The following is a 57,671-nucleotide window of genomic DNA, read 5'->3' as shown; positions in this document are numbered from 1 at the left end:
GGTCCGCGCGCCCTCGGCGGTGGTGGTCAGCGTCTCGGTCAGCTCGGCCGCCGCCGCGCCCTCGGTGAGGTACGCGGAGCTGGCCCGGCGCAGGTACCAGCGGGTCACCCCCACTATCGACGGGAGCCCGGCCAGCGCGGCCAACCCGAGCAGCGGGTGCAGCAGGAAGATGGCCCCGAACAGCAACGTCAACTGCACCGTGGCGATGACGATGGTGGGCACCACGTCCCGGACCGTGGTGCCGACCGTCGACACGTCGACCGAGCTGCGGGTGGCCAGGTCCCCGGAGCCGGCGCGCTCGACGACCGAGACGGGCAGCCCGAGAGTCCGGGAGACGAACTCCTCGCGCAGCTCGGCGACGGCCCGTTCGCCGAAGCGGTGGCCGGCGTACTGGGCGTACCGGGAGAGCAGAGCGCTGACCAGGACGCAGCTGGCGATGGCCAGTGCCAGTCGGTCCACGGTGGCCACGTCCGCGCCCGCGGCGACCCGGTCGACGATGGTGCCCAGCAGCCACGGCGGGGCGAGCCCGGCGACCGCGGCGGCGCTGTGCAGCGCCAGCACGACCCAGACGGCGCGCCGGTGCCGGCTGATCATGTCCCGCAGGGCCCGGCGTACGGTGCCGCGGTCGGCGACCGGCAGCCGGCTCACCGGTACGCCTGCTGGCTGCCGCGGGCCACCAGGTGCCGGTAGGCCGGGTCGTCGTCGAGCAGGTCGGCGTGGCTGCCGGTGGCGGTGATCCGGCCGGCGCTCAGCAGCGCGACCAGGTCGGCCCGGCCGAGCAGCAGCGGCGACGTGGCGATCACCACTGTGGTCTGCCCAGCCCGGGCGGCCTGCAGCCGCTCGGCGATCCGCGCCTCGGTGTGCGCGTCCACCGCCGACGTCGGGTCGACGAGGATCAGCACCTCCGGTTCGATGCTCAGCGCCCGGGCCAGGCGCACCCGTTGACGTTGACCGCCGGAGAGCGTCCGGGCCCGGGCGTCGATCGGAGTGTCCAGCCCGGCGGGCAGGGCGTCGACGACGTCCTGCGCCGACGCGGCCCGCACCGCAGCGCCGATCCGTTCGTCGTCGCCGTCGGCCCCGGCGCACAGGATGTCGCGCAGCGTGCCGGCGAAGAGGTAGGAGTCGTGGTCGGCGACGAGGATCCGCGCGCGGACCTCGTCCAGGGCGACCTCGCGCAGCGGCACGGCTCCCCAGGTGACGTCACTGGCGACGTACCGGCCGAGCCGGTCGGCCAGTGCCACGGCCGCCGCCGGATCATCTGCCGCCACCCCGGTCAGTTGGCCGGCGCGCACCGTCAGACCGGTGACCGGGTCGTGCAGGTCGGCCGGGCGGTCCGGCCCGGCCCGGTCGTCCGGCCGGCGTGTCTCGGGCACGGCGCCCGGCCACCGGCGGCCCGGACCACCGACGTCGTCCGGCGTCACGTTGAGCAGGTCGGCGATCCGTCGGGCGGCGACCCGACCGCGGATGAGCTGGTAACTGCCCTCCAGCAGAAACCAGACCGGCACGATCAGGGTCGCCACGTAGCCGTAGACGGCGACCAACTCGCCGATCGTGACGTCACCGGTCACCGCCATCCGGGCCGTCAGCCACACCACCGCCGCCAGGAACAACCCGGGGATGGCGACAGTCGCCGCGTCGATCCAGCTGTTGACAGCGCCGACCCGGTAGCCCTCGGCACGTAGCTCCTGGGACCGGGCCGCGTACCGTCGGGCGAACAGGTCCCGGCCGCCCACCCCGGCGAGCACCCGCAGCCCGGCCACGATGTCACCGGATCGGGCGGTGAGCGCGCCCTGTTGCCGGCGGTAGACCGACTCGACCTGCTCCAGGCGGCGCAGCAGCGGCCCCACGATCAGACCGACGACCGGCACCCCCACCAGCACGCAGAGCGCGAGCATCGGGGAGATCGACCAGAGCACCACCGCGATCACCCCGTACGCGACGACAGCGCCGACGCCCGGCCCGGTCAGGGTCAGCACCTGCGCCGTCCAGTCGATGTCGGAGCCGCCGATGGTGGACACCTCACCCGCCCCGACCCGGCGGGGCAGCACCGCGCCGATGCGGGACAGGTGGCGCAGCAGGACCTCCGCCGAGCGGGCCTTGGCGTCCTCCCGGATGAAGGTCATCGTGCGGTGCCGCATGATGCCCAGGTACGACAGGGCCACGCCCGCGACGACGATCGCCGTGACCCAGAGCGCCAGGGCCCCGGTGTCGCGTTCGCGCAACCCGTCGTCGACGGCGCGGGCGATCAGGTAGGGCCGGGCCGAGAGCCCGATCATCCAGGCCGTGCCGATCAGGCTGCCGCGCAGCACCCGCCAGGGTTGGCAGCGGACGAGCCACCACAGGTAGCGCATCGGACCGCGGGTGTCGGGGGTGCCAGGATCGGGATGAGGGATCTGCGGAGGCACCCGATCACGCTACCGACCGGCAGTGACACCCCACCGACCCGATCTTGGTGAGGTGCGCCTCCGTTCCTGTCGGACGGGGGAGGCAGAATCACGTTCGTGCTGGTGGCGGTGGTGTCCGACGAGCGGGGTGGGGGAGTGCTGTGCCCGCTGGACGCCACCGGCCGGCCGACTGGCCCGCCCGAGGTGGTCACCGATCTCGTCGCCGCGGTCGCCGCCCGCGAGGCCGCCGAGCACCCGCGCTGGGTCTGGGCGACCGCCACGGCGCTCTACCCGACCCTGCTGCGCGCCGGCGTCCGGGTCGATCGGTGTCACGACGTGGAGTTGACCGAGGCGTTGCTGCTCGGGCACGTGGGCCGCTGGGGTGAGCCCCGCTCGCTGGCCGCCGCCTGGGCCCGGCTGACCGGCGCGGCGGTGCCGCCCGACCCGCCGGCGCGCGCCGCCGCACCACCCGGGCACGGGCAGGGCGCGCTCTTCGACACAGTGCCCGGTCCGCCGGGCCCGGGCATCGAGGCACTGACCCAGGTGTACGCCGACCAGCTCACCCGCGTCGCCGCGACCGAGCACCCCGGCCGGTTCCGGTTGCTGGTGGCCGCGGAGTCGGCCGGCGCGCTGATCGCGGCGGAGATGGGCGTCGCCGGGTTGCCCTGGCGTGCCGACGTGCACAACGAGATCCTGCACGAGCTGCTCGGCGAGGCGTCCCCGGTCGGTGGTCCGCCACGCCGACTCGCCGAGTTGGCCGCCCGGATCGCCGACGCGCTCGGCGTACGCGGCCTGCACACCGACTCCCCGGCGGAGCTGCTGAAGGCGTTCGCCCGGGTCGGGGTGGAGCTGCCGAACACCCGCGCGTGGGTGCTGCGCGGGGTGGACCATCCGGCGGTGCCGCTGGTGCTGGAGTACAAGGAGCTCTACCGGATCTGGACGGCGCACGGCTGGTCCTGGCTCGATCAGTGGGCGCGGGGCGGCCGGTTCCAGCCGGAGTACGTGCCGGCTGGTGTGGTCTCGGGCCGGTGGGCCACCCGGGGTGGTGGCGCGTTGCAGATCCCCAAGGTGATCCGGCGGGCGGTGGTGGCCGATCCGGGCTGGCGGTTCGTGGTCGCCGACGCCGGGCAGTTGGAGCCACGGGTGCTGGCCGCGGTCTCCGGCGATGCGCGGTTGGCGGCGGCGGGCGGTGCCGGCGACCTCTACGCGGCCCTGGCCCGGGACTCGTTCGGCGGTGACCGGGCCAAGGCGAAGGTGGCCCTGCTCGGCGCGATGTACGGGCAGACCGGCGGGGCCGCGGTGCCGGCGTTGGCGGTGCTGAAGCGCAGCTACCCGACGGCGTTCGGTTACGTCGAGGCGGCGGCGCGTACCGGTGAGACGGGTGGGTTGGTGCGGTCGTGGCTGGGGCGGACGTGTCCGCCCGGCTCGGCCGGGTTCGCTGATCTCGACGACGAGCCCGCCGATCCGGAGGGGGCGGGTGATCCGCACAGTCCGCGGGCTCGGGCCGCCCGGTCCCGGGGGCGCTTCACCCGTAACTTCGTCATCCAGGCCACGGCGGCGGAGTGGGCCTCCACGTTGCTGGCCACGTTGCGGACGGAGTTGTCCGGCACCGACGCCGAGCTGGTCTTCTTCCAGCACGACGAGGTGGTCGTGCACGCGCCGGCCGATCAGGCCGACGCGGTCGCCGAGGCTGTCAACCGTTGCGGCGAGCGCGCGTCCGCGCTGCTCTTCGGTGCGACGCCGGTCCGGTTCCCACTGGACCTGTCCATCGTCGACTGTTACGCCGACGCGGCCTGACCGGCGGAGTGTCCGTGTCGACGGATGCCGGTCGTGTAACGGTTGTGCTATTTCTCCTTTTCGCCCCGCCACCCCCGGCTGGCCGTCCTCGTTGCAGTGTCCGTAGGAGGGGACGATCGGTAACGGTCCGTCCCGTGCTGGAGGGGGCGCAGCTGAACCGGATCGCAGGAATGATCATCGCCGCAGGCGGGGGACGCCGGATCGGTGGTCCCGAGGCGCTGATTCACCAGGGCGACAAGCCCCTCGTGAATCAGATGATCGACACGATGACCGAGGCGGGCTGCGAGCAGATCGTGGTCGTCCTGGGTGCCGCCGCCGAGCAGGTCCAGGAGACCGCCGACCTGGGCAAGGCCACCGTTGTGATCAACAAGGCGTGGGGCACCGGAGTCGGCTCGTCCATCCGGGCCGGGCTGGCCGCCATGGACGACGAGGGGATCGAGGCGGTGGTGGTGGTGCCGGTCGACATGCCGGGCCTGACCGCCGAGGCGGTCAGTCGGGTGGCCGCGCTGCCGTACCCGGACGTGCTGGTCTGCGCCACCTACGACGGGTTGCGCGGCTACCCGATGCTGTTCGGCCGCCGGCACTGGCCCGGCATCGCCACCTTGGCCAGCGCCGACGTGGGGGCCCGGCCGTACCTGTTGGCGCACAAGGACCAGATCGTCGACATCGCCTGCGACTCGGTGGCCGACGGCAGCCGGGTCGACACGCCGGAGTTGATGGAGATGTACGGCCTCACCGTCCCGCCGCAACGAGTAGGCGTCTAGAGATGAACTGTTAGCAGGTGCGGGCGAGAGGTCGAGCGGGCCCGCGGTGACTATTGGCCCGCCAGCGGGAGCACCAACACCAGCCCAGCTCGACACCCCCCACCCCGCCCCACCCCACCCCACCCCGCCGCGATCTTGCGAATTCTGTCGCCGAAATGTGGATTAATGTCCTTTATATCGCGACAGCATGTGCAAGATCGCGGGGAGGGAGTGGCGGGGAGGTTTACTCCGAGATCCGGTCCAGCTCACCAGTGGCGGCGAGGCGCTGGTACCAGTGGGCGCTGTCCTTCCAGGTGCGTACCTGGGTGTCGTAGTCGACCCGGATGATGCCGAAGCGACGGTCGTAGCCGTAGCCCCACTCGAAGTTGTCCAGCAACGACCAGACGAAGTAGCCGCGCACATCAGCGCCCTGCGCGCGGGCGTCGGCCATCGCGCCGATGTGCCGACGCAGATAGTCGATCCGCCGGTCGTCGTGGATCCGGCCGTCGGCCGACACCACATCGTCGAACGCCGCGCCGTTCTCGGTGATCATCATGGGCTGGCTGGGGTACTCACGCTGGAGGCGCAGCAGCAGCTCGGTCAGCGCCGGCGGGTCGATGTTCCAACCCATCGCCGTGTACGGGCCGGGCTGCGGCAGGAAGTCGACGTTCTCCGCAGCCACCCACGGCGTCGAGGTCGACGCGCCGTGCCCGTCGGCGTCGGAGCGGGCCGACACCCCGTCCCACGCCCGGACCAGGGTGCTGGAGTAGTAGTTGACCCCGAGCACGTCCAGCGGCACCGCGATCACCTTCTCGTCACCCTCGCGGACGAACGACCAGTCGGTGACCGAGGCGGTGTCGGCCAGCAGGTCGACCGGGTACTTCCCGTCCAGCATCGGGCCGAGGAACGCCCGGTTCGCCAACGCGTCGATCCGCCGGACCGCGTCCTGGTCGGCGGCCGAGTCGGACGCGCCCCTGATGACGTGCAGGTTCAGCGTCACCGACAGCTCGGCGGACGGGGCCAGCTCCCGGACCACCCGACCGGCCAGGCCGTGCGCGAGGTTGAGGTGGTGCACCGCGGCCAGCGCCGCCGCCGGCTCGGTCCGACCCGGCGCGTGCACGCCGGAGGCGTAGCCCAGGTACGCGGAGCACCACGGCTCGTTGAGCGTCGTCCAGGTGTGCACCCGGTCGCCCAGCGCACCGACGATGCCCGCCGCGTACTCCTGGAAGCGCAACGCGGTCTCCCGCGACGCCCAACCACCGGCGTCCTCCAACTCCTGCGGCAGGTCCCAGTGGTACATGGTGGCCACCGGGCGGACACCCCGCTCCAGCAGCCCGTCCACCAGCCGCGAGTAGAAGTCGATGCCGGCCTGGTTGAACCGGCCGGAACCGCCGGGCTGCACCCGGGGCCAGGAGATGGAGAACCGGTACGCGCCGAGCCCCAGGTCGGCGATGTGCCCGAGGTCGTCGGCCCACCGGTGGTAGTGGTCGGCGGCCACGTCGCCGGTGTCACCGTTGAGGGTCCGACCCGGTGTGTGGCTGTAGGTGTCCCAGATGGACGGCCCGCGCCCGTCCTCGGTCACCGCGCCCTCGATCTGGTACGCGGCCGTCGCCGACCCCCAGACGAAGGTTTCCGGGAAGTGGTGGCGCGTCATCGTTCCGTCCCCTGGATCTCGCAGATGTAGCCCGTCGAGGTGCCGGCGACCAGTTCGGCGCTGGCTGTCCCACCCTCGTAGCGCACGTCGAACTCGGCGCCCGGCCCGTTGCCGGGTGACGGTACCCGTACCCGGGTCCGCTGCCCCTCGGTCGGTGCGTACACCCGCAGCCGCACATCGTCGGCCCACTCGTAGTCCGGTCGGTCGGTGCGCGAGCCGAACGGGATGACAGCGCCCGGCCGGGCCAGCACCGGCAGGCTGTCGAAGTCGTGCTTCTCGGTCAACCACGCCGGGCCGGTGACCTGCGCGCCGGTGACCAGGTGCGTCCAGGTGCCGGCGGGTACGTAGTACGTGACGTCGCCGTCGGCGCTGAGCACCGGGGCGACCAGCACGTCCGGACCGAGCATGTACTGCCGGTCCAGGTGGGCCGTCGCCGGGTCGTCAGGGAACTCCAGGAACATCGGCCGCATCACCGGCGTACCGTCGCGGTGTGCCTCCTGGGCGGCGGCGGCCAGGTACGGCATCAGGCCGAGCTTGAGGTGGGTGAAGTGCCGCAGCACGTCCACGGCCTCCTCGTCGTACGCCCACGGCACCCGGTACGAGCCGGACCCGTGCAGCCGGGAGTGCGAGGAGAGCAGCCCGAAGGCGACCCACCGCTTGAACACCGCCGGGTCGGGAGTGCCCTCGAAGCCGCCGATGTCGTGGCTCCAGTAGCCGAAGCCGGACGCGGCCAGGGACAACCCGCCGCGCAGCGACTCGGCCATCGCGACGAACGTCGACTCGCAGTCGCCGCCCCAGTGCACCGGGAACTGCTGCCCGCCGACGGTGGCCGAGCGGGCGAACAGCACCGCCTCGCCCTCGCCGCGCTCGGCCTCCAGCAGCTCGAAGACCGCCTTGTTGTAGAGGTACGAGTAGTAGTTGTGCATCCGCTGCGGGTCCGAGCCGTCGTGCCACACCACGTCGGTCGGGATGCGCTCGCCGAAGTCGGTCTTGAAGCAGTCGACGCCCATGTCCAGCAGGGCCTTGAGCTTGCCGGTGAACCAGCGGACCGCGTCCGGGTTGGTGAAGTCGACAAGCGCCATGCCGGCCTGCCACTTGTCCCACTGCCAGACCGAACCGTCCGGGTTGCGCACCAGGTAACCGGCCTCGCGGCCCTCCTCGAAGAGGTACGAGCGCTGCGCGATGTACGGGTTGATCCAGACGCACACCTTCAGGTCGCGCTCGTGCAGCCGGCGCAGCATCCCCTCCGGGTCGGGGAAGGTCGCCGGGTCCCAGACGAAGTCGACCCAGTGGAACTGACGCATCCAGAAGCAGTCGAAGTGGAACACCGACAGCGGCAGCCCGCGCTCGGCCATCCCGTCGACGAACTCGGTCACCGTCTTCTCGTCGTACGAGGTGGTGAACGAGGTGGACAGCCAGAGGCCGTACGACCAGGCGGGGATCCGGGCCGGACGACCGGTGAGGGCGGTGTACCGGCGCAGCACGTCCTTCGGGTGGGGCCCGTCGATCACGTAGTAGGTGAGCGACTGACCCTCGACGCTGAACTGGGTCTGGGTGACCACCTCGGAGCCCACCTCGAACGACACGTGCTCCGGGTGGTCCACGAAGACCCCGTAGCCGGCGCTGCTCAGGTAGAACGGCACGTTCTTGTACGCCTGCTCGCTGGCGGTGCCCCCGTCGGCGTTCCAGATGTCGACGGTCTGCCCGTTCTTGACGAACGGGCCGAAGCGCTCGCCCAACCCGTACACCGTCTCGCCGACACCGAGGGCGAGCCGTTCGTGCACGTGCCGGCGGCCCTCGGCGTCGGTGACGACGCCGATGCTGCGTGCGGTGGACGCGGTGACGAGCCGGTCGCCGTGCAGGAAGTCGACCCGCCACCCGTCGATGAGCGCGACCCGCGCGGTCAACTCGCCGGTGGTCAGCGTCGCGCTGAGCCCCGTGACGTCGACGGTGACCGGGTGCGTCTCGTCGGTGCTCAGCCCGAAGTGCGGCTCGCGGGGCAGCCCTCCGGTGTGGTGGGCGATTGTCACTCCGATGACGCCGGGGGCGGGGGAGAAGAACCGGACGGTGACCAGGGGGCGGTTGAGGGTGTCGCCGCGGCCGGTGATCTGACCGGTCGGCGCGAAGACGGTGAAGCCGCGTTCGTCCGGCTCGACCGACTCCACGACGCCGGGGCGCAGGACACTGACGCCGGGTCGCAGCTGCCAGTACCCGTCGGTGAACTTCACTTCTCGGCTCCTGCCGTGATGCCGCGCGCGAGAGTGCGCTGGAAGATGAGGAAGAAGAGGATGGCCGGCACCAGGCTGATCAGCGCGCCGGCGTTTGTGGTCGGAGCGTCCATCAGCCGGTCGCCCTGCAACGACGCGAGCGCGACCGGAATGGTCTGCGTCTGGTTGTCGATCAGCATGACCAGCGGGATGAGGAACTCGTTCCACGTCCAGATGAGGAAGAAGATGAGCAGCACCGCGAGGGTGGGCCGCAGGTTGGGGAAGACCACCCGCCACAGCACCGTCCACTTGCCGGCGCCGTCCAGCGCGGCGGCCTCCAGCAGCGAGCGCGGGAACGTGCCCATCACCGAGGCGAGCAGGTACGTGCCGAACGCGCTCTGGATCACGGTGAAGATGATGATCACCGAGAGCTGGGTGTTGTAGAGGCCGACCTGCTTCGCCACGTAGTACAGCGGGTAGATCAGCGCCTCCTGCGGCAGCATGTTGGCCAGCAGGAAGAGACCGACGATCCACAGCCGGCCTCGGACCCGGCCGATGCCCAGCGCGTACGCATTGAGCAGCGACACGGCGACGCCGAGCACTGCCACCGAGCCGGCGATGACTGCCGAGTTCCAGAACTTCAGTGGGAAGTTGACTTCGGTCCAGTACGTGCGCAGACCCTTGGTGTAGAACTCCGTCGGCCAGCTCAGCGGGCCGCCCGACGAGTAGTCGCCGGGCGACTTGAACGCGTTGAGCAGCATGAACGCGAACGGCACCAGCATGACGAGCGCGCCGAGGGTGACCAGGGCGAGCACCACCCAGCGGCTGACGCCACGGTGGTGTCGATCGCGTACGGGCCGGGCCGGCGTCACCGGCACCGTGCTCGGTGTGAGCGTGACGGCCATGTCAGAACCCCCGGTCCCGGCGCTCGCTGCGGGCCTGCATCCAGATGAAGACTCCGGCCACCACCACGATGATCAGTGTCAGCACCATGGAGATCGCGGAACCGTAGCCGACCTGCAGCTTCTTGAAGAACGTGTAGTAGGCGAAGTACGACGGCACGTTCGTGGCGTTGTCCGGGCCGCCGCGGGTCAGGGCGAAGATCGGCCCGAACACCTTCAGCGCGGCGATGGTGCAGGTCAGGGCCACCACGAAGGTCTCCGGGCGGATCTGCGGAAGGGTGATCGCCCGGAACCGGTGCAGCCAGTTCGCGCCGTCGACCTCGGCCGCCTCGTACAGCTCGGGGTCGACCCGTTGCAACGCCGCCATGAAGACGACCACCGGGTAGCCGATCTGCACCCAGATCATCACGGCCATCACGGCCGGCAGGGCGGTGCCGGGGTCGCCGAGCCAGTCGTGGCGTAACGCACCGAGACCGACGGCGTCGAGGAGGCTGTTGAACGCCCCGTCGGGGCGCAGGATCCAGCCCCAGACGATGCCGGCCACCACGACGGGCAGCACCTGCGGGAGGTAGAACGCGGCCCGCAGCGCGGCGGCGGTGCGGGGCTTGAACCGGCGGCCGATGACGTCGAAGAGCACCGCGGCGAGCAGCAGCCCGAGCACTGTGGGCACCACCACCATCGCGACGAGCATCCAGACGGTGTTGCGGAACGACGCCCAGAACACGTCGTCCTGCAGCAACGCCTGGTAGTTGTCCAGGCCGACCCACCGGGGGTCGCCGATGCCGGACCACTTGGTCAGTGACAGGTAGAGGGTGCCGACCAGCGGCGCGCCGATGACCAGGAGAAAGAGCACCGCTCCGGGGAGCAGGTAGAGCCAGTACGCCGCGTTGCGGCCGCGGCGTCTGCGGCTGGGCGCGGGCGGGGTGGGGGTCGCGGCCGGCGGTGTGGCGGCGACCGTCTCGGAGACTGCCATGGAAGATCCTTCCCGGCGGGGCGGGCGGGCGCGCCGGTGGTGCCGGTCGCGCCCGCCGCTCGCCGTGTCACTTGCCGGTGATCTCCTTGACGCCATCGGCGTACGGCTTGGCGATCGTGTCGAGAACCTGGTCGGGCGACTTCGAGCCGTTGATCAGGCCCTGGAAGCCGGAGACCAGCACGTCGTAGTAGCCGGGGACCGGCCAGTCCGGGTAGAAGGCGAGCCCGTCGGACTTGCTGACGGTGTTGAAGTCCTCGATCAGCTTGCGGTCCTTCGGGTCGCTGATCTTCGACGCGTCGGCGGCGACCGGAACACCACCGTTGTTGCCGATCAGGTCCTGGATCTCCGGACGCAGGGTGATGTCGATGAAGTCGTACGCCAGGCTCTTGGCCTTGCTGTTCTCCGGGACCACCCAGAGGTTGCCGGAGGAGCCGGCCTGCAGGGTGTTGCCGGGGAAGAGGAAGGTGTCCCAGTTGGCCTTCATCTCGGTCTTGAACCGGCCGTACCACCAGCTACCCGAGACGATCATCGGAACCTTGCCGCCGATGAAGGCGGTGCCCATGTCCTCGGCCTTGAGGCTGGCCGAGTTCTTCGCGACGTAGCCCTTCTGCACCCACTGGGCGAAGGTGTCCGCGCCGTACTTGAGCGGGTCGGCCTTGAAGTCGACAGGGTTCTTGTAGAGCTGGTAGTTGTCGACGAACTGCCTGTCGCCCTTGGAGAGGGCGAGCTGGTAGAAGAGTTGCCCGGCCGGGTACTCGGCGCCGGCCATGCCCAGCGGGGTGATGCCCTTGCCGACGAAGGTGTCCATCGCGGCGGTCATCTCGGCCATCGTGGTCGGGACCTTGACGCCGTTGCTCTGGAACAGGTCCTTGTTGTAGTAGACGGTGACGTACTCGCCGTAGTTCGGCACGCCGAACCACTTGCCGGAGCCCATCACGCCCTTGTCGCTGTAGCGGGCGGTGGTCTGCAGGCTGGGGCTGAGCTTGCCGGCCCAGCCGCGCTTGTCGGCCTCGCTGCTCAGGTCGGCCAGCAGGCCCTGGGAGGAGAGCAGCCCGGCGGTCGCGTTGCCCTTGTTGTACTCCATGATGTCCGGGCCCTCGGACGAGTTGATGATCATGCCCGCGTTCTGCTGGATCTGCTCGAACGCCTTGCGCTCGAAGCGCACCTCGACGCCCGGGTGCTCGGACTTGAAGATCTCGATCGCCCGGTTCCAGCCGACCCCCATGGCGCTGTTCTCGCTCTCGTAGTGCCAGAGCTTGAGGGTCTTGGCGTCGCTGTTGTCCCCGTTGTCACCACCGCCGCAGGCGGCCACTGTGGTTGTCGCGGTCGCTGCCAGGGCGATCGCGGCGACGAGCCGGCGGAATCGCTGCATTAGCATCCTCCTCGTTGAGTATCTAGCCGGTACTTCACGGGGCCCGTCGTCGCGTTGCAGCGCGGCGTCGGGCCATTTACTGATCGGCCCCTACCGGTTGGTGGCGTCGGGGCGCGGCGGTCGACCCCCGGATCTCCAACGTGCACGGCAGCAGTTGCTGGTGACGAAGGTCAGCGGGGCCATCAAGGTGGCGCGTCAGCGCCTCGATCGCGATCCGGCCGAGCGCCGAACCGGGTGACGTCATAGCGGTCAGCGCCGGGGTGGCCAGTTCGGCGACCTGCGGTGAGGTGACCATCGAGACGACGGAGACGTCGTCGGGCACTGACAACCCGCGGCCGGTCAGCTCGCCGAGGATGCCGAAGATCGCCGTCTCGTTCATGGCCAGCACCGCGGTCAGTTCCGGGGCCTGCGCGAACGCGGCGGCCAGGGCGGCCCGCCCGCCGGCGGCGCTGTCCTCGGCCGCGATCATCACCGGCTCCAGGCCGTGCCCGGTCATCGCCGCGGTGAAGGCGTCACGGGTACGCAGCGCGGGCCCGTAACCGCTGGCCAACGTGGCGGCCGAGTGGTTGACGTAGACGATGCGCCGATGCCCGAGGCTGACCAGGTGCGCGACGGCCTCCCGGACGGTCTGGTCGAAGTCGATGTCGACGTAGGAGAGCGTGCTGGTGTCGCCGGTGCGGCCGATCAGCACCAGCGGCACCCCCGCCTCCTGGAGCACTGTGACCCGCTCGTCGGCCAGTTGGACCTCCATCAGCACGACCCCGTCGAGCATCCGCTGACTGGCCAGCCGACGCAGGTCGTCGAGGTTGCCTCCGCCGACCGGCGAGAGCACCAGGTGGTAGCCGGCGACGCTGGCCGCGGCGGCGGCACCGGTGACGAAGGCGGTCTCGGTGGCGCCGAGGCCACGTTCGTCCATCGGCATCAGCAGGCCGAGGATCCGGCTACGGCGACTGGCCAGCCCGCGGGCCATCGCGTTGGGTTGGTAGTCGAGCTGCGCCATCGCGGCGAGCACCTTGTTGCGGGTGGCCTGCGAGATCGGGCGGGTGCCGGTGAGCACGTACGAGACTGTGCTGACCGAGACCTGCGCGAGGCGGGCGACGTCATGCATGGTGGCCACCGCGCACCTCCTCCGGCCTGGGGTGGGACCGCTCCCGAACTTCGTCGAAGCGTTTCGACGAAGCGGTTCGACAGGACGCTAGGCCACCTGTTACGGCGACGTCAATAGCCGATGTCGAAAAGAATTCAGCGGGGTGCGCGGCCCCGAGCACGTCCCACCCGACCGCCCTGTGCATGCGACCGGGAGGGGTGCTCCTCAAGATCCCGCTCGATCCTGGATCTAGTCCCCTCGATCCGTCGCGAGGCCACTACAACCAGGATCGAGCACGATCTTGGAGTGAGAGGGCAGCGTGGGTGCGCGGCGGTCGGCCGGAGGCCAGGGGGTGGGGGTCAGGGCAGGTCGAAGAGGGTGGCGGCGCTGTTCCAGCAGACCGCGCGTAGCCAGTCGTCGCCCAGGTCCAGTCGGGCCAGCCCGCTCACCTGGTCGGCGTACGGGTACGGGATGTTCGGAAAGTCGCTGCCCAGCAGCACCTTGCCGGCCAGCCCCAGGTCGCGCAACCGGGGCAGCTCCTCGGCGGGGAAGGGGACGAACTGGTCGAAGAAGGGCGTGAACGCCATCGTGGTGTCCAGTCGGACCCGCTCGTACGTCTCGGCGAGGTCCAGGAAGGCCAGGTAGTCCGGGGCGCCCATGTGCGCCACCACGGCGGTCAACCGAGGGTGGCGGGCGAGCAGGGCGGCGAACGGTTCCGGCCCGGTGTGGGAGGTCCCCACCGGTGCGTGCCCGGCGTGCACCACCACCGGCACACCCGCGTCGGACAGCATCCCCCACACCGGGTCCAGCGCCGGGTCGGTTGGCGCGAAGCCGCCGACCTGTAGATGCAGCTTGAACACCCGGGCGCCTTCGGCGAGGGCCGCCTCGACGTACCCGGGGGCCTCCGGCTCCGGATAGAACGTGGCCGAGGCCAGGCAACCGGGGGTGTCGCGGGCGAAGTCCAGCGTCCAGCGGTTGAGTTCCGCCGCCATGCCCGGTCGGTGCGCGTACGCCAGGGCGCTGAACGCCAGCACCCCGATCCGCCGCAGGTGCGCGACCCGATCGGCGTCGCTCCACCGGTAGCGGATCGGCCACTCGGTGCCGACCAGCGGCCCGGCGGCGTCGAAGTAGGCCCACACCCGACGCAGCAGGCGCGGCGGCAGGAAGTGCACGTGCACGTCGGCGAGGCCGGGCAACCCCAGGGCGTGGCAGAACTCCGGTACGCGTTCGTCCTCGGCCGGCGGGATCGCCGACGCCGGATCGGTCATATGTCGATGTCGAAACGGCTCAGCACCGAGGGCGCGATCAGGCCGACGGTGGCGAGCGCGGAGACGACGGTCAGCGCGATGCGCATCCCGACCACTTCGGCCTTGCTGCCGACGCGCAGGGCGATGCTGTTCGGCAGGCCGATCATCATCCACATGCGCCGCTTGATCGGGATCGGCCAGAGGATCGGCACACCCGCTCTGGTGATCATGTCGCCGAGGATGTGCACGAAGCAGCCCACGCCCAGCGCGGTCCCGATCAGTGGATAGCCGCGCCCGCCCGGCAGGTTGGCGAAGGTGAACCAGGCCGCGCCGGCCGACGCGAGGGTGATGATCACCCACCCGGCCCGCTCGGCCCACTCGTCGAACAGCCCACGCAACGCCAGGCCGAACATGAAGAACAGGATGGTGATGACCGCCCACTTGCCGTACGCGGCGCAGAGCGCTGTGGTGCCCCAGCCGACCAGCACGGTGAACGGCAGCGTGTGGGTCAGCGTCCGGTGCCCGTTGTTGCGGCGTGGGTCCTTGCTGAGCTTGGTGGCGTAGTAGACCCCGAGGGAGATTTTCTCCATCACCTCGGCGGCGAAGAGCGAGAAGACTCCGAAGGTACGGGCCACGGTGGCCCCACCCTGGTTCTTGGTCACCTTGCCCGACATGTCGAGGTCGGGAAAGAGCGCGCCACCGGCGCACACCGCGGTGCCCACCGCCAACGCGAGCGGCGACTGGTGGTAGTCGGCGAACTGCTCCAGTGCCCAGGAGCCAGCCAGCCACACCGCCGCGCCGGACAGCGCGTGTTGCGGTCCCATCATCTCGGCTCACCCTCCCCAGGGATCTTGAGCGCCCAAAACTACGCCACTGTAGTCAGCGTCGGCGCCGCAGGGGCATCACCCGGAAGGTCCACATCGGACCGCGTCACAGGGTGGGGGTGAAGCTCTGCCGGATCATCGGCAAGTATGCCGCGTTGACCTGCCAGTCGAACTCTTCTGTCAACCACGAGACGGTGTAGGAACGGTCGGCCGCGGTGTTGGCCAACAGCCTCAAGCTGTGCACCGGAACGCCGACGGCGTTCTGCCAGCCGCACTCCCACACCGCGCCACCCTCGAAGATGTCCATCGCGGAGATGTCCACCTTGCGATAGCCCGGCAGCGCGGCACTCGCGGTCAGCCGGGCCTCCTCGGCCTTCCAGTACGCCACCGGATCCGGGCGGGCCGGCCCCGCCTCGACGCTGAGCACCCGGGACCCGCCGGATTTCCGGAAGCAGGTCACCGGGCCCTCGGCCCAGCGCTCCCACCCCACCGGCGCGGCGATCCGGAACCCGGTCGGGTCGTCGTACCAGGTCCAGCCCTCGCGCAGCCCGTACTTCACGTCTGGTGGCGGTGACACCGCCACCACCGGGGTCGCCGACGGGGGCGGGGACGACGTGCAGGCGAACGCCGCCGGCCGGGAGGTTGGCGCGCCCCCACCCGAGCCGGACGGTGGGGTTTGATCATTGTGCCGGTTGACCAGCGCCAGCGTGACGCCACCCGCGACGAGCACGGCGGTGGCCACACCACCCAGGGCGAGCAGGCGCCCTCGCCGGCCAGGTGGACGCCGCGGGCGCGGGGTCGGGGTCGGCGTGGCCGGCTCGTCCGACGGGGCCACCGGTTCGACACTGTGCGACGCGATGGCCCGCCCGGCGCTGCGGATCGCCGCGACAGCCGAGGAACGAACCGACCCGGCGGGCTCGTCGACGCTCGCCGCGGCGCTGCGCAACAGCGGCTCCGCCTCGGCGGCGGTCAACCGCCGCCAGGGGTCGCGCTGCAACAGGCCGATGAGGGCGGGACGCAACGGGCCGGCTCGACGCATCGGATCCGGTGGTTCGGTGGCCAGCGCGCTGAGCGTCGCCATCGCGCTCGACCGCGCGTACGGTGACTTCCCCTCGACCGTCGCGTAGAGCGTCGCGCCCAGCGACCACATGTCGGTGCGGGCGTCGGACACCCCGTCGCGGGCCCGTTCGGGGGCGACGAACTGCGGCGAGCCGAGCACCGTTCCGGGCCCGGTCATCACACCGTCGCCGCCGTCGAAGGTGGCCAGCCCGAAGTCGGTGAGCACCACCCGCCCGTCGTCGGCCACCAGCACGTTGTGCGGCTTCACGTCGCGGTGCAGCACCCCGGCGGCGTGTGCGGCCCGCAACGCGGCGAGCACCGCCAGCCCGATCCGGGCGGTGCGCTGCGGGCTCAGCGGCCCCTCGGCGCTGATGATCTGCTGCACCGATCGCGACGGCACGTACTCCATCACGATCCAGGGGCTCTCCCGGTCGTGGACCACGTCGTAGAGGCGGACCACGTTGGGATGGTTGAGTCGGGCGGCGGTGCGTGCCTCACGCAAGGTTCGGAGCCGCAGCTCCTCGCGCTCGGTCTCGGCCAGCCAGGACGGCGGCACGACCTCCTTCACCGCCACGTCGCGATGCAACATCTCGTCGCGAGCAAGCCACACCCGGCCCATTCCGCCGGTGCCGACCAGGTCGAGCAGCCGGTACCGACCCGCGATCAGCAACTGATGCACGGTCGCTCCCCCTCGGTCACCCCGGGATCCACGATAGCCACCAATGCCGGCTTTCTCATCCACTGAGCGGCCTCGATCCACGACGGACGGTGGTCCGGATCATGGCCATACGGTGCAGGTCAGCGGGGTGGTCGGAAACTCTTTCGCACCAGTTGCCAGTCGGCGGCGGCCCCGGCCCAGTCCTCGTCCCGGGTGATCCAACCCAGCGTCCACCCGTCGGCGCCGAAGACCTGTTGTCGGGCGTGCAGCCACGTGCCGTGCGGCGTCTGCCAGCGGAGCTCCCACTCGGCGCCGTCGTCACCCGCGGCGAGCCGGATCTCGTCGTACCCCGGCAGGGAGCCCTGCCCGGCCGCTGTCTCGCGGGCGGTCCGCAGACGCTTCAGGGGATCGGCGGCGCCGCCCTGCGCGACGCTGAAGGCCCGGCCGCTCGCCGGGTCCTGGAAGCACGCCACGGTGCCGTCGCGGGAGAACATCCACGTCGCCGGTACGGAGACCCGGAAGCCGGCGGTGTCGGCGTACCAGACCCAGCCGGGCGGCGGCCGGAGTTCGTCGCCCGGGTTCGGCGTGCCGGCCCGCACCGGCGTACCGATGATGTCCGGGCGGACACAGGCGAACGGGGGCGGCGGGACGTTCCGCCGGTCCGGCGGCGGGCCGGGGCCGAGCGGCCCGCCGTTGGGCGGGCGGTTCGGCCCCGGGGCGGACCAGCCGGTGGTGTCGCGGGGCTTGTCGCCGGCGACTGTCAGCGCTGTGGCGACGCCGGCCACGACGGCCACCAGCAGCGCCACCGCGACCACCGCCACCCGACGCGCGGTACGCCCGACGGCCGCCGGGTCCGGGACCGGCCCGGGGGAGGCGTCACCGGGCACGGCCGGGTCGGGCAGCGGAACCGTGGGGTCCTGGTCGTCGGGGTCCTCAGCGGTGGCGGGCTGGGCGACCGGCAGTGGCAACGGCCCGTCGACCGAGGTCCGGTCGCTCGCCGACGGCGGGTCGGCGCGGCCGGTCGCGGCGGTCCTGAGCAACCGACGGGCCGTCTCGTGGTCGAGGCGCTCGCGCGGGTCGCGGCGCAGTAACCCGTCAAGCACCGGCGCGAGCGCCCCGGCGTGCGGGGCAGGGTCCGGCGGGCCGGCGGCCAGCGCGCTCAGGGTGGCCATCGCGGTGCTGCGCGCGTACGGGGACTGCCCCTCCACCGCGGCGTGCAGGGTCGCCCCGAGCGACCACAGATCGGCGGCCACCGTTGACACCCCCTCGGCGGCCCGCTCCGGGGCCACGTACTGCGGGGAGCCGAAGACCATGCCGGGGCGGGTCATCGCGCCGTCGCCGCCGTCGAAGGTGGCCAGCCCGAAGTCGGTGAGCATCACCCGCCCGTCGTGCGCCACCAGCACGTTCTGTGGCTTGATGTCGCGGTGCAGCACCCCGGCGGTGTGCGCGGCCTCCAGCGCGTCGAGCACGGCCAGCCCGATCCGGGCCGCGCGGGACGGCTCCAGTGGCCCTTCGGCGTCCACGACATCCTGCAGGGTGCGGGACGGGACGTACTCCATGACGATCCATGGGCTGCCGTCGACCGCGACGACGTCGTAGAGCCGGACCACGGCGGGGTGGTTGAGTCGAGCCGCGGCGCGTGCCTCCCGCATGGTGCGTGAGCGCACCTCGGCCCGTTCCGGATCGGCCAACCAACTCGGTGGAACGATCTCCTTGACCGCTACCTCGCGGTGCAGCATCTCGTCGCGGGCGCGCCACACCCGACCCATGCCCCCGCGACCCACCAGGTCGAGCAGCCGGTACCGACCGGCGATCAGCACCTGTGCACGCTCCTCCTCAGCCGCTGTCCGGGCTACACCCTAACCAGCGGATCGGAAGTCACCTATCGGTCGTCCGACTCGGCTCAGCAGGCGGCGTGGTGGGCGGCGGTGAGCAGGTTCCCTTCCGGGATGGCGATCCGGGTCCGCCCGCCGCTCAGCCGGGCGGCCGCACGTCGGGCCTGCACGGGACCGTGTTCGCGGCGAGCGGCGGCGTAGCTGGCGGCGGTGCGGGCCGCGATGGTGGCCCAGCCGTACCGCTCGCCGACCATCGTGCGGGCCTGGCGGGCCAGCCGCCTGGCGAAGACCTCGTCGCCGAGCAGTTGACCGACCGCGCCGGCGAGCGCGTCCGGGTCGCTGTGCGGGAACGTCACCCCGGTCACCCCGGGCTCGACGATCTCGGCGAGGCCGCCGGTACGGGCCACGGCGAGGGGCGCTCCGGCGGCAGCCGCCTCCAGCGCCACCATGCCGAACGGCTCGTAGAGACTGGGAACCACAGTGGCGTCGGTGGCGCCGAGCATCGCCGGTAGTTGGGTGGAGTCGAGGAAACCGGTGAACCGGACGGTCGAGCTGAGCGCCAGTCGCCGGGCCTCCGCCTCCAACTCGGTGCGGTACGGGCCGTCGCCGGCGATCACCACGCGCAGCCCCGGGTGTCGTTCGCGGAGCCGGGGTACGGCGTGCACCAGGTGCTGGACGCCCTTCTCGTAGACCAGCCGCCCGGCGTACCCGACCAACGGGCCGTCCCCGGCGAAGCGTGCCCGCGCCGACGCGACCGCTCGGGGGCGGGCCCGCCAGGCCCTGTCGTCGACCCCGTTGGGCACCACGTCGACCTGGGCGGCCGGTACGTCGAACAGCGTGGTCACCTGGTCGCGCATGTACCCGGAGCAGGCGATCACCCGGATGGATGAGCCGCTGAGCCAGTGCTCGACGCCGTGGATGGTGCGGTTCATCTCCTCCGGCAGCCAGCCCTGGTGCCGGCCGGCCTCGGTGGCGTGCATGGTGGTGACCAAGGGGAGGTCCAGGTGCTCGGCGAGGGTGACGGCCGTGTGGGCGACCAGCCAGTCGTGGGCGTGGATGACGTCGTAGGAGCCGGCCTGGGTGGCGCGCAGCGCGGTGCGGGTCAGGGTGTGGTTGAAGGCCATCGTCCAGGCCAGCAGCGAGCCGGTGGCGAGGGGGAAGGTGACGGGGTCTTCGGGGGCGCGCAGGATGCGTACGCCGTCGGCGTACTCCTCCAGGGGTGCGCCCTCGCAGTGGCGGGTGACGACTGTGACCTCGTGGCCGGCGGCGGCGAGGGCGACGGAGAGGGCGTGCACGTGTCGGCCGAGACCGCCGACGAGCACCGGCGGGTACTCCCAGGAGAGCATCAGCACCCGCAGCTGTCGGGCGGGGTTGATGTCGATCACGTGGGCATCGAGTGACATGCGGCCCCCTTTGAGTTGTCCCCGGGCGCGCGCCGACCGACACCGAATCGATGTCGCCGTCGCGTCTGGATCGAGGCCAATCCTGCCGGGATCGCGATAACCAGCGGCGACACCACCGTTGCGGTCGTGTAAAGCGCTACTGGCTCTTTCGCCGCACCCGCAGCAGCTCGGCCACCGACCATGCCTGGAACGGGCACCCGGTAGCGGTGTGCGGCGCGAGGCCATCGGCCGTCTCGCTCACCGAGCCTATCCCATATTCCATCAAATGGGCCTCAATGCCAACGAATACGTCATCGACGGACATCTTCCCCCGGCGGGCGGCGTCCACGTACGGGCCGAGCAACCACGGCCAGACAGTGCCCTGGTGATAGCCCCCGTCCCGGTCGGCCGGGCCGCCCCGGTGCCGGCCGACGAACTCCGCGGAATCCGGGGCGAGACTGCGTGGCCCGAGCGGGGTGAGCAGCCCGCCCCCGACCCGCCGCAGCGTCGCCTCGTCCGGCTCCATCGGCGCGTACGGCAGCGACCAGGCCAGCAACTGGTTGGGGCGCAACGCGTCGTCGTCGTGCAGGGCCGCGCCACCGAGCGGGTACGCCGGCGCGGGCGCGTCCAGCACGTCGTGCAGCCAGCCGGTCGGGGCCGGGAACCGCTGCCGGAACGAGGCGGTGGCCTGCCGGTGGCGTCGCCACAGCTCGTCGGCGTCCTGCCCGGCCAGCTCGGTCAGCTCCGCGAGCCCGGCCAGCCCGTTGATCCACAACGCGTTGACCTCGACCGGCTTGCCGGTCCGCGGGGTGACCGGCACCCCGTACACGCGGGCGTCCATCCAGGTCAGCGCGGTGCCGGCGGCGCCCTGGGTGAGCAGCCCGTCGGCCGGATCGACCCGGATCCCGTACCGGGTGCCGGCGGTGTGAGCGTCGATCACCGCGCGCAGCGCCGGCAGCAGCTCGTCGCCGAGGTCGGTGTCGCCGGTGACTGTGACGTGCCGGCTCACCGCGTGCAGGAACCAGAGCGTGCCGTCGACGGTGTTGTACTCCACCCGACCGGTGTCGGCCGTGTTGGCGAGCATCCCCTCGGACAGCGTCGCCGCGTACGCCCGCAGCAGCTCGCTGCCCTCGTCGGCGCGACCCGTGCAGAGGAACAACCCCTCATACGAGATCATCGTGTCCCGCGACCACGCCCCGAACCACGGGTAGCCGGCGACCACGTCCACCGCCGCCTGGTCGGTGCGCACCACGAACGCGTCGGCGGCCAGCGCCAGCGTGGCGTCCACGTCGTCGGCTGGCTTCGCGGTCGCCACCACCCGCCGGTTGCGCCGCCTCGCGGTCGCCACTATCTCAGTGGCCGGCGGCGGCTCCTCGTCGAGCCGACCGGCCCAGGCCCGCACCGACAGGGTGTCGCCGGGGCGTTCCAGCTCACCGGAGAAGCGGCCCGCGTACCAGAGGTCCTCGTCCGCGTTGAGGCCCCGGTTGGCCTCCTCGCGGTGGTGCACGCCCAGCCACCACTGCCCCTCGGGCGACCAGCCCGGTCCGGCGAGCCGGTACGCGCCCTCGACCACCGCACCGTCGGCCACCGCCTCGACCTGCGGGATCGGGCCGTCGGCCCGCCGTTCGCCGTGCGCGTCCCGCCAGGTGCAGGCGGCCGACAGCTCCAGCCGGACCGGACCTCCGGCGACCAGCCGGTGCACCACAGCGACGCAGGAGCGGCCGGGCAGCATGGCCAGCTCCCGTTCGATCACCACCGCGCCGATCCGCCACCGCCACCGGGGTAGCCCGTCGACCAGGTCGAAGCGCTCCAACAGCTCGAAGCCGCGCGGGTCCACGTCGCCGGAGGCCCACTCGTGCGCGCCGAGGCGCACCCGCGCGCCGGACGGCAGTGTGACCGCCGGATCGAGGCTGACCAGTCCCACCTGGCGGGACGCCGGCGTTTCGCCGGGGACCACCAACAGACCGTGGTAGCGACGTGTCCGCAGCCCGCCGACGGTGCCCATCGCATAGCCGCCGAGGCCGTCGGGGACCAGCCACTCCCGGCTGGCGGCGCTGGTCAGGTCGCCGCAGATCTGCGGGCCGAAGTGAATGTCGATCAACTTTCCTCCACCGGCGGCGGGGTGTAACACGCCACGACGAGAATGGCCGCTGTGGTCAAGTACCGCGGCGACGTCAAAGATGTGCACGTGATCACTGACCGATCGTCCTCCGACGCCTCGCCACCCGACGCTGAGCGGCTCCGGCTCGCCCAGGCTGACGCGGGGGAGCAGGACTGGCGTGCATGGGGTCCCTATCTGTCCGAACGGGCGTGGGGGACGGTACGGGAGGACTACAGCGAGCACGGTACGGCCTGGGACTACTTCCCGCACGACCACGCGCGGTCCAGAGCCTACCGGTGGAATGAAGACGGGATGGCCGGCGTCTGCGACGAACGACAGACCTTCGCGTTCGCCCTGGCCCTCTGGAACGGCAAGGACCCGATCCTCAAGGAGCGGATGTTCGGCCTCGGCGGCGACGGCGGAAACCACGGCGAGGACGCCAAGGAGTACTGGTGGTACGAGGACTCCACACCCACCCACTCGTGGATGCGCTGGCGCTACCACTACCCGCAGGCCGCCTTTCCGTACGACGAACTCGTCGCGGTGAACGCGTTGCGCGGCCGCGACGACACCGAGTACGAGCTGGTGGACACCGGGATCTTCGACGACGACCGGTACTGGGCGGTGACAGTCGACTACGCCAAGGCGTCCCCGACCGACCTCTGCATGGTGGTGACCGTCGCCAACCGGGGCGACCAGGCGGCGACCCTGCACGTCCTGCCCACCCTGTGGTTCCGTAACACCTGGTCCTGGGGCCTGCCCGGCGGCGACCGGATCCCCCGGCTGACCGGCCAGGGCACCCGGCTCGTCGGCGAGCACCGGGTGCTCGGCCAACTGCTGCTGGAAGGCGACGGCGGCCCGGTGCCGCTGCTCTGCGACAACGACACGAACGCCGAGCGGCTCTGGGGCCTGCCCGGCCGCTCCCCGTACCCCAAGGACGGCATCAACGACCACGTCGTCAACGGCGCGCCCACCGTCAACCCGGCCCGGGAGGGCACCAAGGGCGCGCTGCACTACGTGCTCGACGTGCCGGCCGGCGGGCAGCGCCAGATCCGGCTGCGGCTGACCCGCACCGCGTCGCCGCCGGCCGCCGCGCCGCCGCCACCGGCCGACCTCAGCGACGGCTTCGAGGCGGTGGTGTGGGCGCGGCGGGCCGAGGCGAACCGGTTCTTCGCCGCAGTGATCCCGCCGGCCGCCACACCCGACGAGGCGCTGGTCGCCCGGCAGGCCATCGCCGGGCTGATGTGGGGCAAGCAGTTCTACCACTTCGACGTCAAACGCTGGCTCGAAGGCGACCCGGGCTCGACACCGCCGCCGGCCGGGCGTCGGCACGGGCGCAACAGCGCCTGGTGGCACATGACCAGCTTCGACGTCATCTCCATGCCTGACCCGTGGGAATACCCCTGGTACGCGGCCTGGGACCTGGCCTTCCACTGCGTGAGCATCGCCCGGGTCGACCCGGGCTTCGCCAAGGAGCAGATCCTGCTCCTGCTGCGCGAGTGGTACCTGCACCCCAACGGCCAGATACCGGCGTACGAGTGGGCGTTCGGTGACGTGAACCCGCCGGTGCACGCGTGGGCGGCGCTGAAGGTGTTCGAGATCGACGGCGGCCGGGACTACGAGTTCCTGGCCCGGGTGATGCACAAGCTGCTGCTCAACTTCACCTGGTGGGTCAACCGCAAGGACACCGGCGGCAACAACGTCTTCGAGGGCGGCTTCCTCGGGCTGGACAACGTCGGGCCGTTCGACCGTTCGGCGGCGCTGCCGGTCGCCGGTGTGCTGGAGCAGTCCGACGGCACCGGCTGGATGGGCATGTACGCGCTCAACCTGCTGGACATGGCGATAGTGCTCGCCGAACACGACCGGACCTGGGTGGACACCGCCACCAAGTTCTTCGAGCACTTCGCCTACATCGCCGCCGCCGCGTACGAGCAGGGATTGTGGGACGACGAGGACGCCTTCTTCTACGACGTGCTGCGCCTCGCCGACGGCACGAAGGTGCCGCTGAAGGTCCGCTCCGTCGTCGGCCTGCTGCCGTTGGCCGCCACCACCCGGCTCACCGCCCGGACCCTGCACCACCTACCGGAACTGGGCGCCCGGCTGCGGTGGTTCCTCACCAACCGCCCGGAGTACGCCCAGGTGATCGGCACCCGTCGCCTCGGCCCCGACGGCCGACAGCAGCGGCTGCTGTCCATGGTCGGCCCGGAACAGGTGGTCCGCCTGCTCGCCCGGATGCTCGACCCCGACGAGTTCCTCTCCGACTTCGGCCTCCGTACGCTGTCCCGCGCGCACCTGGACAAGCCGTTCTCGGTCACCCTCGGCGGGCAGGAGTTCTCCGTCGGCTACGAGCCGGCCGAGTCGACCAGCGGGCTGTTCGGGGGCAACTCGAACTGGCGGGGTCCGATCTGGATGCCGACGAACTTCCTGCTGATCAGCGCGCTGCGCGACTACGCGGCGTTCTTCGGCGACGACCTTCAGGTGGAGTACCCGACCCGCTCCGGGGTGAAGCACACCCTCGACGAGATCGCCGACGACCTCTCCGCCCGGCTGATCTCGCTCTTCACCCAGGACGACTGGGGTCGACGGCCGATCTACGGCGCCGCGCAGATGTTCCAGACCCACCCGGACTGGCGCGACCTGATCGCCTTCCCCGAGTACTTCCACGGTGACAACGGGGCCGGTCTGGGCGCCTGGCACCAGACCGGCTGGACAGCCCTGGTCGCCGACCTCATCCTCACCCTGCGCCGCTGAGGTTCCTGGTCGACGACCCCGTGCTTCCTACAACTTGACGGTCGCCGGCACCTGGGCTGCGGCGCGTCGCGGAACACGACGGCTGTGCGGCAGTACGAGATCGTGTCGTGACGAGGGGTCGCCACTATTCGGTGAGCACCTTCACTGAGTCGGCGAGCCCGTCGTTGCGGTTGATGCCCACGAAGAACTCGCTGCCGACGTGGGTGACATCTTCGATCTCGTCGGTCAGGTCGTTCCCCGGAATGCCGATGTCGCTCTCCACGTCGCCGCCGGACCAGTTGTACTGGTACACCCAGTTCCAGCCGGTGGTCGGCGTCGAGGTGTTGATCGACTTGGTGTTCCAGATGTAGTTCTCGGAGCAGTCGATGCCCTGGTCCGAACGATTGTCGTGACTGGTCAGGTTGCTCTTGACCAGCGTCCATCCACTGGTCAGGGCGCCAGCGCCGGGATGGGTCCACAGGCTGCCCAACCGGCGGGCCGCGTATTTGCCGGCCCCGCCGGCAGCCGTCGCGCTGTAGCAGAGGCCGCTGATGTTGCCGATCGGCAGCCGCACCTCCCCGGTCGTGCCGACAGATCCGTCGGCGTTCAGGCGCACGATCGTCACCTTGTCGCTGAGAAACGCGGACTGGCTTCCCTGGGTGGCAATCAGTGCCGGGCCCTGGCCCAGATAGTTCGCGTTGTAGGCGAGGTCGTTGCCGTGGCCGAGCGTCGGTATGGAGGTGGGGGCCCCGGCGCAGACCCAGCTGGCGCCGTCCCAGCTCGAGCCGTCGCGCAGCCACCGGGACAGGACCGGCTCCGCGCCGGCCGCCTTCGTGAAGATGATGTAGAGCTGGCCGCCCGGCCCCGCCACCATGCCCTGCATGACAGTGCGGCCGTCCTTGCACGCGCTGCTGTTCGGGATGTTCAGCCGTTCCGCGCCGCTCCGATCGGTGGCGGCGGAGGCAGCGGCCGCCGGGGCGACGGCCATACCAACGGCGAGGGCGAGTACGGACGCGACGCTCGACAGTTTCTTCACGCGGCTGTTACTCCTTCATGAGTGAGGCGAGGCAGCGTATCAGTCAGTGTCGACATGTCTATGTCGCCTTGTGGCCAGGGTGATCCCTCCGGAACCTCTGTCGCCCTCGTCCTGCTCGCGGAGCGGCTACCTCGGCCTGTCCGGCGAGGTCCGGTCCGCGACGGCACCGCGCGAGGATGGCGGGGCACCGTCGGCCAGCCGGGGCAGGAGTGGCCTCAGGTCAGCCGGTGAAGGGCTCGGGTCCGAGGCGGCCCCAGGCCACGAACGCGGCCATCGCGAGGTAGACCAGATTCAGCACGATGAACCTCGCCTCGCCGTAGCGCAGGTGGGTGATCATCGCGCCGACCATCAGCAGGATCCAGCAGACGGCGGTGACCGGCACCAGCACCGGTGCGATGTCCAGCACCGCGGGCAGGATCAGACCGACCGCGGCCAGGAGCTCAAGGACGCCGAGGGTCTTGACGAAGCCCACGCTGGCGTCGCCGGTCCACCCGCCGCCGTTGGCCGCGGCCAACTTCTGCTTGGGTACGAATGTCTTGGTGATGCCGCCGGCCAGGGCGATTGTGGCCAGCAGTCCGGCCGTGATCCACAGTGCCAGGTTCATGCGTTTCCCTCCGTATCGGGTCGCACAGGAGACACCGCCGGCCGGTGCGCTGTGACAGCCCGTCGAGTGACCAGGAGCACTGGCGTCCGGTGTCACAGACGGCGGGTGGCCGGTGTCTGGTGGGCGACGCGGTCGAGTTCGACGAGACTGGAGGACGCATGGATGCCGGGGGCGGGATCATGGGAGCGGGCGGCCGGGGGGACCGGGCCGTCGACGCGTTCGTCAACCACCGGAACCTGCTCTTCACCGTCGCGTACGAGATGCTCGGCTCGGCCGCCGACGCGGAGGACGTACTCCAGGAGACCTGGCTGCGGTGGGCGGACGCGGATCTCACGACGGTGCGGGACCAGCGCGCCTACCTGGTCCGGATCACCACCCGGCTGTCGCTCAACCGGCTGCGTGCGGTCGGCCGGCGCAGGGAGTCCTACGTCGGCTCGTGGCTACCCGAGCCGCTGCTGACCGCACCGGACGTCGCCGACGACGTCGAACTCGCCGAGAGTGTCTCGATGGCGATGCTGCTGGTGTTGGAGACGCTGGCGCCGACCGAGCGGGCGGTGTTCGTCCTCCGTGAGGTCTTCGACCTCGGATACGACGAGATCGCCGAGGCGGTCGACAAGAGTTCGGCGGCGGTCCGTCAGATCGCTCACCGTGCGCGGGCGCACGTCGCCGCGCGCCGACCGCGCGGGATGGTCTCCTCGGCGGACACCCGGCGGGCGTTGGACGCGTTCCGGCGGGCGGTCGAGACCGGCGACGTGCAGGGCCTGCTCGACGTCCTCGCGCCGGATGTCGTGCTCCTCGGCGACGGCGGCGGGATCAAGCAGGCTGTGCTGCGGCCTGTCGCCGGGGCCGACAAGGTGGCCCGCCTGCTGTGCAGCACACACGCCAGGGTCGCCACCATGTCGCTGCACCCTGCCCAGGTCAATGGTCACCCGGCGCTGGTTCTGCGGCTCGACGGCGCGGTCGACACGGTCCTCGCGCTGCGCATCGACGACGGTTTCATCAGCGGTGTCTACGCCGTGCGGAACCCCGAGAAGTTGTCGCACATGCGGCGTGAGACCGCCCTGCGGCGGTGACTGCGGGCTAGTACGGGGGCGTGGGGGGCTGCGGTGACCGGTGGCGGGATCGTCGCGCGTCCGCTGCGGCGACGCCGAGCAGCACCACTGCGGCCACCGCGCCGGCGGTGAGCGGCCGGAGGCGCAGTGCCGCCGGCGTCAGCACGCCGAGGGCCAGCAGGCCAGCCAGCCGGGACCGGGAGACCCGGCCGAAGACCTGGTATTCGAGGGTCGAGCGCCCGGCGAGGAAGAGCGCCGGGCCGCCGAAGATGGCGATGAGCCAGGTCGCCGGGAGGTGCCCGAGCGGTTCGGCGATGAACAGCTCGAAGCCGACGCCGGTGAGCACGATCCCCGCGATCATGACCATGTGCGCGAACGCCATGTCGGTCGCGAGCCGAGCCGGGTTACGGGAACTGTCGACGGCCGCGCCCAGCATCCCTCCCGCCACGTGGAAGTAGATCCGCCAGAGCAGGACGGTGCTCGCCAGCGCCAGGGCGAACCCACCCGTCTGGTCGATGTGGAACTCGCTGCCGCTGAAGGCGAGGCCGATGACGAAGATCGCCTCGCCGAGAGCGATGAGGAGGAACTGCTGGTACCGCTCGGCCAGGTGCTCGGCGGCGATCATCTGAACGCCGAGTCGCTGCGCGCCGAGCCGGGGGGTCGGCCAGCCGAGGAGCAACCCGGTGTAGTCGATCAGCACGGCGAGGGTCCAGAGTGCCCCGCGAACCGTGCCGTCGTTGACCAGCCCGCCGACCACCCAGAGCGGCGTGCTCAAGCCGAACCAGAACAGGATCCGGATGGACTGTTGGGGGTCCGGCCGGCCGTGTCCGGCGACGTGGAAGAACACCACTCGGCCGATCTGGAGGGTCACCAGGGTGATGGCGAAGAGGGAGGCCCGTGCGCCGAAACCGTGCGGCACGGCGACGGCCATCGTCATGGCACCGACCAGCGTCATGATGATGACGGTCTGGACGATCGGGGCGTCCGGGTCCAGCCAGCTTGTCGACCAGACCGTCACCGACCAGACCGCCCACAGGGCCAGGAACAGCAGCAGGGCCTGGCCGAGACCTGCGTACACGCCGTGTTGGCCGTCGGTGAAGTCGACGATCAGCCGCGCGGAGATCCGGGTGAGGGCGAAGACGAAGACCAGGTCGAGGAAGAGCTCCAGAAACGTGGCCCGCTGGCGGGTGGCTTTGCTGCGCAACAGGCCGTCGGGGGTGTTCCTCATCGGCTCGCCACGCGCCGGTGCCGCCGAACGATCACGGGCCCTCCCGTCGCGGTGATCTCCATGCCTAACGAGCCAGCTGTCGGTTGTGGCACGTGGAGCGAAGGGGTCGGCGACAGACAACAGTCACCAATCTGTCACCCGACCGCTACGGCAGGTGTACGCCTCTACGCTCGTGGACGTGCCCGGACCTGCCGAGAAGGCCACTGAACAGGACCGGCGTGACCTCATCGTCACTGTGGCGCGAGAGTTGGCCGAGACGGAGGGCTGGGCGGGGGTGACCACCCGACGGCTCGCCGAACGAACCGACATCGACATGGGCGACATCTATCGGCACTTCGCCGATCTGGAGGCGCTGATCGCCGCGGTCGCGGTGTGCGCCTTCGCCGATCTGGCCGCCGACCTCGCCGAGGCGCACGCGGAGACCGCCGGGAGCCCGGAGGGGGTCTGGCCGGCGGTCGCGACCGCGTACCTCGACTTCGCGTACACGAATCCCGAGGTCTATGACGCGATGCTCGCGCTGACCCCCGACCTGGCCCTCGGCGTGGATGGCGTGCCGGCCGCGCCGCGGGCGGTCTTCGCCGAGCTGCGGGCGGCCCTGACCCCGCTGGCCGAGGGGCGGGACCCGGACACCCTCGCCGAGGTGGGTTGGAGCCTGCTGCACGGCGTGGTGATGCTCACCCGCGGTGGCCGGCTGCGACCCGAGGGGCAGGAGGACCGTGAGGCGTTGATCGCGCAACGGTTGCTGCGGTGGCCCTGACCAGGCCGTCGCCGAACTCCCCGGATCGTGGTCAGTTGATGGGCTGGCGGTCGCCCGCACCCCTTGTCGGTGAACCGGAACGTGGTGTTCAGCGTGGCGTTGCCCAACATGGACGTCGCCACCGCATGACGACGGCCGCGCCGGAACGGTTCACGAAAATCCGGAAGATCTCACATCGATCTCCCGCCTATCCTGGCTCTCGGTCTTGGCGGCGGTGGCACGGGGAGGGCATGGCATGACGGCCGGCGTGGCGGCGCGACGACAGGCGCAGGTGCTGATCTTCGATGCGGACGACACGTTGTGGGAGAACAACGTCGTCTTCGAGCGGGTGATCGACGACTTCCTGGGCTGGCTGGACCACCCGACCCTGGACCGGGCCGCGTTGCGGGCCGTCCTCGACGACATCGAGCGGGCCAACGCGGTGGCGCACGGGTACGGCAGCAAGGTCTTCCTGCGCAGCCTGGCGGAGTGCCTGGAGCGGCTGCGCGAGCGGCCGGCCACCGACTCCGAACGTCAGGAGATCGACCGGCTGGCGGTGGCCCTCGTCGAGCACCGGGTGGAGCTGATGCCCGGGGTGGCCGACGCGCTCGACGAACTGGCCGGCCGACACGAGTTGCTGCTGCTCACCAAGGGCGATCGGGAGGAGCAGCAGCGCAAGCTGGACGCCTGCGGTCTGCTGCACCATTTCGGCGCCGCGCACATCGTCGTCGAGAAGAACGTCGACACGTACCGGTGGCTCATTCGGGAGCACGGCTTCGCGCCGGACGACGCGTGGATGATCGGCAACTCCCCGAAGTCCGACATCCTGCCGGCGCGGGCCGCCGGGTTGAACGCGGTGTTCATTCCGAACGCGAACACCTGGGTGCTGGAGGATGACGAGCTGGACCCGACCGACGGTGGGGTGCTGCGGCTCGCCGCGTTCCGGGACCTGCTGCGCCACTTCTGACCGTGCCGATGCCAAACAGCGTCGGCGATCATGGTCGCGTTACGCCAACCTGCCCGATTTTCATCGTGGGATCAGTCCTGCCGCCGGTCGTCCGATGCGGCTTGTCCGGCCGATCGGGGCGCGCCTAACCTGGTTCGGCGCTCACGGCCCTCCGGGGTGTGTCGGGGGCGCGTCGGCGTTCGGCGGGTGAGCACCGTGGAGCTGAGTGCGAAGTGGCTGGCTCACCCCGTTCTGGCGCGTGGCGTCGTGCCACGCCCGCGCGGCGGGGTGCCGGAGCTGTCCGCTTCCCTGCCGGACGGCCGAGGGTCAGGGCCGGGTAGTTGCGGACCCGGTCCTGACCCGGCCCGCGAATCGTTCGACAGCTCCGAGCGGGGCAGACCACGGGCCGGTTCGACTGTCAGGATGGCGGCATGAAGCGCAGATCTCTCCTACTCGGCGCGGCGGCGGGCCTGGTCGCCCCGGCCGTGCTCACCCCGGCCGCGCCCGCACTCGCGGCGGTGGGGCCGAGCCTCGGCACGACCCCGGCACCTCGCCCCCTGCCGAGGTGGCAGCCCCAGAACCGGGCCAGCGCACTGACCACGCTGCCGGCGGAGACGAAGCAGGTGATCATCGTCGGCGCCAGCAGCTACACCACCACCTACGCCACGCTGGAGGCGTTCGTGCGGGTCCGGAGCACCTGGCAGCCGGCCTCGGCGTCGTTACCCGCCCGGATCGGCTCGAAGGGCTTCAGCGACAACCACGTGGAGGGTGTGCCGACCACGCCGACCGGCGTCTACTCGATCGGCCCCACCATGTACGGCATCGACGCCAACCCGGGCCTGCGATTCCCCTACCACCGGCTGGTCAGCGGTGACTGGTGGAACGAGAACCCGTCGTCGGCGCTCTACAACACCTTCCAGCACAGTGCGACAAACCCGGGCGGGGCCAGCGAGGCGCTGTGGAAGGAGGTCCCCGCGTACACGCACTTCGCGGTGATCACCTACAACATGCCGCCGAACGTGCCGAAGCCGGTGCCGAACGCGGGCAGCGGGATCTTCCTGCACCAGTTCAGCACCAGCGCCGGCAACGCCACCGCTGGTTGCGTCTCCCTCGCCCACGATCACCTTGTCGACGTGCTCAACTGGCTGGACCCGGCGCTGTCACCACGCATCGTGCTCAGCCCGTACGCCCAGCTCAACCGATACTGAGAGCCGCCGGGGCTCAGCCCTCCTCACGCCGGACGATCGCCACCGCCACCCGGCAGAACTCGTCCATGTCCGGGTTGAACCCGGCAGCGATGTCCGGATGCAACCCGGAGCGGGTCTCCTCCAACAGCCGCTGGCAGACCTGCTCGACCGGTTCGCCGGCGTAGCCGGAGCGGACCCGCTCGGTGGCCGCCTGAAGCGCCGAGGTCAGCTGCTCCTCCAGCGGGCCGCGCAGCTTCTGCTGCACAGGATCGAGCCCGCGGGGGTCGAGCGTGACATGTGGCTCCGACATCGGTGCTCCCTTCGTCGGCGTCCGCGATACCCCACCGCGGACGTCGGTCAAACCCCGGTCGGTGCGGCGGCGACCCGCACCTGGTACGAGAACTCCTCCGCCGGCTCCTCGTGGTACGACAGCCGACGGATCTGCCGGTCGTCGTCGTAGAGGGCGACGTCCACCAGCACGCCGAGGTGGGCGAGGCCGATGCTCGACACCCGCTTCTTGTCCTGCAACACCGCGCAGACGCCGCCGAGCAGGGTGCTGGCGTCGGACGTGCGGTGCCCGGGCGGGCAACGCAACACCAGGTCCACCTCGATCGGCCCGGGCAACGGCGTCCAGCCGGTGCGTTGGGCCGCGGCGAGGGCGGCCTGGAGCAGGGTGCGGACCCTCGTCGCCTGCCGGTGCCCGGCGGCGAAGATGGACAACGCTTCGGTCTTGACCGGTGGCAGGCCGCTCACCTCGAACGTCAGGGCGAGAGCGCGGGTGTCCTGCACGACGGCACCTCCTCGTTGGGACGATCCTGCCGAACCGGGGGAGCGGCGGTGGGGCGTTCCCGCGATTACCAGCCGATCGGGCAGGCATGGGTCGGCCGGAGGCGTGTCGACGGCGGCGGCGAACGCGCCGGCTACGGCGCTACGAAAACGCTAGCCGACGACGCCCGCGCTCGGTAGTCGGTCGTTCACCCGGTGGGGCGTGGTGCGAAGGCGCAGAACTCGTTGCCCTCCGGGTCGGCCAGCACCCACCACCAGTGCGTCTCGTCGAGCGGCTCCCGCAGCAGCGTCGCGCCGGCCGCGATCAGCGCCATCGGCTCCGGGTCGACCAGGTCGACGTCCCAGTGCAGGCGGTTCTTGACCGTCTTGGGCTCGGGCACCCCGTCGAACACCCAGTAGTCCCAGGGGAAGCCGGCCGCGCCGGCCACCGAGGAGGTGCTCGACTCGTGCTCGATGGTGCCGCCGAGCACCCCGGCCCACCAGGTGGCCTGCGCGGCCGGGTCGGCCGAATCCACCACCAGCTCGAAGGGGCCGGGTCGGGTGCCCTCGCGGGCCGGGAACGCGCAGAACTCGTTGCCCTCCGGGTCGCTCAACACCCACCAGGTCGCCTCGCCGCCTGGGTGGCGCACCAGTTGGGCGCCGTCCGCGAGCAGCGCCGCCGGGTCCGCGTCGGCCAACCGCAGATCCAGGTGTACGCGGGTCTTGCCGACCCGGGGCTCGGGCACCTTGTTCACCCAGATGGACTCGGCTGGTGAGCGCGCCGAGCGGGGATCGACCCGGGTGTCGTCGTCACCGGCGTCGGCGATGTCGGCGTCGAGCATCCGGGCCCAGAAGCCGCCGAGCGCGAGCGGGTCGTTGGCGTCCAGGCAGAGGTCCTTGAAACGCGCGATCATGGATCCAGCATGCCTGGTCCGGGCGGGACGCCGGTGGAACAGGCGCCGCGTGGCGTCGGCTGCCTCGTCGATCAAGGAGTTGTGGTGGGTGACAAAGTCTGCGCATAACCCCAAACCAGGCACCACAACTCCATGATCGACCAGGGTGGGGTGGGGTTAGTGCTGCTTGGCGTACTCGATGAAGGTCTTCCAAGCCGTCGGGTCGACGTGCAGGGTGCCGCCGTCGCGGTCCTTGGTGTCGCGCACCAGCACCACGCTCGGCAGATTGTCGGCGACCTCGACGCAGGCTCCGCCGTTGCCGCCGGACCGGGTCGACTTGCGCCACTGGGGGGTCAGCATGCCCATGACTTCGCCACTTCCTTGATCAGGTCGATTGACTGCCGGCGGGGGAGCGCCTCGTTCCGCACGATCTCCCACGTCTTCGCCAGCTTAGCGACGTCGGCCGAGGCATCGACGATCTGCGCGGTGAGCTGGTTGTCGGCATAGGTCACGCGCTCGCCGTCCGGCATCTCGGCGATGATGAACTGACCGCCCATCCCCAGATACATCCCAGCATCCACCGGCACGATGTGCACCTGGATATGCTCCGCCGCCGTCAACTGGGCCAGGTGCTCGCACTGCTCGACCATGAGCCCCGGCTGGTCGAGCACCGGCCGGCGCAGCACCGCCTCGTCGAGCACGGCGATGAGCTGCGGCGGGCGCGGGCGGTGCAGGATCGCCTGCCGCTCCAGTCGGGAAGCGACGATCCGGTCCACGTCCTCGGCGTCGAACCGGCCACCGGCCAGCGTCGCGCGGGCGTACCGCTCGGTCTGGAGCAGGCCCGGCACGTAGGCCAACTCGAACCAGCGCAGCGTGGTCGCCTCCCGCTCGAACTCGATCCACTCGCGCAACCACGCCGGCTCGGCGTCCAGCCGGGCCAACCCGTCCAGCATGCGCAGGAAGCGCCCGCCGGTCCGGTGCTGGGTGTCGACCGCCCTCATGTACTCCTTCGTGGGCGGTCGCCCACCGGTCTCCACGGAGCTGACGTGTGAACCCGAATAACCGATGCCCCTGCCGAAGTCGTCCTGACTGAGCCCTAGCCCCGTCCGGAACAGGCGCAACTCCTCCAGCACGTAGTCGGTGACGGTCCCCATTGACTCCCCAACCTTCGCTCAGTCTGGCTCGGCGTGTCCCACACGGGTGCTCACCTGGACCGCTGAGCTGCACAGATGGCGCGAGCACGTATCGACGGTAGTCGCCTCATCACCAGACTGTCACCAGTGGCGGGTCCGCTGGTGGCCGGAGTGGCGGCGGCGGGCCCTGCCCTCCGGGGTCGCTCCCGTCTCCCCCTTGCGGGAGCGACCCCTCCCCGCCCCGAGGAGGTCGATGTGTGGAGCCCGACAGATCAGCAGCCCGCAGTGCGGTGGCGGTGATGGTGGTCCGGCCGCCCGTCCCGCACGTCGCCATGCGTCCGCTGTGGCGCTGCCGCAACTGTGGCACCGAGTGGCCCTGCCAGCCGGCCAAGCTCGCCCTACTGACGGAGTACCGGACCAGCCGAACCGCACTGCTGATCTACCTCGGCACTCTGATGCACGAGGCGACGAACCAGCTCACCCAACTCCACCCGGATCATCCACCGACCAGGATGACCGAACGTTTCCTCTCCTGGGCCAGGGCCCGGAGTTGACGCTCGGCCCGCCGTCGTCGGGGCTCGCGGTACCGGCGCGTGATCGACTCGGGTTCCTGAAAGGCGGGGCGTCCCCGGCGCGGTGAAGGCACGGCTTCCAGGAAGCCGAGTCGATCACGCATGCTCCAGGGCGGCCCGGTCCAGGAAAACGAGCCGATCACAGGCGTGGCGCCGGCGCAGGCGGAGACGGCCGGTCGCTGCGCGCGTTCCCGCTGTGACAGCCAGGTTTCGCGGCTTCACGGGTGGGGCAGAGTAGCCGCTACAGAGCATCCAGGCCGGAGTTTCCGCAGCTTGCCGGCACGGAATCGGCTCGCCGTGCGCCGGGGCACGGATGCCCTCCCCGGTCTTTCGCCGAGGAGAGGGGGAGGGCGATGACGGACCCCGAAACGGCTCGACACCAACGCCGGCCGGTTGTTCGGCTGGGCGCTGCGGCTGCCGCGCTGGCACTCGTCGCGCCGCTGGCCGCGTGCGGCGCTGACGACGCCGGTGGCCCACCGACGATCAACCTGTACTACCCGCCCGAGCAGAACCTGCAGAAGGTCGTCGACGACTGCAACGCGCAGGCCCAGGGACGGTACGAGATCGCCTACCGGGTGCTGCCCCGGCAGGCCGACGACCAGCGGGTGCAGATGGTGCGCCGGCTGGCCGCCGAGGACAGCGGAATGGACCTGCTCGGGCTGGACGTCACCTGGACCCAGGAGTTCGCCAGCGCCGACTGGATCCGCGAATGGACCGGCCAGGACAAGGCCGAAATCGAGCAGGGCACCCTCGCCGGGCCGTTGGACACCGCCCGGTACGAGGACAAGTTGTACGCGGCACCGAAGAACACCAACGTCCAGTTGCTCTGGTACCGCAAGGACCTGGTGCCTCAGCCGCCGACCACCTGGGACCAGATGATCAGCGCGGCCCAGCAGCTCAAGGACCAGGGCAAGCCGTACCAGGTGCTCACCATGGGCGCGCAGTACGAGGGTCTTGTCGTCCTCTACAACACTCTGGCCGAGAGCGCCGGTGGCAAGATCCTCAGCGACGACGGCAAGAAGGCAGTGATGGACGACGGCACTGTCCGGGCGTTGGAGCAGCTGAAGAAGTTCGCCACGTCGGGCGTCACCTCGCCGTCGTTCAGCAACGCCACCGAGGACCCGGTCCGGCTGGAGTTCCAGTCCGGCGCTGGCGCGTTCCAGGTGAACTGGCCGTTCGTCTACCCGGCACTTCAGGAGGCGAACCCGGAGCTGGCCAAGCAGGTCGGCTGGGCTCGGATTCCGGGCATCGACGAGAGCACCCCCAGCAAGGTCACCATCGGTGGGGTCAACCTCGCCGTCAGCTCCTACTCCAAGCACCCGGGGCAGTCCTTCGAGGCGGCCCGGTGCATCCGCAGCGCCGAGCACCAGAAGTTCTCCGCCATCAACGACGGTGTGCCCCCGACCATCGAGGCGGTCTTCGACGACCCGGAGATGACCGAGGCGTACCCGATGAAGGACACCATTCTGGAGGAGCTGAAGGAGCCGGCGACGCGTCCGCTGACCCCCGCCTACCAGAGCATCTCCACAGTGATGTCGGCGATCCTGTCGCCGCCGTCCGGGATCCGCCCGCAGCAGACCGCCGACGAGCTTCGCGGCGCCATCGCCGACGCCCTCCAGTCCAAGGGGGTCCTGCCATGACCCGGCCCGCCAGCACCGAGACGCCGGAACGGACCGACGGCCAGCGCGCCACCGTGCCCACCCAGCGCGACGGTCGTCGTAAGCCCCCATTGAGCGAGAACAAGAAGGCCGAACGCCGGCTCGGTCTGCTGCTCTGCGCGCCGGCCGCGCTGGTCATGATCGCGGTGACCGCGTACCCGATCATCTACTCGGTCTGGCTGTCGTTGCAGCGCTTCGACCTGCGCTTCCCCGACCAGCGTGAGTTCATCGGGCTGGAGAACTACGTCACCGTGCTCACCAACGAGTTCTGGTGGACCGCGTTCGGGGTGACCATGCTGATCACGGTGGTCACCGTCGCCGTCGAGCTGGTGCTCGGCATGGGCCTGGCGATCATCATGCACCGCACCCTGGTCGGGCGCGGCCTGGTCCGGACCTCGGCGCTGATCCCGTACGGGATCGTCACAGTGGTCGCCGCGTTCTCCTGGCGGTACGCCTGGACGCCCGGCACCGGCTACCTGGCCGACCTGTTCAGCGACGGCGCGCCGCTCACCGAACGGGCCAGCTCCCTGGCGATCATCATGCTGGCGGAGATCTGGAAGACCACCCCGTTCATGGCGCTGCTGCTGATGGCCGGCCTGGCGCTGGTCCCGGAGGACCTGCTCAAGGCGGCCTCCACCGACGGCGCGACCGCCTGGCAGAAGTTCACGAAGGTGATGCTGCCGGTGATGAAGCCGGCGATCCTTGTCGCGTTGCTGTTCCGCACCCTTGACGCGTTCCGGGTCTTCGACAACATCTTCGTGTTGACCGCCGGAGGCAACGAGACGTCGTCGGTGTCGATGCTCGCCTACAACAACCTGATCCGGGGCCTCAACCTCGGCATCGGGTCGACGATGTCGGTGCTGATCTTCATCACCGTGGCGATCATCGCCTTCGTCTTCGTGAAGCTGTTCGGCACCGCTGCTCCGGGCAGCGACGACGGAGAGAGGCGCTGACATGGCTGTCGAAACCACTACCAGGGCAAAGCTGCGCTGGGGTCTGCTCGACGTCCTCGTGGTCGTCTTCGCGCTGGTCCCGGTGCTGTGGATCGCCTCGCTGTCGTTCAAGACGCCGGCCACCCTCACCGACGGGAACTTCATCCCCCGGGAATGGACGCTGGACAACTACCGGACCATCTTCGACACCGACCAGTTCGTCCGGGCGCTGGTCAACTCGATCGGCGTCGCGCTGATCGCCACGCTGATCGCTGTGGTGCTCGGCGCGATGGCCGCGTACGCGATCAGCCGGCTGGACTTCCCCGGTAAGAAGCTGCTGGTCGGCGTCTCCCTGCTGATCGCGATGTTCCCGCAGGTGTCACTGGTGTCGCCGCTGTTCGAGATCGAACGTCAGCTCAAGATCTTCGACACCTGGCTCGGGCTGATCCTGCCGTACATCACCTTCGCGCTGCCGCTGGCGATCTACACGCTGTCGGCGTTCTTCAAGCAGATCCCGTGGGATCTGGAGAAGGCAGCGAAGATGGACGGCGCCACCCAGGGGCAGGCGTTCCGGCGGGTGATCGCGCCACTGGCGGCGCCCGGTCTGTTCACCACGGCGATCCTGGTCTTCATCTTCTGCTGGAACGACTTCCTGTTCGCCATCTCGCTGACCTCGACCGAGCGGTCCCGCACGGTGCCGGCCGCGTTGTCGTTCTTCACCGGCGCGTCGCAGTTCGAGGACCCAACCGGGGCGATCTGCGCCGCCGCCGTGGTGATCACCGTTCCGATCATCCTGTTCGTTCTCTTCTTCCAGCGTCGCATCGTGTCCGGTCTGACCTCCGGCGCGGTCAAGGGATAGGTGGGTAGTCATGGCTGACATCGTGCTGGACAAGGTGAGCAAGAGCTTCCCCGACGGGACCGTGGCCGTGCAGGACGTCGACCTGGAGATCGCCGACGGCGAGTTCGTGATCCTGGTCGGGCCCTCGGGCTGCGGCAAGTCCACCACCCTCAACATGATCGCCGGGCTGGAGGACATCAGCTCCGGTGAGCTGCGCATCGCCGGGCAGCGGGTCAACGACAAGGCCCCCCGGGACCGGGACATCGCCATGGTGTTCCAGTCGTACGCGCTGTACCCGAACATGACAGTGCGGGAGAACATGGCGTTCCCGCTGCGGCTGGCGAAGCTCGACAAGGAGACCATCGACCGCAAGGTCGACGAGGCGGCGAAGGTGCTCGAGCTGACCTCGCTGCTGGACCGCAAGCCGGCCAACCTCTCCGGTGGCCAGCGTCAGCGGGTGGCGATGGGCCGGGCGATCGTCCGCCAGCCGAAGGCGTTCCTGATGGACGAGCCGTTGTCCAACCTCGACGCCAAGCTGCGGGTGCAGATGCGCACGGTGGTGTCCCGCCTGCAGAAGCAGCTCGGCACCACCACCGTCTACGTCACCCACGACCAGACCGAGGCGATGACCCTCGGCGACCGCGTGGTGATCATGCGCGGGGGCGCGGTGCAGCAGGTCGGGCCGCCGCAGGAGCTGTACGACCACCCGAAGAACCTCTTCGTGGCCGGCTTCATCGGCTCGCCGTCGATGAACTTCCTGCACGCCGCCGTGCAGGACGGCGAGCTGCACACCGCCCTGGGCGCGGTGCCGCTCGGTGACCGGGTCCGCCGGGAGTTGGAGGCGGCCGACGCGCCCCGCGAGCTGATCCTCGGCATCCGGCCCGAGCACTTCGAGGACGCCGAACTGGTCGACGACGACACCCGTCGGCGGGGCATGGAGTTCGAGGCGCCGGTGGACATCGTCGAGTCGATGGGCTCGGACAAGTACGTCTACTTCACCGTCGAGGGTGAGAAGGCCAGCGCCGCCGAGCTGGAGGAGCTGGCCGCCGACGCGGGCGCCGCCGACTTCGCCGGCGCCGGCGGCAACCTGGTGACCCGGTTGTCCGCCGAGTCCCCGGTCGCCGAGGGGCAGACGCGGCGGGTCTGGTTCAACCTGGAGAAGATCCACCTGTTCGACCCGGCCAACGGCCGCAACCTGACCCTGCACGAGGGCCGAGCCGCCGGCGCTCTCGCCGACTGACGCCCAGCACGCGCCGATCTTGCACTTTCGGTTGTCGATACAGGTGGAACGCCGCTTGTGTCGGGACAGTAAGTGCAAGATCGGCGGGGCGGGGGCGGGCACGGCGGGGCGCGGGGGTGACGTGTTCTGCGGGGTTTGGGTGGGCGTGGCAGGGTGGGTGCAGGTCGCGTCGTGAAGCGGGGGGCGGGATGAACCGACGATTGGCCGCGCTGGCCAACGCGCACGGTGTTTCCACCTGGTACGAGGATTGGCGGCACCGCCGCGTCGCTGTCGCACCGGAGACCGTGGTGGGTGTGCTGGGGCTGCTCGGCGTGGACGCCACCAGCCCGTCGGCGATCACCGACGCGCTCACCGCCGCCCGTGCGGTCGACCGCAGCGCCCTGCCGGAGACGCTGGTGCTCACCCACGGTCGCGGCCGTGCGCTGCCCGGCCCGGGGGTGGTGACCCTGGAGGACGGTGGCCGTCGCGCTGTCGACGGTGAGCTGCCGGCGGACCTGCCGTTGGGTTGGCACCGGCTCGCCTGCGCCGACCGCGAGGTGACACTGGTGGTGGTGCCGCGCCGGCTGCCGGTGCCGCCGTCGAGCTGGGGATGGATGCTCCAGCTCTACGCGCTCACCTCGGAGCGTTCCTGGGGCATGGGTGACCTCGGTGACCTCGCCGACTTCACCGGGTGGGCCGGTGCCAGCGGGGCGGGGCTGGTGCTGCTCAACCCGCTGCACGCGGTCGGGCCGGCGCACCCGGTGGCCACCTCACCGTATTCGCCCGCCAGTCGACGCTTCGTCAATCCGCTCTACCTGCGGGTCAGTGACACCGCCGCGTACCGGGCGGCGGACCCGGCGACCCGGGCGGTGGTCGACGCGTTGCGTCCGGACCGGGGGCCTCTGATCGACTACGACGAGGTGTGGGCCGCCAAGCGACGCGCCCTGGAGTTGCTGCACGCGTACGCCCAGCCGGTGGACCTTGCCGCTGACCCGGCGCTGACCAGCTTCGCCACCTGGTGCGCGCTCGCCGAGCGGCACGGCAACGACTGGCGGGCCTGGCCGGCGGAACTACACCACCCGGACGCCCCGGCGGTCGCCGAGCAGCGCCGGCGCCTCGCCGACCGGGTCACCTTCCACGCCTGGCTGCAACACCTCTGCGACGAGCAGCTCGACGCCGTCACTGCGGCGGCCCGCTCGGCGGGGATGCCGGTCGGTGTCGTGCACGACCTGGCTGTCGGCATCGACCCCGGCGGCGCGGACGGGTGGCAGCTCGCCGACGTGCTGGCCCAGGGCGTGCGGGTCGGCGCGCCACCGGACGACTTCAACCAGCTCGGCCAGGACTGGGGGCTCGCCGCGTGGCGCCCGGACCGGCTCGCCGCCACCGGTTACGCCGCCTACCGGGACATGCTGCGCCGCGTCCTGCGGCACGCGGGTGGCCTGCGGGTCGACCACGTCGCCGGCCTGTGGCGACTGTGGTGGGTGCCGCCGGGCGGCGGTGCGGCCGAGGGCACCTACGTGCGCTACGACGCCGAGGCGATGCTGGGCATCCTCGCGTTGGAGGCGCACCGGGCCGGCGCGGTGGTGGTCGGTGAGGATCTCGGCACGGTCCAACCGGCGGTGACCCGAGGGTTGCGGGGGCGCAACATGCTCGGCTCGACAGTGCTGTGGTTCGCCCGCGACGAGGCCGGCGATTTCGTCCCACCGGCCCGGTGGCCGCGCAACGCCCTCGCCACCATCTCCACCCACGACCTGCCCACCGCGCCGGGCTTCCTGACCGGTGAGCACGTGCGGGTGCGCGACGAGCTGAAGCTGCTCGGCACCGACGTGGCTGTGGAACGGGCCCGCGCCGCCGCCGATCGGGACCGGCTGCTCACGATGTTGGCTGCCGAGAACCTGCTGCCCGAGCCGACGCCGGGATCCGAGTCGGCTGAACCGGCGACGACGCCCGACGACGGCGACGTGGTGGTGGCTATGCACGCCGCGCTGGCGGCCAGCCCGACCCGCCTGCTCGGCGTCTCCCTCTACGACGTGCTGGGCGAGGTGCGCCAACCCAACATGCCGGGCACTGTGGACGAGTATCCGAACTGGCGACTGCCGCTGCCGGCCAGCGTGGCGCAGATCCGCGCGGACCCCCGGGTGGCCCGGATCGTCGACCTGCTCAGCGCCGCCCGCCCACGACCGGCCGACCCGGCACCGCCGAAGCAGTGACGCCGCCGGGTCAGGTCAGCCAGTCGAAGCGGGCCGGCAGCCCGAGGAAGTCGGCGTAACGCCCGAGCGCCTGCTCCACCTGGGCCCGCGCGGCGACGTCGAGCGTCGTGAGCGGCCGGATCGTCACGGTGACCGCGGTGCGGCCTACCTTGCGCTTCCACACGCCCACCACACGACCGGCGCGGACCACCGTGGCCTGGAAGATGCCGTTGTTGCCTGGCACCACGGCCGCCTGGTGGGCGGGGTCGAGCATCAGCGTGCGGTCCCGGAAACCGAGCAGATACTCGTCGAAGCCGGGCAGCGCAAACACGTCGTCCGGCGCGGTGCGTGGCACATCGGCCAGGCTGGCGTCGACGTACATCGCGGTGCCGTCGACGCGTACCGTGCTCAGCGCGTCGCCGGCGGCGACCAGGCCGCGCCGTGCGTCGGTCAGTGTGAGGCCGCTCCACCCGGCGAACTCACGGTCGGTGACCGGCCCGTGCCCGCGAACGTAGCGGTGGGCGAGCACTGCCAGCGCCTCGTCCCGCTCCAGCCGGTGGGACGTGGGCGCCCACTCGTCGAGCAGGGCGAAGGTCTGGTCGGTGCCGACGTTCGGCGCCACGCAGGTCACGCCGCGAACGCTCGCATACCACAGCAGGTGGTAGCCACGTTGCCCGTCGGTGCCCAGGCCAGCCTCCCGCAGGGTGGCCAGGCACTGCGCGCGGGTGAGTCGACCGCCGCCGGCCAATGCGGCGCCGAGCACCTCCACCGCCCGGTCCGCGTCGGCTTCGGTGAGGCCGAGCTGCGTCCGCCGGGTCGCCACGCCGGCCAGGGATCGTACGCCGGTCAGCTCCAGCATCCAGCGGGCGTCGGCGGACGGGACGAGGTGCACGGTGCCCCGCATCGGCCAGGTGCGCAGCGCCTCACGCCGCTCCAACGCGGCCTGCACGTCGGTGACGCTGCGACCGGGTAGCCGGGCGCCCAGCGACCACAGCCCGCTGGCCAGATCCTGTGCCTGCATCGCGCCGAACCACTCGACCACCTCGGCGACGGTGCCGGGGCGGGCGCTCGGGTGCGGCCGCAGCAGCAGGCTGGTCATCCGCAGCGCCAGCGCGTCGGCCGCGCTGAGGTCGACAGGCATCGGGCGCTCCTCTTCCTGGTCGGGCGGCCAGCCTAGGGCCGACCACCGACACTCCTGCTGGTGGGAAGGCGTAACGGCGGTCGTCGGGGGAATGCGGCTCGCCGGAAGTGCGCGCGCCGCGCGTACGGAAGGGAATCTCATGACTGCCGCAAGCGAGCCGGCGCGGGGCGCCGGCGTAACGGCCGGGTCCCGTGGCCATCGGGGGGACGCGCGCGCGAAGACGAGCGCCGCGGCGACCTTCGCCCTGGTGTTCGGAGTGGCCGGTCTGTTCAGCGTGTTGACGGCGATCCTCGCCTGGCTGGGGTTGGTGCTCGGCATCATCGGGATCATCCTCGGCATCGTCGGCCTCAAGATGGCGCGCCGACCCGGGGTCACCGGTCGTGGCGTGTCGATCGGCGGCCTGGTGCTCAGCATCCTGGCCGTGCTGATCGGGCTCGGTCTGGCCGCGGGCATCACCACGTTCGTCAACAACGAGAACGCGGTGGACCGCCTACAGACCCAGGTCGACAAGCTGCGCGACAAGCTCGACTGAGCCGCGCGGGCCGGTCTGGGCCGGCCCGCCACCCGTCCCGGCCGGCCACAGTAGGGTGGGCGGCGTGCTCCGCCAGGTCACCGCGATCCGTTACGTCACCCCGCTGCGCGAGGGTGGGTCGCTGCCGGGCGTGGTGGAGGCCGCCGACCTGGGCACCTACGTGGCGAAGTTCCGTGGTGCCGGGCAGGGGCCCAAGGCGCTGATCGCCGAGGTGATCTGCGGTGAGCTGGCACGCCGGTTGGGGTTGCGGGTGCCGCCGCTGGTGGTTCTCGACATCGACCCGGTGATCGGGCGGGCCGAGCCTGACCAGGAGGTGCAGGAGCTGCTGCGCAGCAGCGGCGGCGCCAACCTCGGGATGGACTTCCTGCCCGGGGCGCTGGGCTTCGACCCGGTGGCGCACCCCGTCGACCCGGCGCTGGCCTCCCGGGTGCTCTGGTTCGACGCGTACGTGGAGAACGTCGACCGGAGTTGGCGCAATCCGAACCTGCTCGTCTGGCACCGGGAGCTGTGGCTGATCGACCACGGCGCCTCCCTGTACTTCCACCACAACTGGCCGCGCGCCGAGGCCGCTGTGCACCGGCCCTACCGCGCGGAGGATCACGTGCTGGCGCCGTTCGCGTCGCGGCTGGCCGAGGCCGACGCCGAGCTGGCCCCCCAGGTCACCCCGGAGCTGCTCACCGAGGTGCTGGCCCTGGTGCCGGGGGAGTGGTTGACCGCCGCCGACTTCGAGACGGCCGACGCGGCGCGCGGCGCGTACCTGGATCACCTGATCCGCCGGGTCGCCCGCACGGCCGACTGGCTGCCATCGGGGAGCGGGGCATGAGGCAACCCTTCGAGTACGCGCTGATCCGGCTCGTACCCCGCATCGAGCGCGGTGAGCAGATCAACGTCGGGGTGTTGCTCTACTGCCAGCAGCGCGACTTCCTGGCCGCGCGGACACACCTGGACGCCGACCGGGTTCGGGCGCTGGCGCCCGACGTCGACCTGCCCGCGGTGGCAGCGGTGCTCGACTCCTGGGACCGGACCTGCTCCGGTGACGGGCCGGCGACCCGGATGCGCCTCGGTGAGCGGTTCCACTGGCTGGCCGCGCCGCGCAGCACGATGATCCAGACGGGGCCGGTGCACACCGGTCTCACCGTCGACCCGGCGGCCGAGCTGGACCGGCTGATGGCGACCCTGGTCCGCTGAGCCGGGGCGCGGGAGCGGTGATCGTCCCCTGATCGCGCTACGCCAGCGCCGTTGCCGGCGGAGCGCGATCCCCCGTTCAGGTGCCCGGTGCGGGGCGGCGGCTCGATCCCGCCGGCACCGATGGCATCAGGATCGTCGTCCGCGCCTGACGTCGGGCCGGAACGACCGGGAAGTTGCGGAAAACTTGAGCCGGCGGACCGGTAGCCGGGCGCCGGCGCTGTCGTTAGAGCGCGCCCACAGCGGGTAGTCGCGGGAGCTGATCCGCGACGAGAAGGGGACACTCTGATGGCTGCCCAGACCAAGGTAGCGGTGATCTACTACAGCGCCACCGGCATCACGTACCAGATGGCGCAGGCCGTGTGTGAGGCTGCTGGGGACGCCGGTGCCGACGTGCGCCTGCGCAAGGTGCGCGAGTTGGCGCCGGACGAGGCGATCCGCTCCAACTCCGGCTGGCAGGCGCACCGCCTGGAGACCCAGGACGTGCCCGAGGCGATGGTCGACGACCTGGCCTGGGCCGACGTGGTGATACTCGGCGCACCGACCCGGTACGGCATGGTCGCGGCGCAGCTCAAGCAGTTCATCGACACCACCGGCCCGCTCTGGGCGCAGGGTGCGCTGGCCAACAAGGTCTACTCCGCCTTCACCTCGACGGCGACCTCGCACGGCGGTCAGGAGACCACGCTGACCTCGCTCTTCAACGTCTTCTACCACTGGGGCGGTGTGGTGGTCACCCCCGGTTACACCGACACCAGCCAGTTCATCGCCGGCAACCCGTACGGCCCCTCGCACACCAGCAACAACGGGGAGATCGCCCCGGACGCGGTGGCGCTCGGGGCCTGCGCGCTCACCGCCCGACGGGCCGTGCAGATGGGTGCCGCGCTGAAGGCGGGCCTGGCCGCCTGACCGCCTGACCCCGAGGGCGACCGGTGACGCGGGCGGGGGCTCTCGGCCCGTCCACGCCACCGGTCCATCCAGCCCTACCCCGGGGCGGCGGCGACTATGCGCCTCCGCGCGTCGCGGACACCTCATCCGGACGGGACGCGGGCAGCAACTCGGTCAGCAACTCGCCGAGCACGGCGAGACCGTCCGGGCTGAGCACCGACTCCGCGTGGAACTGCACCCCGGCGAAGCCGCGCCCCCGCAGGGCGTGCACGGCGCCGTCGCCCGGGTCCCGGGCCAGCTCCACCGGCCCGTACACGGTGGCCAGCCGGTCGGCCTCGGCGCGGGCGGTGAACGTCGAGTAGAACCCGACCCGGCGGGTGCGGCCGAACACCGGCACCTCCCGCTGCAACCCCTGATAGGGGGCGTCCCGGCGGTGCAGCGTCAACCCCAGCAGCCCGGCCAGCACCTGATGGCCGAGGCAGACGGCGAGGGTGGGACGGCCGGTGGTCAGCAGCCCGGTCAACAGCTTCCGCAGCGCCAGCATCTTCGGCTCGTCCGGGCTGCCCGGGTCACCCGGCCCGGGACCGGCGACCACCAGGTCGTAGTCGTCGACCGGGCCGCTCGCGTGCCACGCGCGGGTGGTCACCGCGAGACCCAACGCGCTCAGTTGGTGGGCCAGCATTCCGGTGAAGGTGTCCTCGGCGTCCACGATCAACACCCGGCGGCCGACCAGCCCGGGCAGTCCGGGCGCGTCCGGGGACCGCTGGTCCAGCCAGAACCGGGCCAGCGGCGCGTTGCGGGCGGCCAGCGCGTCGCGTACCGCCGGGTCGTCGGCCAGCCGCGCGACCGGCCCGCGGTCGCCGACGGACGCCGCCGGCCCGAGGCCGAGCGCGGACAGCACCCCGGCGGCCTTGGCGTGCGTCTCGGCCACCTCGCCGGCCGCCGTCGAGTGCCGGACCAGGGTCGCGCCGACCGGCACCCGCAGTCGGCCGGCGGGAGAGATCTCGGCGGTCCGGATCAGGATCGGGGCGTCGAGCGTCTGCCGGCCGGCCTCGTCGTGGCCGAGCAGCGCCAGCACGCCCCCGTAGTAGCCCCGGCCCCGGCGTTCGTGCCGGGCGATCACCCGGCAGGCGTTCTCGATCGGGCTGCCGGTGACGGTGGGGGCGAACATCGTCTCGCGCAGCACCTCCCGCACGTCGCGGGTGCCCCGCCCGGCGAGCAGGTACTCGGTGTGCGCCAGGTGCGACATCTCCTTCAGGTACGGCCCGATCACCTGCCCACCGTGCTCGGCGACCGTGGCCATCATCTTCAGCTCCTCGTCGAGCACCATGTACAGCTCCTCGGTCTCCTTCTCATCGGCGAGGAAGCGCAGCAGGGCCCCCCGGTCCGCGACGCCACCGGGGCAGCGGAAGGTGCCGCTGATCGGGTTCATCATCACCAGTCCGTCGTCGACGCTGACGTGCCGCTCCGGGCTGGCGCCGACCAGCGTCCGGGTGCCGGTGTGCACCACGAACGTCCAGTACGCGCCCCGTTCGGCGATCAGCAGCCGCCGCAGTGCGGCCAGCGCGGCCCCCAGCGGCGGGCCCTGCACCGTGGCGTTCAGGGCGCGGTGGATGACGAAGTTCGCGCCCTCACCGCGGCCGATCTCCTCGGACAGCACCCGCTGCACGGTGCGCGCGTACTCCTCGTCGCTGACGTCGAAGCCGGCGTCGGTGGTGCGCACCGGCTCGTCGGGCAGCGCGGCGAGGACGTCGGTCAGCGTGATCCGTTGGTGCTCGCGGACCTGGAGGAACTCCAACGGGGCGGCGTCGTCGACGCAGGCGAAGCCGCGTTCGGTGATCTGCCGGTACGGCACCAGGGCCAGCGTCCGCGCCCCGGGCGGGCCCGCCGGCAGCGGGAGGTCGGCGAGCACGTCGACTGTGTCGACCGGGCCGGTGAACAGGTCCAGTTCGTCAGCGCCCCCGCGGCGCAGCAGCGCGAAGGGGCCGGGGTCGACGCCGCGCGCGACGGCGGCGAGCAGGTCGGTCAGGTGGGTCATCGGAGTCTCCGTCGGGCTGGGTGCCGCCCTGGGGCGGCCCCTCGGCCGGGAGATCCGGCGACCGCCTCAATGGCGGCCGCGTGGATGGAGCTACGCGCGGGAGATGGCCGCCGGGTCGGCGGGCCACCAACTGGTCAACTGCGCGAGCATGTGATCCACCCTACGCGCCCGTCGGCCGGCTGGCACGGGGTAACTTGACCGGCGATGAACATTCTCGCGCTCGACCTGGGCACCTCCTCGGTACGCGGGCTGGTGCTGGACGCGGACACCCAGCCGCTGCCCGGCGCTCTGGCCCGCCGCAAGGTCGACCTCGCCATCGGCGACGACGGCACCGGCACGCTCTCCGGTCCTGACTATCTGGCGAGCCTGGTCGAGTGCCTGGACGAGCTGGCCGACTCGGGGCACCTGCACGACGTCGGCCTGGTCGCGGTCTCCGCCCAGTGGCACTCGGTGCTCCCGCTGGACCGCGACGGCACCCCGTTGGGCCCGGTGGTCACCTGGCTGGACACCCGGCCCGCCCCGGTCGGGCGCACCGCCGGACCGGCCGACCCGGACGGCTTCCACCAGCGCACCGGCTGCTGGTGGCACCGTTCGTACTGGTCCATGCGGTTGCCCTGGTTGCGTGAGCAGTCCGGCACCCCGATCGCCCGGTTCGTGGGTCTGCCGGAGTACGTGCTGGGCGAACTGCTCGACACGGCGCCGATGTCGATCTCCCAGGCCTCCGGGACCGGTCTGCTGGACCTGCGCACCCTGCGTTGGGACGAGGAGGCGCTGACCCTGGCCGAGGCCCGGCCGGCGGAGCTGCCGTCGCTGGGTGAGCTGGACTGGCACGGCCGGCTCCGGGCCGACCTGGCCCGTCGGTGGCCGCAGTTGGCGCAGGCCCGGTGGTCGCCGCCGGTGGGCGACGGTGGGGCGTCGAACGTCGGCTCGGGCTGCGTCGACCCCAGCCGGGCCGCCGTCACAGTGGGCACCTCCGCGGCCGTACGGCTGATGCAGCGGATCCCGGCGGGCGAGCCGATGCCGCGCCTGCCCGAACGGTTGTGGCGGTACCGGGTCGACCACGACCACGTGGTGACCGGGGCCGCGTACGCCAACGGCGGCAACCTCTTCGCCTGGGCGGACCGGGAGCTGCGGTTGCCTCGGGGCGCCGAGCTGGACGCGGCGCTGGCGTTGGTGCCGACGGGCGGTGGCCGGCCGGCGGATCCCCGCTTCGGTGGCGACCGGGCGCCCGGGCTGGCGCCGGCGGGCAGCGGTGAGCTGCGCGGTCTGAGCTTCAGCACCACCTCGGTCGACATCCTGGCCGGGCTGATGCAGGGGTTGTGTGAGCTGGTCGCCGAGGATCTCGGGGTGCTGGAGTCCACCATCGACAAACCCGTCGGCGTGGTGCTGGGCGGCGGTGCGGTGGCGGCCTCGGTGTGGTGGCGGCAGGCCTTCGCGACCGCCCTCGCACCGCGACCGGTGTCGCATCAACGCAACCCGGAGATCGGCGCCACCGGTGCCGCGTTGGTGGCGCTGGGGCGCTTCGGTGAGGCGATCGAGCTCGCCGACATCGGCCGGACGGACGAGCTGGTTTTACCGACCACGGCAGGAGGTTCCCACCCGCAGTATCCTTCCTGAACCTTGGCCTCGCCCGGGCCGTTGACAGCGGTACCGAGCCTGGTTGGATGGACTGCGCTCCCCCGACCGCGGTGGACGCGGTAGGACGGAGGAGGCAGGGTGGCGGCAGGTCCCGACCCGGCGAACGGCGCGGTGTCGAACCATCGCCGACGACGCTTCGATGTCCGAGTCGTTCCGCATCGACGGCGGTCACCGTTCCGGCTGCGCGACTGGCGGATGAGCACGAAGCTCGCCACAGTGCTGTTGGTGCCGTCGATGGCGTTCCTTCTGCTGGCCGGGGTGCAGACCAGCACCCTGGTGGGGCGGACGACGGCGTTGAACGACTTCTCCAGTCAGGTGGGCATCGGCCGGCAGATCACCGCGGCGGTGCACCAGCTCCAGCAGGAGCGTGACCGTTCGGCGGGGGAGCTGGGTGAGCTGCGTAAGGGTGGTGACCGGCAGGCCGCCGCGAACGACCTGAAGCCGTTGCAGGCGGCCACCGACAAGGCCATCGTGGACCTCAGCCGGGCCGCCGAGCCGTTGACGGACGCTGACGCGTCCTGGCGGGTGGCCTTCTCCGAGGCGCTGGAGGCGTACGACCAGGTGGTCGACATCCGCTCGGCGATCCCGCCGGCGGTGCTCAGCACCGAGACCATCCTGGGCAACTACCACCGGGCCGTCGGGGCGTTGCTCGACCTGCTCGCCGAACCGACGCCGGGGCAGAACCAGCCGGCGTTGAACGACGCGGTGCTGCGCTACGTCCAGTTGGCCCGGGTCAAGGAGCTCTCCTCCCGGGTGCGGGCCCAGCTCTACGCCGCAGCCCGCGCCGGTGCGTACGGCACCGAGGACCGGGTGGTCCTCGCCGACCTGCGTGGTCAGCAGCTCACCGCGCTCGGCGCGTTCCGGGTGGCCGCGACGAGTGAGCAGATCCGCCGCTACGACGAGACCTCGGTGTCGCCGATGTTCCTGGTCGCCACCGGGTTGGAGGAGCGCAGCCTGTCCTCCGGTGGCGCGTCGCCGCAGGTGCTGCCGTCGGAGCAGTGGTGGTCGGCCAGCCAGCAGCGTCAGGAGCTGCTGCGTCAGCTTGAGGCGGGGGTGCTCGACGACGCTGTCCGGCAGGCCGAGGAGGCCAGCGACGATCAGCTGCGGACGACCCTGCTGGTCGTCGGCGGGGTGGTCACGGTCCTGCTGGCCGCACTGCTGATCTCGTTGCTCATCGGGCGGTCGGTCGCCCGGTCGATGCGGATGCTGCGCAGCCAGGCGCTGCGGATCGCCCAGGTCGAGTTGCCGGACGCCCTGGACCGACTGAAGACCGTCACCGGTGGGGTGCCGCGCATCGATGTCGCGCCGGCGGTGGTCCGCTCACTCGACGAGATCGGCGAGCTGGCCGAGGCGTTCGTGGCGGTGCACCGCAGCGCGGTCACCGTCGCCGTCGAGCAGGCGCTGATGCGGCGCAACGTCAACGCGATGTTCGTCAACCTGGCCCGCCGTAGTCAGGTGCTGGTGGAGCGTCAGCTTGAGCTGCTGGACGATCTGGAGCGCGAGGAGAGCGACCCAGACCAGCTGGAGAACCTGTTCAAGCTCGATCACCTGGCCGCCCGGATGCGCCGTAACGACGAGAGCCTGCTGGTGCTCGCCGGCACCGACTCCACCCGCCGGTGGAACCGGCCGGTCGGGCTCGGTGCGGTGCTGCTGGCCGCCGCCGCGGAGATCGAGCAGTACCAGCGGGTCCGGATCGAGTCGGTGGCCGATGTGCACCTGGTCGGGCACGCCGTCGGCGAGTTGGTGCACCTGCTGGCCGAGCTGCTGGAGAACGCCACCGCCTTCTCCCGCCCGGACACCGTCGTGGTGGTGACCGCCCGAGTCGAGGCGGGGGGTGCGCTGATCGAGATCGTCGACCGGGGTCTGGGTATGAGCCCGACCGCGTTGGTGCAGGCGAACGAGGTGCTTGCCAGCCCCCCGGCCGCGGACGTCGCGGCGGTGGAGCGGATGGGGCTCTTCGTGGTCAGTCACCTCGCGGCCCGGTTGGGCGTCCGCGTGCGACTGGAGGGCGGCGAGGACGGCCTGGTCGCCCGACTAACCCTGCCCGCCGTGTTGCTGGCGCCGCCGGGCAGTGTGGAGCTGGATGCGCCCCCGTCGGCGCGGATGTTGGCGGCGAGCGCGGCGCGAGGGCTCGTTGCGCAGTCCGGGGCGGCCCGCCCGGCCCCTGCCCCGATGCTGAACGGCGCGGTGCGGGACCTGCCGGTGGCCGGCCGCCCGCCAGGCGTCGGCGTGCCGCGCCAGGGCCGCCCGGTGCCGGTACGCGCCGAGGACGTGTTGACCCCCGCCGCTGCTCGCGGTGCCGGCGGGGGCTGGTATTCGCGGCAGGGCCCGACCGCGCCGGTGGTGCCCGCCGCGGCGGCGCCACCGACGATCCCGGTGACCGCCGGCACCAATGAGCGGGGATTGCCGGTGCGGGTGCCCATGGCGCAGTTGAGCGCTGTCACCCGTTCGGCACAACCGATGACGGCACCGACCCGCACCGACCCGGACCCGGAGGCGGTCGGCGGCATGCTCTCGCGGCTCTACAGCGGAGTACGGCGCGCCGAGGCTGAGGACACCACCGAGATACCCGTGCCACCGTCCGGGGGGCACGACGAAGGGGGACGACGACAGTGACGACGTTGAGCCAGGAGGCGCGTGACCTGAGCTGGCTGGTGAGCGCGTTCGCGGAGCGGGTGCCGGGTGTGGCGCACGCGGTGGTGGTCTCCTCTGACGGGCTGCTGGTGGCGATCTCCGATCACCTGCCGCGTGACAACGCGGACAAGCTCGCCGCGGTGACCTCGGGGCTGATGAGCATCACCGCGGGCGCGGCCTCGATGTTCGACGGCGATGTCGTCAAGCAGACGGTGGTCGAGATGGGCCGTGGCTACTTCCTGGTGATGCAGATCCGCGACGGTTCGATTCTGGCCACGCTGGCCGCCGGTGACGCGGACATCGGCGTGGTGGGCTACGAGATGGCCCGGCTGGCCAAGCAGGCGGGGGAGATGCTCACCCCGGCCCTGCGGGCGGAGTTGCAGCAGGCGCTGCCCCGCTGAGTGAGCCGGCCGGGGCCCGGACGGTCACGGCTCACCCGAGCCGAGCCGTCCGGGCCCGGCCATCCGGGTGGCGGCGCGGTCAGAAGCCGCCGTCGGCGATGACGGAGCGGTACCAGGTGGCGGAGTTCTTGAGCACTCGACGCTGGGTGGCGTAGTCCACGTAGACCAGGCCCCAGCGCTGGTCGTAGCCCTGGTCCCACTCGAAGTTGTCGAGCAGTGACCAGACGTGGAAGCTCTCCAGCGGCACTCCGTCGGCGATGGCCCGGTGCGCGGCGGTGAGGTGGTCGCGCAGGAACCTGATCCGCCCGGTGTCCTGGACGGTGTCGTCCGCGCCCAGAGTGTCCGGTGTGGGCAGCCCGTTCTCGGTGATGGTGAGCGGGATCGGCCCGTATTCGCGGGTGATCCGGGTCAGCAGGTCGTACATCCCCTCGGGGTAGATCTGCTGCCATTCGGCCTCGGAGGTCGCCCAGCGGTGCGCGGTGCCGCCGTCGCCGGTGACGTAGATCGGGGTGTAGTACTGCACGGCCAGCAGGTCGACCGGCGCGGAGATGGTCTCCAGGTCGCCGTCGCGGATGCCCTGGACCATCCGGCTCTGCGGGCCCAGGTCGGCCAGCAGGTCTTCCGGGTAGCTGCCCTTGAGCAGCGAGTCGAGGTAGAGGCGGTTCTCGTAGGCGTCGTAGAGGTGGGCGGCCGCGGCGGCCTGCGGGGAGTCGTCGGCGGGGTAGCAGGGGTGCAGGTTGAGCGCGGGGCCGATGCGGCTGTCGCTGCCGGTGGCCCGCAGCGCGGCGACGGCGTACCCGTGGGCGAGTTGCAGGTGGTGGGCTACCAGGTAGGCGGCGTCCGGGTCCTGCCGCCCGGGGGCGTGGTGGCCGGTGAGGTAGCCGTTCTGCACCACGGTCTTGGGTTCGTTGATGGTGAGCCAGACCGGCACCCGGTCGCCGAGGGCCCGGAAGACCACGTCGGCGTAATCGGCGAAGCGGTGGGCGGTGTCGCGTGACTCCCAGCCACCGGCGTCCTGGAGCGCCTGCGGGAGGTCCCAGTGGAACAGGGTGGCCATCGGGGTGATTCCGCGCTCGTGCAGGCCGTCGAGGAGGCGGCGGTAGAAGTCGAGGCCGCGTTGGTTGGGCGTGCCGGTGCCGTCGGGCTGGATCCGGGGCCAGGAGATGGAGAAGCGGTAGCTGCGCAACCCGAGATCGCGCATGAGGTCGAGGTCCTCGGCGTAGCGGTGGTAGTGGTCGATGGCCACGTCGCCGGTGTCACCGTTGCGGGTGCGACCCGGGACGCGGCTGAAGGTGTCCCAGACCGATTCGCCGCGCCCGTCCTCCTTGGCGGCGCCCTCGATCTGGTAGGCGGAGGTGGCCGCGCCCCAGCCGAAGTTGTCCGGGAAGCGCAGCGGGCCGGCGGGCCCGATAGGTATCGACATGGATTCTCCTCATGGATACGGGGCCACCGCCGAAAGATTCGGGAGCGCTCCCATGATAGGGCAGACGCTGCCTGCCGGTCAGCCGGCCGTCAGAACGGCCGGCGCTGGCGGGTGGGAGGCGGGTGATTGGCCCCGAGCAGCGAACGAGGCCGTCCGGGCGGCGCGGCGCGCCTGTCCCGTCGGCCTCTTTTCCTATCGTGTACGGGGGTTTAGTGTGGGGACGGGGGAGGGCAACCCCCGTCCCCACCGTAACTGCACACACACGGGCGAGATTTGGGTCCTGCCGTGCGTGTCGCGCGGGAGCCGGGCCACGCGAGTGGCTCTGGTTCCACCTCCCTCCCTGTGGTGGGACGATGGCTGACGACGGCGTCCGGGCTGGCCCGTCGTCGGCCCTCGGTCTGGTTCCCTGGGCCCGTCAGGAACGACCCCAGCGATCTTCTTGTTGGAACCTTGTCGATGGAAGCGCTCCCATCGACCGATGTTGCGACTGTAACGCCCGTCACGCCTTTGTGAAAGACCCAAAACGAGATCGAAACAAGGAGCTGATCCGGCGCTCCGTGCGCTTGTTGTGGGAGCGCTTCCATGGCACACTGTCGATTCGACGCGACAGGAGCCAGATCGCGTGAGTGCGGGTCCACCGAGGGCAACCGGCAGCACCAGCTCCGGTCACGGTCACCCGAGCGCGGCCGGCGGGACCCCCTCCCGTGCGGGCCGCACGCCCTACCCCGGCCGGGCCCGGGCAAGACCACCTTCCCGGCGCCTCGACATCCCCGCGGACCACCACCACCCTCGCGGGCAGGCGCCTCGCCGGGGACCACCCCGGCCTGGTCCGAGGAGACACCGCGCACATGAGACAACTGGCAATACGCCGGCGCGTGGCGCTCGCCGCCGCCGCGCTGCTCGCCATCGGCGGGGTGACCCTGCCTGCCGGCGCCGCACAGGCCGCACCCGCCTGTGACGTGGTCTACGCGACCAACGACTGGAACACCGGCTTCACCGCGAACGTCACCATCAAGAACCTGGGTGACCCGGTGAGCAACTGGACGCTCAAGTGGACCTTCCCGACCAGCGGTCAGCGGGTCACCCAGGGCTGGTCGGCCAGATTCAGCCAGACCGGCAGCGAGGTCACCGCGACCAACGAGTCGTACAACGGCAACCTTGCCACCGGGGCCTCCACCACCATCGGCTTCAACGGCGCCCACTCGGGCAGCAACCCGAAGCCCACCTCGTTCACCATCAACGGCACCCCCTGCAACGGCACCCCGGCCAACCAGCCGCCGACGGTCTCCCTCGGTCTGCCCACCGGGCCGTTCACCGCGCCGGCCGACGTGCCGCTGACGGCCACCGCCAGCGACCCGGACGGGACGATCAGCAAGGTCGAGTTCTACCGCAACGGCCTGCTGATCAACACCGACACCTCCGCTCCGTACGCGTACACCCAGGAGGACCTGCCGGCCGGCAGCTACACCGTGCAGGCCAAGGCGTACGACAACGCCAACGGCATCGGGGTCGACGAGAAGGCGTTCACCGTCGGGGCCGCCAGCGGCCCGACACTTGTCGCCACCCCGTCCGCTGTGAGCGTCGCCGAGGGTGGCAGCGCCACCTTCAACCTGAAGCTCAGCGCCGCCCCGACGGCCAACGTGCCGGTCACCCTCACCCGCAGCGGTGACACCGACGTCACGGTCTCGCCGGCCACCGCCACGCTGACCCCGAGCAACTGGAACACCGGGGTCACCGTCACTGTCGCCGCGGCGGAGGACGCCGACACCGTCGGCGGCGCCGCCACCATCACCGCCTCCGCCACCGGTCTCGCTTCGCTGGCGGTCAGCGCCACCGAGATCGACAACGACACCCCCGGCGGCGACAACGCCTACACCGCCAAGTTCCTCGAGCAGTACGGCAAGATCAAGAACTCGGGCTACTTCAGCCCCGAGGGCGTGCCGTACCACTCGGTGGAGACGCTGATCGTCGAGGCACCCGACCACGGCCACGAGACCACCTCGGAGGCGTTCAGCTTCTGGCTCTGGCTGGAGGCCTACTACGGCAAGGTCACCCAGAACTGGGCCCCGTTCAACAACGCCTGGACGGTGATGGAGAAGTACATCATCCCCACGCACGCCGACCAGCCGACCGCCGGCTCCGCGGGCACCCCGCAGTACGCCGCGGAGTACAACCTGCCCAGCCAGTACCCGTCGGCGCTGAACCCGAACATCTCGGTCGGCCAGGACCCGCTCCGCTCGGAGTTGCAGTCCACCTACGGCACCGGCGACATCTACGGCATGCACTGGTTGATGGACGTCGACAACACCTACGGCTTCGGCCGCTGCGGTGACGGCACCACCAAGCCGGCCTACATCAACACCTTCCAGCGGGGCACCCAGGAGTCGGTGTGGGAGACCGTCCCGCAGCCCTCCTGCGACACCTTCAAGCACGGCGGTCAGTACGGCTACCTCGACCTGTTCGTCAAGGACACCGGCGCCCCCGCCAAGCAGTGGAAGTACACGAACGCCCCGGACGCCGACGCCCGCGCCGTGCAGGCCGCGTACTGGGCGCTGACCTGGTCCAAGGCGCAGAACAAGCAGGCCGACGTCGCCGCCACCATCACCAAGGCCGCCAAGATGGGCGACTACCTGCGGTACGCGATGTTCGACAAGTACTTCAAGAAGATCGGCAACTGCGTCGGGGCCAGCACCTGCCCCGCCGGCAGCGGCAAGGACTCGGCGCACTACCTGCTGTCCTGGTACTACGCCTGGGGCGGCGCGTACGACGCCAGCCAGAACTGGTCCTGGCGGATCGGCTCCAGCCACAACCACTTCGGCTACCAGAACCCGTTCGCGGCCTGGGCGCTGACCAACACCCCGGAGCTCAAGCCGCAGTCGTCGACAGCTGTCGCCGACTGGACCAAGAGCTTCGAGCGGCAGCTGGAGTTCTACACCTGGTTGCAGTCCGCCGAGGGCGGCATCGCCGGTGGCGCCACCAACAGCTGGGACGGTAGCTATGCCCAGCCGCCGGCCGGCACCAGCACCTTCTACGGCATGTTCTACGACGTCGACCCGGTCTACAACGACCCGCCGTCGAACCAGTGGTTCGGCATGCAGGCCTGGTCGATGCAGCGCATCGCCGAGCTGTACCAGCAGACCGGCAACGCGAAGGCCAAGGCGCTGCTGGACAAGTGGGTTCCCTGGGCGATCGCCAACACCACCCTCGGCACCAACTGGTCGATCCCGTCGGACATGGCGTGGACCGGTCAGCCGACCACCTGGAACCCGTCCAACCCGCAGCCCAACACCGGCCTGCACGTCGAGGTCATCAGCAAGGGTCAGGACGTCGGCGTCACCGCCGCCTACGCCCGGATCCTGATCGCGTACGCGGCCAAGTCGGGCAACGTGGCGGCGAAGGACACCGCCAAGGGGCTGCTCGACGCGCTGTCGGCCGCCAGCGACGCCAAGGGTGTCTCCACCACCGAGAAGCGTGGCGACTACCGGCGCTTCGACGACGTCTACAACGCGTCCACCGGGCAGGGCCTCTACGTCCCGTCGGGTTGGACCGGGAAGATGCCGAACGGTGACACCATCGCCGCCGGCAAGAGCTTCCTCGACATCCGGTCCTTCTACAAGAACGACCCGGACTGGCCCAAGGTGCAGGCGTACCTCAACGGTGGTGCGGAGCCCGAGTTCAACTACCACCGGTTCTGGGCGCAGGCTGACGTCGCCATGGCGTACGCCGACTACGGCAGCATGTTCCCGAACGGCTGAGACGACCCGGGGTGGGTGGCGTGGACCGCCCACCCCGGGGATCCGGCCCGGGTCCGGGGAACGACGGACCCGGGCTGGCGGGACGGCCTGACACCC

46 protein-coding genes (1 of these 46 cut by a window edge) are annotated in these 57,671 nt (G+C 71.1%); 21 read left to right on the top strand and 25 right to left on the bottom strand.

Going from position 1 to position 57,671, the window contains the following annotated elements; genetic code table 11:
* Nucleotides 1-594 carry the start of an ABC transporter ATP-binding protein gene (locus AB0B94_RS26455; RefSeq protein WP_357285902.1) on the bottom strand. Its footprint begins 1,098 nt before the window's first position, so 594 of the gene's 1,692 nt are visible here — the first part of the coding sequence; its start codon is at nt 592-594; its stop codon lies beyond the left edge, outside the window.
* Between the two features lie 50 nt (nt 595-644).
* On the bottom strand, nt 645-2,351 hold the full coding sequence (locus tag AB0B94_RS26450) for an ABC transporter ATP-binding protein (RefSeq protein ID WP_357285899.1): 1,707 nt from the start codon (nt 2,349-2,351) through the stop codon (nt 645-647).
* A gap of 120 nt (nt 2,352-2,471) precedes the next feature.
* Between AB0B94_RS26450 and AB0B94_RS26445 the strand changes: the two genes are divergently transcribed.
* Nucleotides 2,472-4,181 (top strand): bifunctional 3'-5' exonuclease/DNA polymerase, encoded by a 1,710-nt coding sequence (locus AB0B94_RS26445; RefSeq protein WP_357285896.1) that lies wholly within the window; start codon nt 2,472-2,474, stop codon nt 4,179-4,181.
* A 170-nt stretch (nt 4,182-4,351) separates the two neighbouring features.
* A complete protein-coding gene (locus tag AB0B94_RS26440) occupies nt 4,352-4,945 on the top strand; it encodes a nucleotidyltransferase family protein (protein ID WP_357285829.1) in 594 nt (197 codons plus the stop codon).
* A 223-nt stretch (nt 4,946-5,168) separates the two neighbouring features.
* Here the strand turns inward: AB0B94_RS26440 and AB0B94_RS26435 are convergent, their stop codons facing one another.
* From AB0B94_RS26435 to AB0B94_RS26380, 12 genes are all read right to left on the bottom strand, one after another.
* Nucleotides 5,169-6,578, bottom strand: a complete 1,410-nt coding sequence (locus AB0B94_RS26435; RefSeq protein WP_357285825.1) for a GH1 family beta-glucosidase — start codon at nt 6,576-6,578, stop codon at nt 5,169-5,171.
* Complete coding sequence (gene yicI, locus AB0B94_RS26430) at nt 6,575-8,806, bottom strand: alpha-xylosidase (protein WP_357285820.1); 2,232 nt, start codon at nt 8,804-8,806, stop codon at nt 6,575-6,577. Before yicI ends, AB0B94_RS26435 begins: the two co-directional genes overlap by 4 nt.
* Entirely contained in the window at nt 8,803-9,690 is an 888-nt protein-coding gene (locus AB0B94_RS26425; protein WP_357285814.1) for a carbohydrate ABC transporter permease, read from the bottom strand. Before AB0B94_RS26425 ends, yicI begins: the two co-directional genes overlap by 4 nt.
* A 1-nt stretch (nt 9,691) precedes the next feature.
* Nucleotides 9,692-10,660, bottom strand: a complete 969-nt coding sequence (locus AB0B94_RS26420; RefSeq protein WP_238672620.1) for a sugar ABC transporter permease — start codon at nt 10,658-10,660, stop codon at nt 9,692-9,694.
* A gap of 67 nt (nt 10,661-10,727) precedes the next feature.
* Nucleotides 10,728-12,032, bottom strand: coding sequence for an extracellular solute-binding protein (locus AB0B94_RS26415; protein WP_238672619.1), 1,305 nt, complete (start codon nt 12,030-12,032; stop codon nt 10,728-10,730).
* A gap of 76 nt (nt 12,033-12,108) precedes the next feature.
* Nucleotides 12,109-13,140: a LacI family DNA-binding transcriptional regulator gene (locus tag AB0B94_RS26410; protein WP_238672711.1), complete on the bottom strand. Its 1,032-nt coding sequence runs from the start codon at nt 13,138-13,140 to the stop codon at nt 12,109-12,111.
* A gap of 338 nt (nt 13,141-13,478) precedes the next feature.
* Nucleotides 13,479-14,387: an amidohydrolase family protein gene (locus tag AB0B94_RS26405; protein ID WP_357285805.1), complete on the bottom strand. Its 909-nt coding sequence runs from the start codon at nt 14,385-14,387 to the stop codon at nt 13,479-13,481.
* Nucleotides 14,384-15,193 carry a metal-dependent hydrolase gene (locus AB0B94_RS26400; RefSeq protein ID WP_238672615.1) on the bottom strand — a complete coding sequence of 270 codons (810 nt, stop codon included), beginning with the start codon at nt 15,191-15,193 and terminating at the stop codon, nt 14,384-14,386. The genes AB0B94_RS26405 and AB0B94_RS26400 overlap by 4 nt, the downstream gene beginning before the upstream one ends.
* Nucleotides 15,194-15,296: 103 nt before the next feature.
* Nucleotides 15,297-16,928 (bottom strand): protein kinase, encoded by a 1,632-nt coding sequence (locus tag AB0B94_RS26395; protein ID WP_357285801.1) that lies wholly within the window; start codon nt 16,926-16,928, stop codon nt 15,297-15,299.
* Nucleotides 16,929-17,047: 119 nt separating this feature from the next.
* Complete coding sequence (locus AB0B94_RS26390) at nt 17,048-18,727, bottom strand: protein kinase (RefSeq protein ID WP_357285795.1); 1,680 nt, start codon at nt 18,725-18,727, stop codon at nt 17,048-17,050.
* A gap of 83 nt (nt 18,728-18,810) precedes the next feature.
* Complete coding sequence (locus AB0B94_RS26385; protein WP_357285790.1) at nt 18,811-20,145, bottom strand: glycosyltransferase family 4 protein; 1,335 nt, start codon at nt 20,143-20,145, stop codon at nt 18,811-18,813.
* A gap of 136 nt (nt 20,146-20,281) precedes the next feature.
* Nucleotides 20,282-22,225, bottom strand: coding sequence for an amylo-alpha-1,6-glucosidase (locus tag AB0B94_RS26380; RefSeq protein ID WP_357285786.1), 1,944 nt, complete (start codon nt 22,223-22,225; stop codon nt 20,282-20,284).
* Between the two features lie 42 nt (nt 22,226-22,267).
* Here AB0B94_RS26380 and AB0B94_RS26375 point away from each other — a divergent pair, with 42 nt between their 5' ends.
* A complete protein-coding gene (locus AB0B94_RS26375) occupies nt 22,268-24,976 on the top strand; it encodes a glucosidase (RefSeq protein WP_357285782.1) in 2,709 nt (902 codons plus the stop codon).
* A gap of 124 nt (nt 24,977-25,100) precedes the next feature.
* Here AB0B94_RS26375 and AB0B94_RS26370 read toward each other — a convergent pair whose 3' ends face one another.
* Together AB0B94_RS26370 and AB0B94_RS26365 are read right to left on the bottom strand one after the other, a co-directional pair.
* Nucleotides 25,101-25,991, bottom strand: coding sequence for a hypothetical protein (locus AB0B94_RS26370; RefSeq protein WP_357285779.1), 891 nt, complete (start codon nt 25,989-25,991; stop codon nt 25,101-25,103).
* Nucleotides 25,992-26,211: 220 nt separating this feature from the next.
* Nucleotides 26,212-26,595 carry a DoxX family protein gene (locus AB0B94_RS26365; protein WP_357285776.1) on the bottom strand — a complete coding sequence of 128 codons (384 nt, stop codon included), beginning with the start codon at nt 26,593-26,595 and terminating at the stop codon, nt 26,212-26,214.
* A gap of 158 nt (nt 26,596-26,753) precedes the next feature.
* Here AB0B94_RS26365 and AB0B94_RS26360 point away from each other — a divergent pair, with 158 nt between their 5' ends.
* Entirely contained in the window at nt 26,754-27,668 is a 915-nt protein-coding gene (locus AB0B94_RS26360; protein WP_357285773.1) for an RNA polymerase sigma-70 factor, read from the top strand.
* A gap of 7 nt (nt 27,669-27,675) precedes the next feature.
* Here AB0B94_RS26360 and AB0B94_RS26355 read toward each other — a convergent pair whose 3' ends face one another.
* Nucleotides 27,676-28,875, bottom strand: a complete 1,200-nt coding sequence (locus AB0B94_RS26355; protein ID WP_357285770.1) for a low temperature requirement protein A — start codon at nt 28,873-28,875, stop codon at nt 27,676-27,678.
* A gap of 178 nt (nt 28,876-29,053) precedes the next feature.
* On the opposite strand from AB0B94_RS26355, the gene AB0B94_RS26350 reads away from it, so the two are divergent.
* The 3 genes from AB0B94_RS26350 to AB0B94_RS26340 all read left to right on the top strand — a co-directional run bounded on the left by AB0B94_RS26350 (nt 29,054) and on the right by AB0B94_RS26340 (nt 31,765).
* On the top strand, nt 29,054-29,632 hold the full coding sequence (locus AB0B94_RS26350) for a TetR/AcrR family transcriptional regulator (protein WP_357285767.1): 579 nt from the start codon (nt 29,054-29,056) through the stop codon (nt 29,630-29,632).
* 235 nt (nt 29,633-29,867) lie between these two features.
* On the top strand, nt 29,868-30,578 hold the full coding sequence (locus AB0B94_RS26345; RefSeq protein ID WP_357285764.1) for an HAD family hydrolase: 711 nt from the start codon (nt 29,868-29,870) through the stop codon (nt 30,576-30,578).
* Between the two features lie 410 nt (nt 30,579-30,988).
* Nucleotides 30,989-31,765, top strand: coding sequence for a L,D-transpeptidase family protein (locus AB0B94_RS26340; RefSeq protein ID WP_357285761.1), 777 nt, complete (start codon nt 30,989-30,991; stop codon nt 31,763-31,765).
* 13 nt (nt 31,766-31,778) lie between these two features.
* Here AB0B94_RS26340 and AB0B94_RS26335 read toward each other — a convergent pair whose 3' ends face one another.
* From AB0B94_RS26335 to AB0B94_RS26315, 5 genes are all read right to left on the bottom strand, one after another.
* Nucleotides 31,779-32,054: a hypothetical protein gene (locus tag AB0B94_RS26335; protein ID WP_357230032.1), complete on the bottom strand. Its 276-nt coding sequence runs from the start codon at nt 32,052-32,054 to the stop codon at nt 31,779-31,781.
* 47 nt (nt 32,055-32,101) lie between these two features.
* The gene (locus tag AB0B94_RS26330; RefSeq protein ID WP_238672585.1) at nt 32,102-32,533 is read right to left on the bottom strand and encodes a hypothetical protein; all 432 of its coding nucleotides are present in this window, start codon (nt 32,531-32,533) and stop codon (nt 32,102-32,104) included.
* Between the two features lie 185 nt (nt 32,534-32,718).
* Nucleotides 32,719-33,423, bottom strand: coding sequence for a VOC family protein (locus tag AB0B94_RS26325; RefSeq protein WP_357285754.1), 705 nt, complete (start codon nt 33,421-33,423; stop codon nt 32,719-32,721).
* Between the two features lie 156 nt (nt 33,424-33,579).
* Entirely contained in the window at nt 33,580-33,762 is a 183-nt protein-coding gene (locus tag AB0B94_RS26320; RefSeq protein ID WP_357285892.1) for a DUF397 domain-containing protein, read from the bottom strand.
* Nucleotides 33,756-34,556, bottom strand: a complete 801-nt coding sequence (locus tag AB0B94_RS26315; protein ID WP_357285751.1) for a helix-turn-helix transcriptional regulator — start codon at nt 34,554-34,556, stop codon at nt 33,756-33,758. The genes AB0B94_RS26320 and AB0B94_RS26315 overlap by 7 nt, the downstream gene beginning before the upstream one ends.
* 236 nt (nt 34,557-34,792) lie before the next feature.
* On the opposite strand from AB0B94_RS26315, the gene AB0B94_RS26310 reads away from it, so the two are divergent.
* The 6 genes from AB0B94_RS26310 (at nt 34,793) to malQ (ending at nt 41,964) form a co-directional block, all read left to right on the top strand.
* The gene (locus AB0B94_RS26310; RefSeq protein WP_357285748.1) at nt 34,793-35,089 is read left to right on the top strand and encodes a flavin reductase; all 297 of its coding nucleotides are present in this window, start codon (nt 34,793-34,795) and stop codon (nt 35,087-35,089) included.
* Nucleotides 35,090-35,460: 371 nt separating this feature from the next.
* Nucleotides 35,461-36,747, top strand: coding sequence for an ABC transporter substrate-binding protein (locus AB0B94_RS26305; protein ID WP_357285745.1), 1,287 nt, complete (start codon nt 35,461-35,463; stop codon nt 36,745-36,747).
* Nucleotides 36,744-37,718 (top strand): sugar ABC transporter permease, encoded by a 975-nt coding sequence (locus AB0B94_RS26300; RefSeq protein WP_357285741.1) that lies wholly within the window; start codon nt 36,744-36,746, stop codon nt 37,716-37,718. The genes AB0B94_RS26305 and AB0B94_RS26300 overlap by 4 nt, the downstream gene beginning before the upstream one ends.
* Before the next feature lies 1 nt (nt 37,719).
* On the top strand, nt 37,720-38,556 hold the full coding sequence (locus AB0B94_RS26295; RefSeq protein WP_350853661.1) for a carbohydrate ABC transporter permease: 837 nt from the start codon (nt 37,720-37,722) through the stop codon (nt 38,554-38,556).
* Between the two features lie 10 nt (nt 38,557-38,566).
* Complete coding sequence (ugpC, locus tag AB0B94_RS26290) at nt 38,567-39,775, top strand: sn-glycerol-3-phosphate ABC transporter ATP-binding protein UgpC (RefSeq protein WP_357285737.1); 1,209 nt, start codon at nt 38,567-38,569, stop codon at nt 39,773-39,775.
* Between the two features lie 188 nt (nt 39,776-39,963).
* Nucleotides 39,964-41,964: a 4-alpha-glucanotransferase gene (gene malQ, locus AB0B94_RS26285; protein ID WP_357285734.1), complete on the top strand. Its 2,001-nt coding sequence runs from the start codon at nt 39,964-39,966 to the stop codon at nt 41,962-41,964.
* Between the two features lie 10 nt (nt 41,965-41,974).
* Here malQ and AB0B94_RS26280 read toward each other — a convergent pair whose 3' ends face one another.
* Nucleotides 41,975-43,084 carry a winged helix DNA-binding domain-containing protein gene (locus AB0B94_RS26280; protein WP_357285731.1) on the bottom strand — a complete coding sequence of 370 codons (1,110 nt, stop codon included), beginning with the start codon at nt 43,082-43,084 and terminating at the stop codon, nt 41,975-41,977.
* 139 nt (nt 43,085-43,223) lie between these two features.
* On the opposite strand from AB0B94_RS26280, the gene AB0B94_RS26275 reads away from it, so the two are divergent.
* The 4 genes from AB0B94_RS26275 (at nt 43,224) to wrbA (ending at nt 45,707) form a co-directional block, all read left to right on the top strand.
* Complete coding sequence (locus AB0B94_RS26275) at nt 43,224-43,616, top strand: hypothetical protein (RefSeq protein WP_357285728.1); 393 nt, start codon at nt 43,224-43,226, stop codon at nt 43,614-43,616.
* Nucleotides 43,617-43,680: 64 nt separating this feature from the next.
* Nucleotides 43,681-44,439: a HipA family kinase gene (locus AB0B94_RS26270; RefSeq protein ID WP_357285724.1), complete on the top strand. Its 759-nt coding sequence runs from the start codon at nt 43,681-43,683 to the stop codon at nt 44,437-44,439.
* A complete protein-coding gene (locus AB0B94_RS26265; protein ID WP_091404117.1) occupies nt 44,436-44,804 on the top strand; it encodes a DUF3037 domain-containing protein in 369 nt (122 codons plus the stop codon). The genes AB0B94_RS26270 and AB0B94_RS26265 overlap by 4 nt, the downstream gene beginning before the upstream one ends.
* Before the next feature lie 285 nt (nt 44,805-45,089).
* A complete protein-coding gene (wrbA, locus tag AB0B94_RS26260) occupies nt 45,090-45,707 on the top strand; it encodes an NAD(P)H:quinone oxidoreductase (protein ID WP_091404121.1) in 618 nt (205 codons plus the stop codon).
* Between the two features lie 94 nt (nt 45,708-45,801).
* Here the strand turns inward: wrbA and AB0B94_RS26255 are convergent, their stop codons facing one another.
* A complete protein-coding gene (locus AB0B94_RS26255; protein WP_357285720.1) occupies nt 45,802-47,724 on the bottom strand; it encodes an anthranilate synthase family protein in 1,923 nt (640 codons plus the stop codon).
* A 204-nt stretch (nt 47,725-47,928) separates the two neighbouring features.
* Between AB0B94_RS26255 and AB0B94_RS26250 the strand changes: the two genes are divergently transcribed.
* From AB0B94_RS26250 to AB0B94_RS26240, 3 genes are all read left to right on the top strand, one after another.
* Nucleotides 47,929-49,341 carry an FGGY family carbohydrate kinase gene (locus AB0B94_RS26250; RefSeq protein ID WP_357285716.1) on the top strand — a complete coding sequence of 471 codons (1,413 nt, stop codon included), beginning with the start codon at nt 47,929-47,931 and terminating at the stop codon, nt 49,339-49,341.
* Nucleotides 49,342-49,440: 99 nt separating this feature from the next.
* On the top strand, nt 49,441-51,978 hold the full coding sequence (locus tag AB0B94_RS26245; protein WP_357285712.1) for a nitrate- and nitrite sensing domain-containing protein: 2,538 nt from the start codon (nt 49,441-49,443) through the stop codon (nt 51,976-51,978).
* A 5-nt stretch (nt 51,979-51,983) separates the two neighbouring features.
* Entirely contained in the window at nt 51,984-52,397 is a 414-nt protein-coding gene (locus tag AB0B94_RS26240) for a roadblock/LC7 domain-containing protein (protein WP_196925059.1), read from the top strand.
* Nucleotides 52,398-52,476: 79 nt separating this feature from the next.
* Here the strand turns inward: AB0B94_RS26240 and AB0B94_RS26235 are convergent, their stop codons facing one another.
* Nucleotides 52,477-53,820 carry a GH1 family beta-glucosidase gene (locus AB0B94_RS26235; protein WP_357285709.1) on the bottom strand — a complete coding sequence of 448 codons (1,344 nt, stop codon included), beginning with the start codon at nt 53,818-53,820 and terminating at the stop codon, nt 52,477-52,479.
* 848 nt (nt 53,821-54,668) lie between these two features.
* On the opposite strand from AB0B94_RS26235, the gene AB0B94_RS26230 reads away from it, so the two are divergent.
* Nucleotides 54,669-57,575 (top strand): glycoside hydrolase family 48 protein, encoded by a 2,907-nt coding sequence (locus tag AB0B94_RS26230; RefSeq protein WP_357285705.1) that lies wholly within the window; start codon nt 54,669-54,671, stop codon nt 57,573-57,575.
* The last annotated feature ends 96 nt before the right edge of the window (nt 57,576-57,671 follow it).

The organism is Micromonospora sp. NPDC048986 (assembly GCF_040649335.1).
Classification (GTDB): Bacteria; Actinomycetota; Actinomycetes; order Mycobacteriales; family Micromonosporaceae; genus Micromonospora; species Micromonospora alfalfae.
The sequence above is the reverse complement of the archived record's forward strand: the minus strand, read 5'-3'. Positions and strand labels throughout refer to the sequence as shown.

What these genes read in the sequence shown, in the direction of transcription:
- AB0B94_RS26305 (WP_357285745.1), top strand. Translation starts at nt 35,461, where the DNA reads ATGACGGACCCCGAAACGGCTCGACACCAACGCCGGCCGGTTGTTCGG.
- AB0B94_RS26405 (WP_357285805.1), bottom strand. Translation starts at nt 14,387, where the DNA reads ATGACCGATCCGGCGTCGGCGATCCCGCCGGCCGAGGACGAACGCGTA.
- AB0B94_RS26295 (WP_350853661.1), top strand. Translation starts at nt 37,720, where the DNA reads ATGGCTGTCGAAACCACTACCAGGGCAAAGCTGCGCTGGGGTCTGCTC.
- AB0B94_RS26315 (WP_357285751.1), bottom strand. Translation starts at nt 34,556, where the DNA reads ATGGGGACCGTCACCGACTACGTGCTGGAGGAGTTGCGCCTGTTCCGG.
- AB0B94_RS26425 (WP_357285814.1), bottom strand. Translation starts at nt 9,690, where the DNA reads ATGGCCGTCACGCTCACACCGAGCACGGTGCCGGTGACGCCGGCCCGG.
- AB0B94_RS26355 (WP_357285770.1), bottom strand. Translation starts at nt 28,875, where the DNA reads ATGAGGAACACCCCCGACGGCCTGTTGCGCAGCAAAGCCACCCGCCAG.
- AB0B94_RS26345 (WP_357285764.1), top strand. Translation starts at nt 29,868, where the DNA reads ATGACGGCCGGCGTGGCGGCGCGACGACAGGCGCAGGTGCTGATCTTC.
- AB0B94_RS26255 (WP_357285720.1), bottom strand. Translation starts at nt 47,724, where the DNA reads ATGACCCACCTGACCGACCTGCTCGCCGCCGTCGCGCGCGGCGTCGAC.
- AB0B94_RS26265 (WP_091404117.1), top strand. Translation starts at nt 44,436, where the DNA reads ATGAGGCAACCCTTCGAGTACGCGCTGATCCGGCTCGTACCCCGCATC.
- AB0B94_RS26335 (WP_357230032.1), bottom strand. Translation starts at nt 32,054, where the DNA reads ATGTCGGAGCCACATGTCACGCTCGACCCCCGCGGGCTCGATCCTGTG.
- AB0B94_RS26415 (WP_238672619.1), bottom strand. Translation starts at nt 12,032, where the DNA reads ATGCAGCGATTCCGCCGGCTCGTCGCCGCGATCGCCCTGGCAGCGACC.
- AB0B94_RS26385 (WP_357285790.1), bottom strand. Translation starts at nt 20,145, where the DNA reads ATGTCACTCGATGCCCACGTGATCGACATCAACCCCGCCCGACAGCTG.
- AB0B94_RS26410 (WP_238672711.1), bottom strand. Translation starts at nt 13,140, where the DNA reads ATGCATGACGTCGCCCGCCTCGCGCAGGTCTCGGTCAGCACAGTCTCG.
- AB0B94_RS26235 (WP_357285709.1), bottom strand. Translation starts at nt 53,820, where the DNA reads ATGTCGATACCTATCGGGCCCGCCGGCCCGCTGCGCTTCCCGGACAAC.
- AB0B94_RS26275 (WP_357285728.1), top strand. Translation starts at nt 43,224, where the DNA reads ATGACTGCCGCAAGCGAGCCGGCGCGGGGCGCCGGCGTAACGGCCGGG.
- AB0B94_RS26375 (WP_357285782.1), top strand. Translation starts at nt 22,268, where the DNA reads ATGGCCGCTGTGGTCAAGTACCGCGGCGACGTCAAAGATGTGCACGTG.
- AB0B94_RS26420 (WP_238672620.1), bottom strand. Translation starts at nt 10,660, where the DNA reads ATGGCAGTCTCCGAGACGGTCGCCGCCACACCGCCGGCCGCGACCCCC.
- AB0B94_RS26400 (WP_238672615.1), bottom strand. Translation starts at nt 15,193, where the DNA reads ATGATGGGACCGCAACACGCGCTGTCCGGCGCGGCGGTGTGGCTGGCT.
- AB0B94_RS26440 (WP_357285829.1), top strand. Translation starts at nt 4,352, where the DNA reads ATGATCATCGCCGCAGGCGGGGGACGCCGGATCGGTGGTCCCGAGGCG.
- AB0B94_RS26435 (WP_357285825.1), bottom strand. Translation starts at nt 6,578, where the DNA reads ATGACGCGCCACCACTTCCCGGAAACCTTCGTCTGGGGGTCGGCGACG.
- AB0B94_RS26450 (WP_357285899.1), bottom strand. Translation starts at nt 2,351, where the DNA reads ATGCGCTACCTGTGGTGGCTCGTCCGCTGCCAACCCTGGCGGGTGCTG.
- AB0B94_RS26230 (WP_357285705.1), top strand. Translation starts at nt 54,669, where the DNA reads ATGAGACAACTGGCAATACGCCGGCGCGTGGCGCTCGCCGCCGCCGCG.
- AB0B94_RS26325 (WP_357285754.1), bottom strand. Translation starts at nt 33,423, where the DNA reads ATGATCGCGCGTTTCAAGGACCTCTGCCTGGACGCCAACGACCCGCTC.
- AB0B94_RS26280 (WP_357285731.1), bottom strand. Translation starts at nt 43,084, where the DNA reads ATGCCTGTCGACCTCAGCGCGGCCGACGCGCTGGCGCTGCGGATGACC.
- AB0B94_RS26320 (WP_357285892.1), bottom strand. Translation starts at nt 33,762, where the DNA reads ATGCTGACCCCCCAGTGGCGCAAGTCGACCCGGTCCGGCGGCAACGGC.
- AB0B94_RS26250 (WP_357285716.1), top strand. Translation starts at nt 47,929, where the DNA reads ATGAACATTCTCGCGCTCGACCTGGGCACCTCCTCGGTACGCGGGCTG.
- AB0B94_RS26300 (WP_357285741.1), top strand. Translation starts at nt 36,744, where the DNA reads ATGACCCGGCCCGCCAGCACCGAGACGCCGGAACGGACCGACGGCCAG.
- AB0B94_RS26360 (WP_357285773.1), top strand. Translation starts at nt 26,754, where the DNA reads ATGGATGCCGGGGGCGGGATCATGGGAGCGGGCGGCCGGGGGGACCGG.
- wrbA (WP_091404121.1), top strand. Translation starts at nt 45,090, where the DNA reads ATGGCTGCCCAGACCAAGGTAGCGGTGATCTACTACAGCGCCACCGGC.
- AB0B94_RS26365 (WP_357285776.1), bottom strand. Translation starts at nt 26,595, where the DNA reads ATGAACCTGGCACTGTGGATCACGGCCGGACTGCTGGCCACAATCGCC.
- ugpC (WP_357285737.1), top strand. Translation starts at nt 38,567, where the DNA reads ATGGCTGACATCGTGCTGGACAAGGTGAGCAAGAGCTTCCCCGACGGG.
- malQ (WP_357285734.1), top strand. Translation starts at nt 39,964, where the DNA reads ATGAACCGACGATTGGCCGCGCTGGCCAACGCGCACGGTGTTTCCACC.
- AB0B94_RS26340 (WP_357285761.1), top strand. Translation starts at nt 30,989, where the DNA reads ATGAAGCGCAGATCTCTCCTACTCGGCGCGGCGGCGGGCCTGGTCGCC.